Raw genomic sequence first — 54257 nt, 5'->3', positions numbered from 1 at the left:
TTGTTTAAATTCATCATTGTACCTTTGCCGTTGTTCACCCATGTGAACACCTCCTCGTTACGTCTATTATCTTAAATCTGTTAACGAGGTGTCCACTTATAATTCTAGTTGTACTTTTTCCAGCTAAGCTATCAAAGCAGACCAGTGCTCTCCCCAGTACGGTGGGTTCCCCGAACCAAGAGCACTCCCAATCGCCGCGCTTCGCGCAGCGGCGCCACACAACAAAAAAGGCACCCATCCCGGGTGCCTTTCCTAATTAATAGCCGTCCGTCCGCTGGCCGGCGCTCTCCGCAAGCTCAGCTCCCGCTTTCGCCGCGACGGAGCCCAAATGCTCCATCTCCACCTTCGCTTGGGCGAGCCCCTCAGACACCCGCCTTCCGTAATCCGGATCGGCGTTCGTAAAATACGTGATCATGTTCGCCTGAATCACGGGCTTACAGATCTTCAAAGCATCGACCAAATTCGCGATCAACTCCTCGCGCTCCCACTCTTCGAACTTGCGATACGTATCGCCCGCCTGCTGAAAATCATTGGTGCGGCTAATTTTCTCGCGAACTAGTCGGTCATTGTACATCGGCTGATGCTCTTTGCCTGAAGGAGCTGCCTCCTGTAAGCCGCCGAGCGAGGAGGGCTCGTAATTGACATGCGGGTTTTGCCCAGGGGCTTTGTCCACCATCAGCGTCATCTGCCCATCTCGCTGGTTCGTCGCGACAGGCGATTTCGGCGCATTGATCGGCAGCTGCAAATAATTGGTTCCCACGCGATACCGCTGTGTATCCGAGTAGGAGAACGTCCGACCCTGAAGCAGCTTATCGTCCGAGAAATCGAGGCCATCGACGAGTACCCCCGTCCCGAAAGCTGCCTGCTCCACCTCCGCAAAATAATTGTCAGGATTGCGATCCAGCACCATTTTGCCTACCGGTCGAAAAGGAATCTTCTCATGTTCCCACAACTTCGTCGGGTCGAGTGGATCGAAATCGAGCTCAGGGTGGTCGTCGTCGCTCAAAATCTGCACACACAACTCCCACTCTGGGTAATCTCCACGCGCAATGGCTTCGTATAAATCCTGCGTGGCATGGCTGATATTTTTACCCTGAATCGCCTCGGCTTCGGATTGTTTCAGATTTTTCATCCCTTGCTTCAGCGGCTCCCAGTGGTATTTCACGAGCACGGCATCCCCGTTCTGGTTCACCCACTTGTACGTATTGACGCCCGACCCCTGCATTTGTCGATAGTTGGCTGGAATGCCCCACGGCGAGAATAGGAAGGTAATCATATGCGTGGCTTCCGGCGTATTCGAGACGAAATCGAACATTTTCTCTGGGTTCTGCAGGTTCGTGACGGGGTCCGGCTTGAATGCGTGCACCATATCGGGGAATTTTAATGGATCGCGGATGAAAAAGATTTTCAAATTATTGCCGACTAAGTCCCAGTTGCCGTCCTCGGTATAAAATTTCGTCGCGAAGCCGCGCGGATCCCGCAACGTTTCTGGCGAGTACGTGCCGTGTACCACGGTCGAAAACCGAACAAAAACAGGGGTACGCTTCCCCTTCTCCTGAAAAAGCTTAGCCCGCGTATATGTAGAGACCGGCTCTTCGCCGACTTGTCCATACGCTTCAAAATACCCGTGAGCCCCGGCACCGCGCGCGTGCACGACACGCTCTGGAATTCGCTCCCGATCAAAATGGGAAATCTTCTCGATATAATGGTAATTTTCGAGCGTCGACGGGCCGCGATTGCCAATCGTGCGGATGTTCTGATTATCTGAAATCGGATGGCCTTGGCGGTTCGTTAAGGTCATATTGGTTTGATCGTTTACGTTATTCGGATCGGTCTTCTCTTTACTCATGTCGTTCATGCATCCTCCCATCTTTAGTTAGTAGTAACTTTTACCAGTTAGAGGGGAATTATTCCTAGCAAAAAGCCCTCAACCACTTTCTGAAGAAAGGGGGCGAGAACTTGTAAGATTTTGCGAGGGCTTCGTCACCATACGCGATTAAAAATCAAAATTATCCGGATCCGGGCCGACACGCAGATTCTGATTCATACTATTGATCGCCGCCATATCCTCGTCTGTTAGCTCAAAATCGAAGATCGATCCATTTTCGAGAATCCGATGCTCCTTCGTAGACTTCGGAATCGTGACGATGCCACGTTGGAAATCCCACCGCAGAATGACTTGGGCAATGGATTTGCCATAACGTTCAGCTAGCGCCTTCAGCGTAGGATTATCCAAAAGTTGACCTTGCATCAACGGGGACCAAGCCTCTAATTGAATGCCATGCTCCTTGCAAAAGTCGTGTAAATTCGTTTGAGCGAGAAGGGGATGAAGCTCCACTTGGTTGACCATCGGTTTAATCGTGGCGGTGCCCATCACGTCCTCCAAATGCTGAATTTGGAAGTTGCTCACGCCAATCGCTTTAACGCGCCCTTCTTGATAGAGCGTCTCTAGCGCTCGCCACGCCTCCACGTATTTGCCCTGAACAGGCCAATGAATGAGGTACAGATCCAGATAGTCCAAGCCTAGCTTCTCTAAGCTTGCTTCATAGGCAGCTAGCGTAGCTTCATAGCCGAGATCGGCATTCCATACTTTTGAGGTAACAAAAAGCTCATCTCTAGTTAGGCCATAGGCCGCCATACCTTCGCGAATCCCTTGTCCCACGCTGCTTTCATTGCCGTAAATCGCCGCGGTATCGATACTGCGATAGCCGATTTTCATGGCTGCTTTCACAGCTTGCACGACCTCCGGGCCGTCCTCCACCTTAAATACACCAAGCCCCAGCCACGGCATAGATATGCCTTTATTAAGTGTAGTTGCAGCTTGTAGGTTGTTATTCATCGTGTTTTGTACATGGTTTTTCATTGTGGTATTCCTCCTAAAATGGTTGGTTGTGCTCGTTGTAATTGCTCTGATTTTTCGAGACTTCGACTCCAAAGGGTGAGTAGAACGGCACCAAAAACCATCAATCCACCTACCCATGTGGTGTGAATAAGTCCGATGGAGTCGGTAATGACACCGCCTAGGAAGGCTCCGCCAGCGATACCAGCGTTGAAAGCTGCAATGTTGAAGGCAGATGCGACATCTTTAGCTTCTGGGGCAAATCGCTCCGCCAGCTGAACGACATAAATTTGAAGTCCAGGTACGTTCATAAAAGCAAGTAATCCCATGAAAAAGATGGTGATTAAGCCCGCGACTTTAAATGGCGCTGTGAACATAAAGAGAAACAGCACAAGGGACTGTAAAAAGAACATAATAAGCAGCGCTTTACTCGCGTTGCGGTTCGCGGCGCGTCCTCCGATGATGTTACCAATTGCAATGGCAACGCCATACAGCAGCAGAATCAGCGCTACCGTATGCTCTTGAAATCCTGTAATCTCGTGTAATAACGGAGATAAATACGTGAACACCACGAACGTTCCACCGTAGCCTAAGGCTGTAATCGAGAAGGCGAGCAGCAGACGTCCGTTCGTAACCAGCTTCAGCTGTGTGCCTAGCCATGTTCGCGTGCCTTTACGCAAATTGGCTGACACCAAGATAAGGTTTGCGATGAGAGCCAGCACGCCGACCGCGACAATAGCGAAGAACGCAGCGCGCCAGCCTAGCTGCTGACCTAAGTAAGTGCCGATCGGCACACCGGTCACGGTGGCGACCGTAAGTCCCGAGAACATGAGCGCAATCGCGCTGGCTCTGCGGTTCTCGGGCACGAGATCGGCGGCGATGGTCGAGCCAATCGACATGAAGATGCCATGCGCCAGCGAAGATACAACGCGAGCGATTAATAGAACGACGATGCCGCTTGCAGTAGCAGCTAACAGATTACCTCCGATAAACACAAGCATGATCCAGAGCAGCAGTGTTTTGCGTGAGATGGTGGATGTCAGAGACGTTAAGATTGGCGCTCCAAAAGTAACGCCTAATGCGTATAAAGTGACGGTTAAGCCTGCGCCTGTGATCGATATATGAAGGTCTTCAGCAATGAGCGGAAGCAGTCCGACACTGATAAACTCGGTTGTGCCAATGGCAAAGGCGCTAACCGCAAGGGCAAGCAGCGCCAGCGTATTTCGATTGGTTTCTTGTTTCATAGCATTCACTCCAAACTTGTATGTCCCGGCCGGTAAGTGCTATTATCAAGCATTATAGTTAGATTGACCAGTACGTACTTATAAGTACGGTAGGTACTTTTTAGTGCCTATAGGTAGAATGGGAGGAGAACAGCCGCATGGGAAAAAAAATGTACAATATTTCCGTCGAAGCCACCCTCGAAGTCATTGGAGGGAAGTGGAAATGTGTGATTCTCTGCCATTTAACCCACGGTAAACGGAGAACGAGTGATCTCAAGCGGCTCATGCCGAGGATCACACAAAAAATGCTGACACAACAGCTCAGAGAGCTTGAGGATGATGGGATCGTGAAGCGGATTGTGTATAATCAAGTGCCGCCGAAGGTGGAGTATGAGCTCAGCGAATATGGGGCAAGTTTGAAGCCGATTTTGGACTCGCTTTGTATGTGGGGGGAGATGCATATCATCAAAGAATATGGAGATAAATTCGCTGTCCTTGAGGAAAATGTACTGAATAGACGGGACGAAGAGGTCCTAGTTCACGAGCTTATGGAGAAAGAGGTAGAAATGACATGAATACAACGATCAATCAGAAGGACGATTCCCAGGTAGCCATCGTGGAGAGCACGGATATTCTTATCAGCAGCGGCCAAGATGCGCTAGATTTGATGGCAACAGTCCGATACTTGTCGGGATGCGACAAGTTCATCATTAACCAGTGGAATTTGACCGAGGATTTCTTCGAGCTCAAAACAAAGCTCGCGGGCGATGTTTTCCAGAAATATACGAACTATCACATGAAAATGGCCATCGTCGGCGATTTCGATCAATACAACAGCAAAAGCCTCCGCGACTTCATCTACGAATGCAACCAAGGCAAGCAATTCTTCTTCGTCAAAGACGAGCAGGCCGGATTGGATGCGCTGCATGCTGTGAAGTAGGGTAGCCGCTTAAGGTGCAATACTTAGCACCGGCACCGATTGTACCCACTTGCTCCGCGGCAACGAATAACTGGAAAAACTACAATTAATTCAGCGGAATTATCGCTGTACCATTTCCATCTATTCTGGGCAGCGGGCGCGCGAAAGTGTGCGTTTATGGCGGGGGGGAGCAGTGTACTTCTGCGCCACGCTGCCGCAAGTGCCCCCAACCAATCAAAAAAAAGCAGCGTAGGGATTACCCCCACGCTACCTTTTTATCGCCCAAACTGGCCGGGCCGAACTTTTTTCACATCAAACATGCTAAAACCGCTTACTTTCCCCCGACCGCCTCCAGCAAAGCTCCCAGCGATAGCTCCTCCAAAGATCCCACCGTACGCGGCTCTCCGTCAAAGGTGAGATACTTCGTCACCGGGTTGGGCACGACGATGTAGTGCATGCCTGCGGCTGCCGCCGCGCGAGCACCGTTAGGCGAATCCTCAATCGCTATCGCCTCATGCGACTGTACACCCAGATCCTTTAGTGCGAGCTCATACAGCTCGGGGTGTGGCTTCACTAATGCAACGTCTTCTGCGGTGCGAATCGTCTCAAAATAATGGCCGATCCCCAGCTGTGCCAGATATTTATCGATCCAAGCTCGCTTGGAGCTGGAGGCTAAACCAATGCGCAGGCCTAATGCTTTGGCCCCCGCTAAATAATCAAGAATACCTGGACGAATGCCTTCCTGCACCATCATCTCGGTATGTCGATCGTGTACACCTTGTCGAAATGCTGCCCGATCCAAGGGAATCTTCATCTCCGTGATCAGATATTCATAGGGATCAAACACATGCAAGGATGTTCCAATGCACTTCCCGTACATGTCCAAAGAAAGTTCCACCTCATGCTCGAGATAAGCCTCCCGAAATGCCTCATACCAAGCGGTTTCCGTATCCAGAATCGTGCCATCAAAATCAAAGATAAGCGCTCGAATCGCGGGCATCGTCCTACAACTCCTTTTCTCTGTAATCCTCGACAATCACCTCAATAGCTCCCGTTTCCGGGTCCATCACAAAGCCATGTACAGGAATTTGCTCCGGGAAAAGTGGATGTCTGCGGATCATTTTCACGCTGTGCATGACGCCTTTCTCGGCACTGTCGAAGCCACGGAAAAATTTCTCCATATGTATCCCCGAATTTTCTAATGTTTCAATAGCGATAGGGTCAATGCCGAAATCGGTGAATTTTTGCACCATGCGAGAGGGATCAATTTCCGTCATACCGCAGCCTTGATGCCCAATCACGATGACTTCACGAGCCCCTAATTCATACACAGCGACCAAAATGCTGCGCATCGCACTACCGAAGGGCTGGGTCAGTATCGCACCAGCGTTTTTGATGAATTTGGCATCGCCATTTTTAAAGCCAAGTGCTTTCGGAAGCAACTCGCTTAGCCGCGTGTCCATACAGGTTAGGACGGCTACTTGTTTATCGGGAAATTTATCAGTTAGATAATCCACATACCGCTTTTCCTCTACAAAAGTTCGGTTGTGAGCCAATAAGCTAGGGACGATAGACATTATAGTACCTCCTCATTGAAATGGTTGGTCGTAACAAATTCAAAATAAAAATGGGAAGGGTTTCTAAAAAAATTGTCGAAATCTAGAAGACTAGCCTGTAAGACCTATAATTGCTAACTGCTGATCTGTACAACTCCGGAGGTGTTTTTTTTAATCATGTCACAAGCTAAACCACAAGGCAAGCATGCATCTGTAAGGTTTTTTCGATCACTTTCTTTCAAAATTTCTGTCTGGACAGCCGCGTGCTATATTCTTCTTTGCGTGCTGCTCACCTTCGTTTCGTATCAACAGCATCAACAGCAAATGTCAGATAACTTGAGTGTGCTTGAAGGTGTTTTCCATGCGCCACTTATACAGAAAATAGATTTTATTGAGAAAGCAAAAACAGAGCTAAAGAAAAATCAGGAAGCTTACAAATATGAGCCTGCTGTCATGAATGTTCAGGAAGATATGGACCGCGTTTCACAAGGGGAATTGGTGGAGAACGCGTACTTATTTTACCCAGAATGGACAACGTCGGAGGGGGAACCTGCCCTTTTAAATCTTTTATCTAATGCGGAGCTCTATGCGGACGAGAAGCCGGCTGAGCCTTATGTACCAGTGCCTGAGCTTAGAGCTGCGTTAGAGGAAGCGGAGAAAACTGGCTTTGGCATCACGGGCACCTACCAAGATTCACTGGGAACCTGGGTGAGTGCAGTAAGCGCGATTCGTGATAAAGAAGGCAAACTTGTTGCTTTCGCAGGGCTGGATTTCGATTACGGTGTTATTCAAGCTCAGATGAATACATATACCATGCAATCCGTATGGGTCGGGTTAATCGCCATAGTGATCGGAACCCTCTTCATCATCTTCATAGTACGCTTGTATCTGCGTCAGATTAACCCATTGGTTAAGCTTGCACAGGCTGCAGCAGCTGGAGATTTATCGGATTCTGCGCTTACGAAAAGCAAAAGCAATGATGAATTGGGTGTATTGGGCAATCATTTGAAGGATATGGTCGGGAACTTGCGTGGGCTCATTGTTCAGATTGCTCAGGCCGCGCAACATGTTTCAGCGGCATCGGAATCACTTCAAACAGGTGCTCAGCAGACGAGTCAATCCACTGCCTCTGTCTCCGATATGATGGGGCAGCTTGCTTCGCACTCGGAGCAGCAGCGTCAGGGTACGGAAGAAAGCAGCCATGCCATGAATGAAATGGCGGTCGGGATTCAGCGCGTAGCGGAATCAGCAGGACATGCTACGGACATTTCTGGCCATGCTCGCACCCATACAAGCGAAGGCAATGCGCGGATGGGGCAAAGCATGCTGCAAATTACGGAAGCGCTGCGTTCCGTACAGCAGGCTGTACAAGCGATTCAGAGCTTGAAGTCGATGTCCGAGGAAATCGGAGAGATCACCGTTCTCATCACGCATGTAACGAGACAAACGAATTTGCTTGCGCTGAATGCCTCGATTGAGGCAGCCCGAGCAGGCGAGCACGGTAAAGGCTTCGTTGTCGTTTCTACGGAAATCCGCAAGCTTGCGGATCAGTCTCGACTGGCGACAGAGCGTATTGCCGAACTCGTCGAGCGAGTTCAACACGAGACAGGAGCCGCTGTTATCGCAATGGATCGCGGTCTTGGGGAAGTGGAGGCGATGCAAGCTGTCGTTGAGCAAACGGACGGTACCTTCAAGGATCTCTCTAATACAGTTCAGGAAGTTGTCGATCAAATGACGGATGTATCCGCCGTATCGGAGCAAATGTCAGCAAGCTCGGAGGAAGTGCTGGCCGGAATCGTGGAGATGGCGGAGCTAACTCGGATGACAACGGAGCTTACACAAGCCGTTGCAGCCGCAACGGAGCGTCAGTTGACGACGATTTCGGAGGTTTCTAGGACCGCTAACGAATTAAGCGGCATGTCGAATGAGCTTCAATTGGCTATAGCTCGGTTTAAGGTGTAGTGGTCAGCACACATGGAAGAAGTAGGATGCCTGAGGGCATCCTTTTTTCATTGGAAAAACCTTGACATTTCCATTGATAATGATTATCATTTCTATTTAATGGAGAGAATTTATACAAACATTTAACCCTATAGACATATTGGAAAAGGGGATGTTCCTCATGGCAATAGCGACGAGAATATATACCGAACAGCTGCATGTTTCTTACGATAAATTGAAAATCATCAACGATTTGAGCATTGAGATTCCAACGGGCAAAATTACCGCTTTAGTTGGTGCGAATGGTTCGGGGAAATCGACAATTTTGAAGGCGATGTCGCGACTATTGAAGCCGACGGAAGGTACTGTATTCCTAGATGGACATTCCATTCATCATCAATCGACGAAGGAAATTGCGAAGAAATTAGCAATTTTGCCGCAATCACCATCCGCTCCGGAAGGCATTACAGCCGAAGAATTAGTGGGATATGGCCGTTTCCCGCATCAGCGTGGCTTCCAGAAGATGTCCAGCGCCGATCGCGAGATTATCAACTGGGCGTTCGAAGTAACAGGGATGACACCGTTCAAGGATCGTCCGATTGATCATTTGTCAGGTGGGCAGCGTCAACGGGTATGGATCGCCATGGCGTTAGCACAGCAAACGGATATGCTGTTCTTGGATGAGCCGACGACCTATTTGGATATGGCACATCAGCTTGAAGTACTTTGTTTGCTCAAAGAAATTAACGAACGCCACCAAACGACGATCGTGATGGTTGTGCATGATTTGAATCATGCGACGCGTTATGCGGATCATTTGATCGCGATTAAATCAGGGAATGTCGTCTATGAAGGGGCACCGATGGATATTGTGACACCGAAGATGCTGCTTGATGTGTTCGCCATTCATGCGGATGTTATCGTGGATAAACGAGCTGGCGTGCCGCTCTGTATCCCTTATGGTTTGGTGTCTGATGATGAAGCCGTGGCCAAAGAGGAACGCAAAGTAGTAGTAACTAGCGCATAATTGGCTTCGATGAGCCTGTGAAAGAGGTGCCCCCGGATTCGGAGGTGCCTTTTCTTTGTGAAATGAGGGTCTTCCCTTGTGTTCAGGGAGGATTTTTGGCACAATACTAACTATATGGTACGCTTCGGCTGCTTAGAAGAATTGGACTGCACGTGATAGTCTCGAAAAGAGGATAACGGAATGAAACTTTCATCCATTTATGGATTAACTTTTGATCAATTGGTCGCTTGGCTGGCCGAGAAAGGCTACAAAAAGTCGCGCGCCCTACAAGTATGGGACTGGCTGTATCGTAAGCGGGTCGCTACATTTGCGGAGATGACGGATGTGAAAGCAGATTGCTTAGCAACGTTAAGTGAGCATTTCGCCATTCAGACCTTGAATGAACATACACGACAGGAATCGGCTGACGGCACGATGAAATTTCTGTTCAAGCTGTCGGACGGTAATTTGATTGAAACGGTACTGATGCGGCATAAATTTGGCTTATCCGTCTGTGTGACCACGCAAGTGGGCTGTAACATTGGATGCAGCTTCTGTGCGAGCGGTTTGTTAGCCAAAAGCCGTGATTTGTCCGCAGCGGAAATCGTGGAACAAATTATGAAGGTCCAATTTCATTTGGACCAAGTGGGGAAAGAAGAGCGCGTCAGCCATATTGTGGTGATGGGGATCGGCGAGCCGTTCGATAACTTCGTGAACATGGTCGATTTCATCCGCGTCGTGAAGGATCAGAAGGGCTTGGATATCGCAGCACGCCATATTACCGTTTCTACTAGCGGGCTAGCACCTAAGATTAAAGAATTTGCCGACTCGGATCTGAAAGTGAATCTAGCGATTTCCTTGCATGCGCCGACGAACGAGCTTCGTACACGCATCATGAAGATCAACAAAGCGATCCCGATTGAGACGTTGATGGAAGCGATCGAGTACTATTTGGAGAAAACGAATCGTCGAATTACGCTTGAGTACATTTTGCTTAAAGACGTGAACGATGGCAGAGAGCATGCACTTCAACTGGCTGAGTTGATTCAGCATATCCGCCAGCTTGCGAATGTGAACCTGATTCCGTACAATCCGGTGGATGAGCATAGCCAATATCAGCGAAGTGAGCGTGAATCGGTGCGTGCCTTCTACGATACGCTCAAGAAGCAAGGCATCTCCTGCAGTGTGCGTTTGGAGCATGGTACGGACATTGATGCGGCTTGTGGACAACTACGAAGCAAACAAATCAAACAATCCACAGGGGATAACGTTGTGGCGGGTTAATACTACGGTCTGTGGATGAATGATATTCACAGGCTTTTTTGTATACTTGGGATGCCTGATCTGGACAACCTCCGCATATAATGAATTAGCGCAGCAAACTTCGTCAGCACGATGCGCATCTTGCTTTTCAAGTTCAGGAGAAGGGCAGTGGTCACTTTTGAAGACATGGATCCTCGGTTTGATCTGCGGTGCTGCTTTAACAGGTGTAACAGTGGTCTCTGCGTCGGATACGCTTCATACAGACAGGCAAGTGATGGTAAATGGAAAATTGCTCGATGCCCAAGTTCAAGTTACGGAAGACGGGACGACAATGACCTCTGCGCGGGCTATTGCGGAGTCGCTTGGTGCTAAAGTGACTTGGAACGAACCCTTGAACACGGTTGATATTCATAGTACGGAAGGCAAAGGCAAAATGACAATCGATGATAACCAAATGCAGTACGCCAATTATGTGTCCTTACTGCTTCACGGTAGATATAGCTTGAAGGTTGAGATGATAGGAGAGAACCTCGGTGCTCATTCAGACACGACGGTTGTGTTTTCAGATGGATATGTGGATGTGCCGGAAAATACGGATTTTCAGAAGTTGTTTCTTTTACTGCTGGCAGATCAAATGGGGGATTTACCTAACAAGCAAATCGAGTTCTGGTCGAATAAGGAGCTTGCCCAAGCTTATGTATCTGGGAATTATCAAAATGATGGGATAGAAGGATGGACGGGGCTGAACGCTCGGTTTGGCTTGTTAACGAATGAAGGCGGGGTCTCATCGCTTTCGCATATATTAAGCATACATGAGCGTGATAACATCTCAATTGGCAAATATAAGCGTTAATAAAATTGCAAAAGCCGTCCTAGCAGCTACACCGCGGGACGGCTTTTGACCTTACATGGCAATTAGTTGCGATTCCGGAAGATCATCATCAGGCCACCGACAACGATGAGCCCGATCGCGATGATCGAATTGTTATGGAAGATCGTTCCGAAGAGGGAACCGATGGAGAAAATCGCGAAGAACAGCAGCGACATCACAGTTAGAATGTTAATCGGAATCAGCAAATACCTGTTGCGGTCGCCGAACCAATACAGTTCGAACAAGCCAACGGCAACCGCCAGCATGAAGCCTGGCCACATGAGGTGCCAGATATCGAACAAGGTAGAGATCTGACACACGATACCCACAGTTAAAAGGATACCTCCGGGAACAAGTACGCCTACACCCCGACGTTGCAGGATGAAGAAGTACAGCCAATGGAAGAAGACACCGACGGGGATGACGAACAGCGTCGGCCAGAAGTATTCAAAGATGGTACCCGAGCTAAAGGCCACATCACCCTTAAGAAACATAAAAACACCTAGTAAAATCAGGATCGGGCCGAGAAAAGCGCTTCGATTCATATTCATATTCAGTTTGTTCACTCCTACTGTGTTGGATTCATTACACTAAGAATACCACGATAGGGTACAAGTGTCTTCCGACTATAGGGAAGGACGAAGATCGGTCTGAGGACTGATTTGTCGTTAGGGATATAGGTGTAGATGTAGTTGTTCCAGTTAATCCATGTCCAACTACTCAAGTTCCTGAAGTGTGCTAGTTGTGTGCTTGGCGGGGAACGGAGAGCTTTCAGGTGGAATAGTAGGAGCCAGGAATGACCCCACCCATACGCAAAAAGAGGCTATCTCAAATGTAACTATTTGTGGAATGCGAGTCAGTTTCAACCGGTTGAAAACTGCAGGCCGCTATCATACTTGAGTTAGTCGATTAATCAGACTAACTCCCTGCAACGAGGCTCTATTCACTATGAGTTAGTCGATTATTTCGACTAACTCCCTGCGACGGGGCTCTGTTCACTATGAGTTAATCGGTTTTTTCGACTAACTCCCTGCAACGAGTCTCTATTCACTGTGAATTAGTCGATTATTTCGACTAACTCCCTGCAACGAGTCTCTATTCACTGTGAGTTAGTCGATTATTTCGACTAACTCCCTGCGACGGGGCTCTATTCTCTATGAGTTAATCGGTTTTTTCGACCCAAAGTAAGTCTGGTGATCGGGTGCTTTCGCCTGCACAATCATCTACTAAAGAATGCGGCGTGGAGGCCAAAGCAAAGGAGCTAAGCGCGCTTAAGCCGCTTAGCTCCTTATTTTCGGGACAGCCTCTTCTAAACAGCGGGGCAGAAGCCCCCAATAACCCCTACTAAAAAAACTTCACGAGCTCATCCTTGATCGCGTCGTTCGAACCGCCAACCACCTTCTGGAACTGTGGTTTGTCGAACAGAGCTTGGATTTGCTCCGGATACGTTTGAGCAATACCGCGCAAGCGAATCGACTCATCGAACTTCGCCGGATGCGCGGTGGACAAGGACACCGTTACCTCGCCTGGAACGGCGAGCTTATCGGCAGCTGCGACACCGCACGCTGTGTGCGGATCGAGCAGGTACTCGTATTTCGCGTGGTAGGCGCTGATCGTGTCAAGACACTCCTCGTTCTTGACGCCATAGGTGGCGAAATCAGCCTGCACCGCTTGCAGCTTGTCGGCAGGGATAACCACGCGGCCTTCAGCCTTGAACTGCTCCATGATCGTATTAACGGCCGCAGCGTCTTCGCCATACAGATAGAACAAGTAGCGCTCGAAATTGCTCGCGACTTGAATGTCCATGGACGGGCTGTACGTGCCGCGGAACTCGCCCGGTTGATACACGCCTTCTTGCACGAAGCGCTCAAGGATATTGTTTTCATTCGTAGCAAGAATAAGCTTATTGATCGGAAGCCCCATTTTCTGAGCCAGGTAGCCAGCAAAAATATCGCCAAAGTTCCCCGTCGGCACGCTGAAATTCACCTTCGATGCCTGTTGCTCCTGTGGTAGTTGGAAGTAAGCATAGAAATAATACACCGTTTGCGCCAAAATACGGGCAATGTTGATGGAGTTAATCGCGCGCAAGTGGTAGCGGTGTTTGAACTCTACATCAGCAAAAAGCTCTTTGATAATGCGTTGGCAATCATCGAAGGTACCTTCAACGGAAAGATTCAATACATTCGCATCATTGACAGTTGTCATTTGCAGCTCTTGTACCTTGCTGACCTTCTGATGTGGATGCAGGATACAGATCCGAATGCCTTCTTTGCCGCGAACGCCTTCGATCGCAGAAGCACCAGTATCACCCGAGGTAGCTCCGAGGATGTGGATAATGGAATTCGTTTTGCGTGAAACATACGAATAGAGATTGCCAAGGAATTGCAGCGCAATATCCTTGAATGCAAACGTAGGCCCGTGGAACAATTCGAGTACATACGTGTCATCGCTTAGGCGCTTAACCGGCGTAACCGCTTCGTCACGGAACGTTGCATAGCTTTCATCAACGAGCTGCTTCAACTCATCGCGAGGAATTTCGTTGTTCACATAGAGCGAGAAGATTTCTAGAGCCAGCTCTGAATAGGAGAGCTTCGACCAGCTTTGAAGCGTGTCAGCGGATAGCTGCGGGATGTTTTTCGGCACAAGTAGACCGCCGTCATTGGCCAATCCCATCAGGATCGCATCGATAAAGCCGATGGGTTCTACTTTGCCGCGAGTGCTAATGTATTCCATATGAGTCCCCTTATACGATTGAATTTTCAGTTATTGTATCAAAAAACAGAACATTTGGACAGTGTACATCCTTCATGGATAAGCCTCTTTTAAAAACAAAGAAACCTTCCCTGTAAGGGAAGGTTCCACGAAGGTTCCAACAAGCAAGTATGCTATTCTTTCTCTTCTACTACAACGATTTTCCAAGCGCTGCTGATAGGCGGCAAGCTTTTCGTCATCATCGGGCCGTAGAACCCGACAATGTTCGCGCCTTTAACAAGGGCGGATTTGTCCACAGGATTACCTTTGCCATCCACGATGGCTGTATCAGCGCCAACTGTAAGAACAACCTCACCTGGAGCATCTTCGGTAAGTCCTTCACCTTTAACCAGAAGGCTGCCATCTTCGCGCACCGCTTCAATCACACCAGCTGTCCCTAACGTACCCTTATGCATCGCTGTGTCTAGCACCGTGATGTTGGAAGCGGACGTTTGCGGCGGCAAGCTCATCGTCATGGCCATGGAATGCTCCGCAGTAATCGTCAAGCCAACGTGCAGATCAGCGAGGCTTAGTTTGGAACCGTCAAGCATTTGGTAGGTCGTTTCTGGGCTCACATGGAGAATGATACCTCCCATACCTGCGTCTTGAATGTGAATCGCTGCTTTATCGCCTGTCGTACGGATAGAAGTAATGACACCAGTCGATTGCACCTTCTTGGCCTCCTCTTTCATCGAGATCGCAACGGAATTCCCTTGAGAAGCGATTGTACCGTGCAAAATTTTATTAATGAAGGAAGCAGGCACATACAGCTTGCTGTCCACCAATTCAGGTGCCGTGCCGAGCTGAGTTAGCATTTTATTAATCGTATAGCGATCTTCACCTGTTTTCACCGTTGTAAACACATTCCCCTTAGTCAAATCTACGGAATAGGTAGCTGGATTCCAGGTGAGGGTGAAGCCGAGGCTTACGGTTACAGCACGAAGAGGTATCATTGGCTCAGTTGCACCGGATTTTAAATATCCACTCTCTGTTGTTTCTCCGTTAACTTGAACGGTAACATCGAGCTGGGTCTTTATAGGCTGAATTTGCTTCGCGTGCATATCGGGAACGACGGCTTCTGTAGTAGCTGCATAAGCCGCTCCTGTTGTCAGCATGCTGGATAGGGAGAGGATCGCTAGTGTTTTTTTCATAATCGGTTTCATCGTTGGTAAGTTCCTTCCTGTATGTAAAATATGGTAGATATTCTGCTCTCTCTAACGATCGTGTCTGTGAGAATGTTGCAGACGAGCCGAAAGTTTCATTTTAAACAACATCGGGTGTGGACTTCACTTGGTTGAAACTATAGAATCAATGTGAATGACTGGAAATTGAAAAAAGGGGTGGGAATGTTGTCTTTTGTTATGAAGCTGCGATGGTTTTTTAAGGAAAGATGGAAGTACTATGTACTCGCGATCTCTCTAATGATCGGTGTGAATTTATTAGCGACCATTCCGCCTAAAATGATAGGGAACACGATTGACCATATTCGTTATGGCAATTTAACAGCTTCCGGGCTCAACCAGACGGTGCTTTTGCTCGTTCTACTTTCACTGCTCCTTTATGTGATGTCGTATTTATGGATCACGAACTTATTCGGCAACTCTGCCTTGGTGGAGAAGGTGCTTCGGGGTCGGTTATTAGCCCATTTGACGAAAATGTCACCAGCGTTTTTCCAACGCAACTCGACGGGGCAACTGATGGCTTTGGCAACGAATGATGTTTTGGCCATTGGTCAAACGTCTGGCTACGGAGTCATGACACTCGTCCATACACTTGTCGGTGCGTCGGTCGTCATCATAACGATGGTGTCGCTCATCTCCTTCAAATTAATGCTTGCGGCGTTGATTCCGCTGCCGTTTCTTGCCGTTGTCATTAATCTGCTAGGCAAAAAGGTGAGAGTACGCTTCCTTGCAGCTCAGGCCTCCTTTGGTGTCATGAATGATCATGCGCTGGAATCGATCTCAGGCATCCGAGTAATTCGCTCCTACGTGCAAGAAACGCAGGATTTGAAAGCATTCGATGACGTCACCTCCGATGTGATGCACAAAAACCGCCGCGTTTCGATGCTTAATGCGCTATTTCAGCCGCTAACCTCGTTGATCGTTGGCTTAAGCTACTCAATTGGCATCGGATATGGCTCCTATTTGATGTTTCATGATGAAATCACGCTCGGTCAGCTGATTTCGTTCAATATTTACCTCGGTATGCTGATCTGGCCGATGATTTCCTTCGGTGAGTTTATTAACGTCCTGCAGCGCGGGAGCGCTTCGGCGGATCGCCTAGATAAGGCGCTGTCCCAGAAGGCGGATCTAGTTGATGCGGAAGCGCCAATTCCAGTAGCAATTCCTGAGCGTATTGAGATGAAGGGGTTAACCTTCACCTACCCAACAGCCAACCATCCGAGTCTCGTCGATGTCTCTTTCCAGCTAGAGCGAGGACAAACCATCGGCATTGTTGGCCGAACCGGCAGTGGCAAAAGCACGCTGCTCAAGCAACTGCTCCGCCAATATAAGATCGAGCCAGGCAAGCTGCTTATTTCGGATGTGCCGATCGAGCAAATCACGATGGATCAAATAAAGCGTTGGGTCGCTTATGTGCCGCAGGAGCATCTACTGTTGTCCAAATCGATCCGCGACAATGTCGCGCTAGGCAAGCATACGGCTTCGCCGGAAGAGATCGCGCACGCCGTGGAGATGGCCTCTTTTACCCAAGATATCGCTCAAATGCCAGAAGGCTTAGCGACCATTGTCGGTGAGAACGGCGTTATGCTATCCGGTGGACAGAAGCAGCGTCTAGCGATTGCGCGGGCATTGCTGATCGATTCGGAAATTTTGCTGTTGGATGACTCCCTCTCAGCGGTAGATGCGCGGACAGAAAGTCGCATTCTTCAGCATATCCGCCAGGAACGCGCGGGCCGCACGACGCTGATTTCCACACATCGCTTGTCTGCTGTCAGCCATGCGAACTGGATTCTCGTCCTCGATGAGGGCAGGGTGATTGAAGAAGGCACACATGAAGAGCTCATGCTGTTCGGCGGCTGGTATCGTGAGCAGTGGGATCGCCAACAGATGGAAGCCAGTCTCGAAGATTGAGAAAGGAGGACGACGGATTGTCTAAACCGACTACGGCCAGACGACTTATTTCTTACGCCCTCGTCTACAAGTTCAGAATTCTCGGTGCGCTGCTCATTCTTTGCTGTTCAGTAGCTGCAGATCTGGGCGGGCCTTTTATAACCAAAACGATTATTGATCAGCATCTCTCGGGTGGTGCGCGCGAAATTGCACCCGTTCTCAAGCTGCTTGGCCTCTATATGGGTTTACTGTTAACCGCTGGTCTATGTAATTATTCGCAGGCTTACATTTTACAATCCACCGCACTGCAAATTATTAAAAACATGCGGATGGATCTCATGCAGCACATCCAGCGCATCTCGCTGCGATATTTCGACAACACTCCGATTGGGCAAGTCGTTTCGCGTATTGCGAATGATACAGAGGCGGTTCGTGACCTCTTCATGAGCTTCATGGCCACATTCGTTGTTAGCATGATGCAGCTCATTGGGATTTACATTGCGCTCTTCTTGTTGGATTGGCAGCTCGCGCTGTTTTGCTTGGTGCTGCCACCGATATTTGTCGTGATCATGATCATTCACCTCAAATACTCCAAAATCTTCATCACCATCATGCGCGCTAGACTTAGCGATATGAATGCGATGATTAATGAGTCCATCGTAGTGATGCCGATTATTCAGGCTTTTCGCCGTGAGAAGGTCACGCTGGACGAATTTGAAGTACTGAACAAGGATCGCTATGTGAATCAGCTGAAGCAGTTCCGTATTTATGCCCTATCCTCGCGAAATGTGGTGGGGACGATCGGCAGCTTGGTGACAGCAATGGTCATCTGGTATTTTGGCGGAAAATCCATGGAAAGCTTGATTTCCTTTGGGGTGTTCTACGCGTTTATTGATTATTTGGGGCGGATATTTCAGCCGATCATTGGGATTTTCGATCAGTTGACGAATGCGCAGCGGGCTTTTGTATCTGCCGAAAAAGTATTCACAATCCTTGACATGGATGGTCAAGAAGTCGAGAAGACCGACCATGTTAGCCGCCCAGAGGGCATCGTGAAGTTCGACAACGTCACCTTTGCTTATAAAGAAGGAGAGAACGTGCTCAAGCAGATTTCGTTCGAGGCGCGGAAAGGGGAAACGATCGCCCTAGTCGGGCATACCGGCTCAGGTAAAAGCTCCATCCTCAACCTGCTGCTCGGCTTCTACGAGCCGAATGAGGGCTTGATTACTATCGATGGTCAGGATATCCGGGGGATGTCGAAGCAGGCGCTGCGCAAGCATATGGGGATCGTGCTGCAAGATCCATTCCTGTTCGCGGGGGACATCAAGTTCAACGTGAGTCTTTACAATCAGGACATCTCGCTGGATCGAGTCAAAAAGGCGCTGCTGGATGTCGGTGCAGCTGGCTTTATCGAGCAGCTGCCGAACGGCTACGATGAACAGGTCGTAGAGCGGGGAAGCACACTGTCCTCCGGTCAGCGGCAGTTGATTTCGTTCGCGCGAGCGTTGGCGTTCGATCCGTCGATTCTGATCCTCGACGAGGCGACAGCCAGCATCGATAGTGAGACGGAAGGGCTCATCCAGCAAGCGCTGAAAGTGGTCAGCGAAGGGCGGACGACGCTCATCATCGCGCATCGGTTGTCCACGATCCGCGATGCGGATCAAATTCTTGTGCTGCACCGCGGCGAGATCGCCGAGCGGGGCAATCACGAGACGCTCATGGCGCTAGGCGGGCGCTACGCGAAAATGTACCAACTGCAGAAGGGTGCTTCGGCAGTTATAGGGTAAGGAAAAGGCGCTTCCTCAGGATGAGGAGGCGCCTTTTGTTGTAGGACGGGTCGGAATCTGGACTCGAAGGAATGACTGGTGTCGGGCCCCGGTTGTCGCAGCGGTCGCGGGTGCTCGGATCGAATGGGGCCATGAGAACCCCGGACCTAGATCGCCCCCGACTCAGAAACCAACTCTAACTCAGGGCCCAATCATCGAGTTTAACTGGAAAACCTCCATCTATTTTCGCCGAAAAGGCTGGGAATAGATGAATAACTGGAAAACCTACAGCTAAAGTCCCCGATATCGGCTATATCAGCAGAATCAGGCGAAATTAACTGTAGGAAATCCAGTTAGTTACTCTGATTTGAGAAAAGCAGTAGAATTAGCTGTATGTTATACAGTTAAACGTGGGGTGAGGGAGAGTTGAGGAGTTGGGGGAACTAGGGTGGAGGAATTTGCAACTCATGACCAACAAGCTATTTCTGCATTTCTGCCCCAATAGCAACTACCTCACCTTACGCTCCTGCAGGTAACTCCACAGCATCAAACCAAACCCCGCCGCGGTCAATCCCGCGCCGATCCAAGGCAAGGAACTCAGGCCGGTGTGCGTAATCGCCCAGCCACCAAGAAAAGCACCGCCAGCATTGCCGAGATTCAACGCAGAATGCGTTGAGGTTGCTGCAAGCTCAGGCGCCTCTTTGGCCAGATTCATGATGCGAATCTGCAGCCCAGGCAATATCCCGAACGACGCAATCCCCCATATGAATATGGTGATAATCGCAGCAATTGGGAACTGATCCGTATACGCGAATGCAACTAGAATGAGCGATAATGCGGCAAAGTTGCCGATCAAGGACGGCATGAGCTTCCAGTCAGCCATTTTGCCACCCATGATGTTGCCTAGCGTCACGCCAAAGCCGAACAAGACGAGAATCCACGTCACGCTGCTTTCTTTGAAGCCTGTTATGTTGATAAGAATTGGCGCGATGTAGGTGAATACGGCAAACAAGCTGCTGCAACCTAACGCCCCAATCAGAAATACGAGCAATAATCGCGGCTGCAAAAGAGAGCGAACCTGCCGCACAAGGCTGCTATTCGTTTTCTGCGTAATCTGTGGAATGAAGATGAGGATTCCGATGAAAGAGATGATCCCCATGATCACAACGGAGCCGAACGATGCCCGCCAGCCGAAATGCTGACCGATGTATGTGCCGAGCGGTACGCCAAGAATATTCGCGATGGTTAGTCCCGCCATCATCACCGAAATAGCACTGGCTCGCTTTTCAGGCCGTACCAAATTCGCCGCAATGACAGAACCGACACCGAAGAAGGTCCCGTGTGCCAAGGCCGTGATTAGTCGCGCTACGAGCACGATCCCATAGGAGGGTGCTAGTGCAGCTAAGCCGTTACCCAGAATGAATATGAGCATCAGCACCAAAAGGAGGCGCTTTTGAGGCAGCTTATGGGTCAGCATCGCAAGAATAGGAGCACCGAAGGCGACGCCCAATGCGTAACCCGTGATCAACTGTCCTGCTTGGGAGATACTAACGTTCAAGTCATCAGCCACATTGGGCAGAATCCCCATGATCACGAACTCGGTCATCCCGATGGCGAAGGCGCCAACCGTTAGAGAGAAAAGGGAGATAGGGAACCGTTCTTTCTGGGCCACTGTCCCGTGTAAGACTTGTGAAGTGTTCATAATTGTGGAAACCAACCTTTCTTACCATTCTTAAAGGCTTAATCATACCACGTGTGCTGGCGAACAAGGTGTGACATTCTGTGCATTTTTTTGCCATAAATACGGGGATGTGAGTTAGGGAACGATATATGAATATCAGACAACGTGGAATGGGCACTTAAAAAAAGGCCGAACCTATTGCTGCATTTTTTCAATTCACCTGTTGACAATTATCTTAAAATAAAGTATCTTTAAATTAAGATAAACGAAACAAAGAAATGAGGTGAAGCAACATGAGCGAAACGAGAAATGATTCTCTAGATCTGTACATCGCCCTTTCTAGAGCGAGTGAGTGGGTGAATGCCCACGGGGATCGAGATATTCGCAAGCATGGACTGAACCGCACGGAGTTTGGTGTTCTGGAACTGCTTTACCACAAGGGTGCGCAGGCTATTCAACAAATTGGCAGCAAGGTGCTGATGAGCAGCGGGAACATCACGTATGTCGTCGATAAGCTGGTGAAGAAGGAATTCGTAACGCGCAACACATCGACGGAGGATCGCAGATTAATTTTTGCTGAAATTACGGAAAAAGGGAAACAATTTATTGAGGACGTATTTCCGAAGCACGCAGAAGTGATCGAGAGTGCAGTAGCAGGGTTGACGGATGAAGAGAAAAGACTCGCAAGTCACCTATTGAAGAAACTTGGCAAATTCGCACAAGAAGGTTTCAAATAGATAGAATCCCTTTGAAGCTCTTCTTAGCTAGGATCCGCATGCTTCAGCATAATTGATAACATCTCACGTAAACTATCTTAAAATAAAGAATCTTAAATATGAAGGAGTTGGCTATTATGACAACAACAACACAACAAACTGCAGGTATTCACCATATCACCGCTTTTGTACAACATGCACAGGCAACTGTTGATTTCTACGCTGGTATTTTGGGACTTCGGATGATCAAAAAAACAATCAACTTTGATGCACCGGAAGTCTACCATCTCTATTTCGGTAATGAAGCAGGAAGTCCGGGCACGATTATTACGTTCTTCCCTTACGCAGGCTCCCGCAAAGGGCGGATCGGCGGAGGCCAGGTCGGCATCAGCACTTATGCCGTGCCAACGGACAGCCTTTCCTTCTGGGAAGCGCGTTTAACGCAATTCAGCATTGCCTTTGAGAAAACAACACGATTCGGCGAAACGTATCTGCAGTTCAAAGACCCAGACGGTCTGAGACTTGAAATCGTGGAGCGCGAACAGGGAGCGCCTAGTCAGTGGTCTTTTGGCGGCGTCCCAACGGATAAAGCGATCAAAGGCTTCGGAGGCGCTGTTCTGTACAGCACTGCTCCAGACAAAACTTCAGAGCTCCTCGTGAATGTCATGGGGCTGCAAAAAATAGGTCAAGAAGGCGCCTACGCACGCTTCTCCTCCTTCGGCGACTTGGGCAACATCGTCGATATCAACGTAACGCCGATGGACTACGGTGCTGGCGGAGCGGGAACAGTGCATCATATCGCATGGCGCGCTAAAGATGATGCAGAGCATGCGCTCTGGAGAAGTCATGTGGCTAGCCATGGCTATCACCCTACACCGATCGTAGATCGTCAATACTTCAATGCGATCTACTTCCGTGAAGAAGGCGGCATCCTCTTTGAGATTGCTACCGATCCTCCAGGTTTTGCAAGAGATGAGGAGCCGGAAGCGCTAGGCGAAAAATTAATGCTGCCGGAATGGTTCGAAGCAAGCCGTGATCAAATCGTGAAAAATCTGCCGCCGATCGAAGTGCGGGTATTGGAAGGTGACCAACAATGAAGCATATTTACCAGCAAGGATCCGATCTAACAGCGCCCGTGCTCGTTCTGTTTCACGGAACGGGCGGGACAGAGCAAGACCTGCTGCCTCTGGCGCAGGCGATTTCACCAACCTCCTCCGTACTGAGTGTACGGGGGAACGTCCTAGAGAATGGCATGCCGCGTTTTTTCAGAAGGCTTGCTGAAGGTATCTTCGACGAAGAGGATCTCATCTTCCGCACGAAGGAAGTGTATGATTTCCTCGACGCAGCAGCAGTAGAGCATGGTTTCGATCGCAGCAACGTCGTCGCCATCGGCTACTCAAACGGCGCGAATATCGCGGGAAGCCTCTTGTTCCATTACCCGAATGCGCTTCGCGCAGCCATTCTGCATCATCCTATGGTACCGATTCGCGGCCTGCAGCTGCCAGACCTCACAGATACGCCTGTCTTCATTGGCGCAGGCAAGAACGACCCGATCTGCTCCCCTGAGGAGTCTGAGGAGCTAGAGCGTCTGCTGAGCGATGCTGGATCGGATGTCCATGTGCATTGGGAGAATGCAGGCCATCAATTGACCCGCTCAGAGGTTTTTGCAGCAGCAGATTGGCTCAAAGGCCTCTCACTCTAACAGATAAAGAGGGGGATTGTCACTATGACTATGTTAGGCATAGATCCATCAACGCAAAGCGAGCGAGAGAACTATAAAATGCTTATCGGCAGCATTATTCCACGGCCGATCGCCTTTGTATCGACCTTATCGGCAGAAGGTGTGCTGAACGCCGCTCCCTTCAGCTACTTCACCATCGTCACAGCAGATCCGCCGATGGTCGCCGTCTCCGTGCAGCGGAAGCAGGGCGTCCGCAAGGACACCTCCCGCAATGCGGTCGATACAGGAGCTTTTGTCGTTCATATCTCCGACGAGTCCTATATCGACCAGATTAATCAGAGCGCCGCTGCGTTGCCGCCTGAGGAGAGCGAAGTGAAGCTGACCGGGCTAACGCCCATCGCGAGCCGCCAAATCGCTGTCCCTGGCATAGCCGAGGCCAGCATCCGCATGGAATGCGTCCTTGAGCAGGTGATCCCGCTTGGCGGAACACCGGATGCACCCGCGGCAGATTTACTCATCGGACGTGTCGTTTATTTTCATATCAATGAGAACTTAGTTGACAATGGTCATATTGATCCACAGAAGCTGAAGCCGGTAAGTCGGTTAGCCGGAAGTTCGTATGCGAAACTGGGAGAGCTTTTTGCGATAGATCGCCCGATATGATATAAAGGAGAGACGAATAGCTTCGTTCTTACGCAGAACGAGAGGCGATTCGTCTCTTTTTTATGCGACTTACTTATATTGCATTTTACAAAAAGGGTTTACCCACGTATGATGAGATAGCTATGTAATATTTGTTATCCTATAACGGGAACTTATTTCAATTCGTAACGTACTACTTCAAAGGATATAAACTTACGAGATCCGACACGACGCGGAGAGAGGGAGTTCTAACAGGATGAAGCATGAGGATAAGGGTGGGTGGCGGAAAGATATCGCGCCTTTCGAAAGACCACATATGAAGCATAGTGTGTGGCAAATTATCAATACAGTGGGACCCTTTTTCGTGCTTTGGTATTTTGCTTTTCTGAGTCTTTCCGTCTCCATTTGGCTAACTTTCGTGATCGATATAATAGCCGCGGGATTTTTAATCCGCATTTTTATCATTTTTCATGATTGCTGTCACAAATCTTTTTTCAAAAACAAACTAGCCAATGAAATAGTCGGCACGCTAACAGGAATTCTAACATTTGTACCGTACCATCAATGGCGCCATACACACTCCGTTCACCATGCTTCCAGCGGGAATCTGGATCGCAGAGGTGTGGGTGATATTTGGACGCTTACCGTGGATGAATATATGAAAGCAACATGGATCAAAAGAATGGCTTATCGCCTATATCGCAGTCCGTTCGTAATGTTTATTATCGGACCGATCTTCATCTTCCTTATTGATTACCGGTTTAACCGCAAGCGTGCGGGGATGAAAGAAAGAATCAATACGTATATCACCAATATCGCGATCGTTGGCAGTATTGCTCTACTTTGTTGGGGCATGGGCTGGCAGTCCTTCCTGCTGATTCAAGGACCAATGTTCTTCTTCTCAGGTATGGCGGGCATTTGGCTTTTCTACGTACAGCATAACTATGAAGAAACGTACTACGAGAAAGATGCCGAGTGGGATTATGTCAAAGCTGCGATGCATGGCAGCTCATTCTACAATTTGCCGCGTATTCTACATTGGATTACTGGCAATATCGGCTATCACCATATTCATCATTTAAGCCCGCGCGTGCCTAACTATCATTTGCAAAAGGTTCACAATAAGAACGCAGCACTTCGTAATGTGCAGACGATTACACTGAAAACGAGCTTGGAATCTCTGAAGTTCCGTATTTGGAATGAGGAATCCAAGAAGTTCATTCAATTCAAGGATCTGAAGCAATTCCGAGTAAAAGTGAAGCCTCGCATTATTAAAGCTGTAGACGTTGAATAAGAAACTTGTGTCCGACCTGTGATAATCTGCGGGTTGGGCCTTTTTTTTATCGAAATAGCGTTGCAATGCCAAAATGGGCGCTGTATAATTCCTCTATGACGTCAAAAAGTGAACGGGTGTTTATTAATGCAAATTTTAAAAGATGAAGTCAAAAAGAGTATCCGCCAAGCGGCTTTGGCCGAGTTCAAGAAACATGGATATTTGAAAGCCTCCATTCGGCAAATTGCAGATGCCGCAGGCATAACACCGGGTAACATCTATCGCTACTTCAAGAGCAAGGATGATCTGTTCGACGAGCTGATTCAGCCCATCCAGGAGCAATTAGCCGAGGTTTTGCGCGTCTGTAAGCAAGAAGTGGATAACACCCTTTGTACGGCATTGTCTGATCATTTGCTGATCCTGCGTAGAATTGATGCTTCCCTGATGCTGCTTTTCAAGGAGTCCAGCACGGAGCTTACGATTCTTCTGAATCTGAGTGAAGGCTCTCGATTTGCTTCGGCAAAACAAGACATGATTACGCTGGTGAATCAAATTATCTCGGAAGTATTTACAGCGGAATTAGCGCCATCAGGCATGCTATCACAGAAAGATCAGTTATCCGCTCGCATGATTTCGACGACAATGATTGAGAGCATTTGTCTTATTTTGCGTGATCATGAGGATGGCGATACGATTAAGATGCTCGTTGATGAACTGTTGTACCTGTATTGCACGGGTATTTCAGAAAAAATAAAGCTAGCACAGGCATAAAATTTTTTGGCTCAATAATGAACGCTTGTTTACTATCAGTTGAAGTGAGTGGAGGAGAAGAGAAAAATGAAATCCATTATTAAATGGCGCTGGGCGATTCTGGCCGTATGGTTGGTGGCGACGGTGTTGCTGACGGTTTTCCAACCTAATGTGAATGCTATCCTTGGGTTAAGAGGGCAAGATCCACTGCGCAGTGACAGCCCCTCGAAGGTTGCATCCACGATTTTGAACAAAATTAACGGGGTCGAGGGCACGAGTGATATCGTGGTTTTCCATAACCCAAACAAACTGTCGGATGCGGATATGAAAGCGATCGAGGCAGGCATTACGAGTATGAAAAGCCATCAAGCTGAACTGGGCTTTAATCAGTTGATTGATCCGTTTACCATGCCTGAGGCGAAGTCCTCACTGATTTCTGAGGATGGCACAACCTTAATGGCGAGCTTCTCCTTGGACAAAAGAGGGCGCCACGTCGAGGACATCAAGCTGGAATTTGAAGCTGTTTTGAAGGACATGAAGGTGGAGTATTACCTCTCTGGGGAGGATTTTATCCAGGATGATTATATTAAAGTTTCCGAGTCGGGGGTTGAAAAAAGTGCCGCGCTAACGGTCATTTTCATCCTAGCTGTCCTAGTGATTATGTTCCGTTCCGTCATTATTCCGGTGGTTTCCTTGTTAGCGGTCGGTATTTCGTACCTCGTGTCCATGGGGATTGCTGCGCAGCTCATCGATAAGTTCAATTTTCCAGTGACGAGTGTCACGCAGATGCTGTTAATTTTAATCTTGTTCGGAATTGGAACGGATTATAACATTCTCTTATTCAATCGGTTCAAAGAGGAATTGTCCCACGGCTTATCCGTGGATGAAGCGATCAGTGTCACCTATCGCACGGCGGGTAAAACGATTTTCTACAGTATTTTGACCGTGTTTATTGCATTTGCCGCATTAACGTTCTCGGATTTCGGCATTTATCAATCAGGTAATGTGGTTGCGATTGGTACGGCGATACTCCTGCTCCAAATCGTAACGGTGACGCCATTTTTCATGAAAATGCTCGGAAATAAGCTCTTTTGGCCTTCCAAAGGCATGGGGGGGCATAAAGAGAGTAAATTCTGGGCGGGCTTGACGAAAATCGCGGTGAAAAGACCGATTGTTACGACGGTAATCATTTTGATTGTGACGATACCGCTTGCTCTTACGAATCATCAGAAGCTGTCTTTTGACCAGTTGAAGGAGCTGGGGAATGATCACCCGTCCACCAAAGGCTTCAGCCTTGTAGCGGAGCATTTCAGCCGGGGTCAGGCGCTGCCAACGATGGTTGTCATGGAGAATGACAAAGCTCTTAACACCAATGATGGTTTAGCTGCAATTGATAAAGTGACGGAGAAGCTGAAAAGCATACCTGGTGTCGCTAAAGTATCAAGCGTAACGCAGCCGCAATCGGAGCTGATTGATGCTTTCTATATTTCTAGTCAAACCAAAACTGTGGCTGACGGTATTACCGCTTCGCAGAACGGGGTAAACCAAATTCGCGACGGACTTACGCTGATGCAAAGCAAGCTGGCGACGCCAGATACGTCAAGCGTCGGCCAGCTGGTAGATGGCACGAGTCAAGTGCAGGACGGCTATAGCAAGCTGACGACTGCGCTAGATCAAGTGGCTAGTGGCATTGCGCAAGGTGCTGGCGGTGCGGGTGAGCTAAGTGCGGGTATTGCTGCGCTGAAGGATGGCATGTCGCAAGTTGAGAACAATACGGGGAAAATCAGCGATGGTTTGACGCAGCTCGGGCAAGGCTATAACGCCATGACAGATGGCTACAGCCAGATTGAGGAGCAACTTGGGGGCATCCAGCAAGGGCTTGTCGGCATGAATGGGCTCATCGGTGGACTTGGCAGCAAGTACAGCCAGTTGACCACCGATGCGGATTACATCAAGCTGAAGCAAACGGGCGAGGGTCTTGCATCTGGTCTGACGCAGCTGAGCGGCGGACTTGGGGAGCTTGGCAAGAACGCAGCCAAGCTGAACAGTGCTTTCGCCGAGGCAACGCAAGGCTTGGCGCAAGTGAACGGCGCGCAGGCGCAGCTAGCGGCAGGGTTGGCTTCGCTGGAGAGCGGAGCGAATGAGCTCGCCAAAGGGCTGAAGCAAGGCAGCGCGGGCAGCCGCGAGATCGCTGCCAACATGGCGAAGCTGAACGCTGCGCTAGGCAGCGTCAAAGACGGTCAGCAGAAGCTGAGCGAAGGCTTGTCGGGTCTCAGCGGCGGCATGGGCCAGCTGAAGGACGGCCTTGGGCAGAGCGGCAACGGACTCGGTGACGTGTCCGAGGGGCTTGGCTTGACGAGCCAATTCCTGACGCAGCTGAACAGCTCGAAGACGTTCTTTATCCCGAAAGAAGCGCTGTCGAGCGCGGATTTCGGGAAGTCCTTGGACAGCTTCATGTCCAAGGATCGGACGATGACGAAGATGATCGTCATCCTGAAGGATGATCCGTATTCATCGGCTGCGATGGATACGATTGAAGCGATTAACGCAGAGCTCACTGCCAGCGTGAAGGGCACGGTGCTCGAGCATGCGAAGGTTGGCGCGGCGGGGCCGAGTTCAACGACATATGACACGAATAAGGCACAGCTGAAATCGTTCAATAGCACTGCGATTATCGTCATCATTGGTGTGTTCATTGTCTTGCTGTTCGTCATTCGTGCCTTCTGGCCAGCCATCTATATCATCCTGAGTTTGGTGATTTCCTACTACGTGGCGATGACAGCGACGAATGTCGTAACGGATAAAATCATCGGTGCCGATGGGGTTTCCTCCTTCGTACCGTTCTTCTCCTTCATCATTATTATTGCTGTCGGCGTCGACTACAGCATCTTCCTGATGATGCGCTACAAAGAGCTTGGCGAGCTATCGCCAGCGAAAGCGATCGTTCAAGCCGCCAAACACATCGGCGGCGTGGTGATCTCGGCCATGGTTATCCTCGGCGGAACCTTCGCCACGCTTGTGCCATCCGGCCTCGTTCTGTTGATCGAGCTGGCGGTGGCCGTGATCGTTGGCCTCATCGTGCTCTGCTTCGTCTTGCTGCCGATGCTTCTGCCGGCATTGCTGGCGATGCCAGAAGCGCTTCGTGCGAAGCGCGGTGTCGCGGCGCGCAAGGTGTCGACGGAGAGTCGCACGGCGTAACACTGTTTTTGAAAGTGCCTTCCCACCAGTATCTGTGTGGGAGGGCACTTTTTGTTTGGGATGGATGCATGGATGCGGGAATGAACAGAGTCCAAAGTTACGGAACATAGTTCCGCTATTTGGGCGATTTTGTGGTGATTCTGCGAGTTGCGGAACGTGAATCCGCTAATCTCGCAGAATGCCCCTGGAAACAGCGCAAAGCTAAGAAATAGAGGAACGACGTTCCGTTTCTCAACGAAAATACGCGTATTCGCGGAAATAGCGGTACTAGGTTCCGTTTCTCAATCACTCCAAAAACCTAAAAAAAACACAAGTCGGTGAAAAGTCATTCCATTGTTGAAAGCGCTGCATCAGGGTACGATAGACCTATAACATCGACGAAGATGAGTGAGGGGGGCCAGAGGATGGCGGTCAACGCACAAGCGGTAAAGCAAATGAATCAGCGTGCGCAGGTGAGTAAGGGTAAGGCCATGCTGCGAACGTTTTGGAAGTATAGGGCGCTATATCTAATATCGCTGCCGGGCATTATTTATTTTATTATTTTCAAGTACGTACCGTTGTTAGGCTCTGTTATTGCGTTTCAGGACTACAACATTTTTGACGGCTTCACAGGCAGCAAGTGGGTAGGCCTTGAACATTTTACCCGCATGTTTGCACACTATGACTTTCTTAATATCTTGAAAAACACAATACTCATCGGAGTTTATGATTTGCTGCTAGGGTTTCCAGCGCCAATCATACTCGCCTTACTATTGAACGAACTCCGCCTAGTGGTTTACAAGCGTGTTCTTCAAACGGTCGTGTACATGCCTCACTTCCTGTCATGGGTTATCGTGAGCGGGATCGCGATCGGCATTCTTTCCCCGTCTACAGGGGCTGTCAACCACTTTATTACCTGGTTAGGCTACGAGCCTATTTACTTCTTGGGTGAAGAATCATGGATTCGTACCGTGTTGATTTCTTCAGGTATTTGGCGGGATTCCGGGTATGGAACCATCATTTACTTAGCGGCGTTAGCAGGGATTAATCCGGATTTATATGAAGCATCTGAGGTGGATGGTGCCAATCGGTGGAGACAAACGATATCTATAACACTACCTTCGTTGTTGCCGACGATTATGATTTTGTTCCTGTTACACATTGGTAAATTCCTTGACTTTGGCTTCGAGCGTGTTTATGTATTCTTGAATCCGCTCAACAAAGAAAGTGGTGAAATTCTAGATACGTACATCTATACCCAAGGTTTGCTGTCTCAGCAGTTTAGTTATACAACAGCTATTGGACTTTTCAAAGCCGTAGTAGGCGTGATCTTTATCGTAACGGGTAATGTTCTAAGCAAAAAAACAACGGGTGAAAGCTTGTACTAAGACGGAGGTGAACGCTATATGAATCGCAAGCCGACAGCCGGCTGGCAGATGTTTAACGGCTTTAATATATTATTTCTATCTCTCTTATCGCTAGCGATGCTCCTGCCGTTCTTAAACGTGCTGGCTCAATCGTTCAGTTCTTCGGAATCTATTGTGAATGGGAAGGTATTGTTCTGGCCCGTTCAGTTTACATCGATCAATTATCAATATGTATTTAGTGACGCAGCAATCTGGCGTTCTTTCGGAGTAACTGTGTATATTACAGTGGTGGGAACACTAATTAATCTGATTGCGACCGCCTCACTGGCTTATCCGGTGTCGCGCCCTGAGTATGCAGGCCGTAACGCTGTCGTTATTATGGTATTGATCACGATGGTCTTCACAGCGCCGCTGATTCCTAACTTTATTTTGATGAAAAATCTACACCTGACAAATTCACTTTGGGCCTTAATGATTCCAGGTGCGATCAGCGCCTTTAACTTCTTCATTATGCGGTCGTTTTTCATGCAAATCCCGAGTGAATTGATTGATTCTGGACGTATCGACGGGTGTTCTGAGCTTAGAATGATCTGGAACATTGTGTTGCCACTATCCAAACCGGTTATGGCTTCTCTAGGGATTTTCTATGCGGTAAGTCACTGGAATACGTATCAAAGCGCATTGTACTACGTAAATAAGCCTGCACTTTGGCCGCTTCAAGTAAAGCTCCGTCAGTTGATTGTATCCGAGGATATTAGTATTGATCCGAATGCCGCTCAATTCAGCGGGCTTGCCCATATGGATCCGGAGGGTATCAAAATGGCTACCATTATCATTGCGACGCTTCCGATTATTATCATCTACCCATTCTTGCAACGTCACTTCGTCAAAGGTATGTTGGTTGGATCGGTTAAATCATAGACATAATCTGCGTGAAATGATCAATATTGACAAAATTCTAAAAAAAAGACAATTCAAACTAAAGAGAGTCCATATCAGGGAATTGTAAACGCTTTTACAATGAGAGCAGGAAAGTGTTCATATCTAAGCGAGATGAAAAGAGGGGTAGAAATGAAAAAATGGATTCCTGTCACTATGGCAACCGTTTTAATGGCTTCCATGTTGGCTGCTTGCTCCAGTAAATCAACAGATCAACCAGCATCAAGCGCAGCTGGCGCAGCAAGTGCGAAACCTGCAGAAAAAACGAAATTCTCCATCTCCATGCGTACACTCGCATTCGGACATGTTGAGAAATCGCCTGATATTAATCAAGACAAATGGGTTAAAAAGCTTGAAGAGCTGACTAACACCGATATGAATATCGTGCTTGTTCCACACAAAGAATATGAACAGAAAATGATCCAAATGTTTGCAACGAACGACATTCCTGATGTTGTTCAGGCTAATGGCGGTGTAAACGGCAAGGAAATGGCGGGTTCCGTGAAAGCTGGCGTGTTCATGCCGCTTGACGATTTGCTTAAGAAATACGGTCAGAATTTGCTGAAGCAAGTACCAAAAGCAGCTTGGGATAAAGTAACGTATCAAGGTAAAATTTTCGCGATTCCTGAATACTTGTCCAATCCATCCCGTCGTGCGATCTTCGTTCGTAAGGACTTGCTGGATAAAGCAGGTCTGGGTGTTCCGAAAACGGTTGATGAGTACATGAAAGTACTTCGCAAGTTCAAGGAAATGGGCGTAGAGAACCCATATATGGGTCGTGAGAACTTCAAGTACTCCGATTCCTTCTTCGGTGCTTATGACGTCTACCCTTACTTGTCCATGTTCGAGCAGCAAGGCGATCAAGTATTGCCGAAATTCTATGATACAGAAAATATGATGAAAGCTCTTCAAACATACAAAACCATGTTTGACGAAGGCTTGATCAATAAAGAATTCGCAACGATCAATGCGACGGTGTTCAAAAACACAATTCTTGCTGGTAAAGCCGGTATGTGGTCCATGAACGCAAACGAAATGCTGCAATGGGAAACACAGCTGAAAGCCAACGTTCCAGCAGGTGACATCGAAATCATTCCATCACCAACAGGACCAGATGGCAAAGGTGGTCACTACCTGTATGGAGCAGCGCCGCGCGCTTATTTCATTAACAAAAATGCGAAAAATGCCGAGCAAATCATCAAATTCTTTGACTGGATGTTGTCCCCTGAAGCAGAGAAATTCTTCACATTCGGAATTGCAGGCGACACATACACAGAAACGAATGGCAAAATCGACTACAAAGCGCCAACGGATACGGCAGCTGTAGACGAAGAGCGCTACCGTCAATCCTTCTTGTGGATGGTTCAAGATACCACATATAATAAAGGGACACTTGGCTTAACTGAAGAAGGCAAGAAGTTGATGAATATTTTCGATACGACTTTGAAAAATGAAGGTCGCGACGGGATTGAATTTGAACCTCGTTTAGACTCCTTAGCGAAGAACCCTGACATTTCACCAATTTCAGATCAAGCGCCTCCTGTTCTTCTTTCCCACATGGTGAAAATGGTTTACGGAAAAGAGCCGATTACTGATTGGCCGAAAGTGTTGGAAGAGTGGAAATCCAAAGGTGGTAACGAAGTAATCAAGGAAGCAAATGAGAAATTCAATAGTAAAGACTCCGGTACGACAGTGATCATGCCGCGTAAATAAGCTCAGTTTCTGAGCATGCAGACTCCTCACGTACCTAAGGGTACGTGGGGAGCATGCATTTCAACAGGTTTTGAAAGGAGAGCTCCTCATGTACCGCATACTCATTGTCGATGACGAACCGATGATACGCAGAGGATTACAGAAGCTTGTGGAACAATCGGAGCTGCCCATTGAAAGCTTGCGAACAGCTGAGAATGGTGTTGTCGCAATGCAGCGGATTCAAGAGGAACGACCTGATTTTCTATTCACAGATATACGGATGCCGAAGATGGATGGCCTCGAACTTTGCGCTCAAATTGCCCAGATGGATGCCGACATTCAAGTGGTCGTGATTTCTGGTTATGGTGATTTCGAATACGCACAGAAGTGCCTCTCTTACGGTGTAAAAGAATATTTGCTAAAGCCAGTCAATATTAAGGGGTTTCAGCAGGTGTTAGAGAAGCTCATTCTGAACAAAAGCAAGGTGAGCTCAGAGTCTTTTGTTGCAGTTACGAAGCTGGAGAGCTGGGCTACCCGCTTGGAACAAGCCGTGTGGATGCTGCAGCAAGAGGAGCTTGAGCGCGTTCTTGAGGAGATCCAATCCGAGCTGAGTACCTATAAACTAAAGCTTAATCGTATCAGTGATATCGTGCAGGAGATTTATACACTTGTTCATGGGCGGCTTACCGTTCGCGATGTGTACGTGATCCAGGAGGAGCTGAAGATCTCCGCTTCGCTTAACGAAGAAGATGTGTGGCGTTGGTTCGAGACGTCCGTGCAGGGATTGCTGAAAGAGCTGAAGAGCAAGCGAAAAGGCAAGCAGAAGGACCCTGTTGAAGAAGCGAAGCAGTACATGGAGACGCATCTGGCTGAGGAGGTTTCCTTAGAAGAGGTAGCTGAATTCATTGGGTTGAACCCCTCTTACTTTAGTCAATTGTTTAAGCAAAACACGCAAGAAACCTTCGTTCAATATCGGACTCGGCGACGTATGGAGAAGGCGAAAAAGCTGCTGCAGCAGCCGCATTGGCGAATTACCGATATCTCCGGTGAGGTTGGGTATGCGGATCATCCGCATTTTACCAAAACGTTCAAAAAGTATGAAGGCTGTCTACCCTCGGAATACCGCCAGCGAATGGGGATCCGTTAATGAAGAGAAAGTCTCTGTCGCGTCAAATTTATGCGTATTTTCTCATCGTTATTGTGCTCTCGTTGGTGTCCGTTGGGGCTTTTTCCTACTGGCAATCCTCGCGGGCGCTGGATGATCAAGTGAAGCAATATATGGAGCAGATGGTCGATAGTGCGAACTATCAAACGGATAGCTATTTACAGGCGTATGAGCTGCTCAGTAATGCCTTTTCGTCGAATTCCGACGTACGAGCGTTCATGGAAATTAAGCCGGATGATGCCTATGAGTATTATGTGTATTCGGACAAAATCAAGAAATTTGCACTCGCCTCGGTCGAGTCGATTGTTACGTTATATAAGCAGCTTAACATGATTTATGTGACGGGTCAGCATGGTCGTTCTGTGATCTATGAGAATCAGAACTTGTTCAACTTTGACCCTGTTTTAGTGCAGGAGAAGTATGAGAATTTGATGAAATTAACGCCATCCGATGGTAAAATCGCGCTGCTTAATATGAGCATCCGGACCGTCGATAAGGGGGCTGTCGTTACGATGGCTCGCAAGGTAAGAGGTCCTTCGTATGGTGATACGAATCGTGGAGTTGTAGCGATTGAAATCAAGTTGGATGAACTCGCTAAGACTTGGGATCGGGTTAGCTTAGGGAAAGAAGGGTTTTTCTTCATCGTGGATGATGCGGGTAATTACATTTATCCACGGACGATGAGTGGGCGCAAACCGAAAGACGAGCTTGCTTCTCAAGTGTTGACGAGCGGCGATCAGACATTTTTGTCCAAATACAATGGAGAAGAACGTATGTTTGTGTCTCGAAAGTCCGGTTACTCGGACTGGAACCTGGTTGCATCGATGCCTGTTGAGGAGCTCCGCCGTCCCGCGAATACCATTCGGACAACGACAATTATCGTGGGTCTGGTTACCTTGGCCGCTGCGCTTTGGCTTGCTTCTCGCTTTGGTCGTTCCATTATCATGCCGATTCGGGATCTCAAAGACAGCATGCGGGAAACAGAGAAAGGGAACTGGCAGTATATCGAAGACGCTGGCCGAACGGACGAGATGGGTGGACTCATTCACAGCTACAACCTGATGGTGACGCGCCTGTCGGATATGATCGAGCGGGTGTATGAAGCCGAGCTAGAGCAGCAGAAGAATGCGCTGGAGCTTGGCGAAACCAAACTCGAACGGCAGAGGGCTGAATTTCAATCCCTGCAGTTGCAAATTAACCCGCACTTCTTATACAACACGTTGGAAACGATCAACTGTTATGCCATTGTTCAGGATTCTAGCGAAATCACAGAAATGGTAGAGGCGATGGCGTTTATGCTTCGCTACTCCGTTCAAACCAACCTAGAGGAAATCACGGTTGCGAATGAGCTGAATCATGTGCGGAACTATATGATTATTTTGCAGCATCGTACGGAGCGGGAATTCGAGATTGACGTGGCGATTCCGCCGAGCTTGCTGCTGGAGAAGATGGTTCGCTTGACGTTGCAGCCTTTGATTGAAAATATTTTTCAGCATGCTTTTCCGGATGGGGTGGAGGATCATCACAAAATTCGTATTGATGCCAGCAAAGAGGGCGGCTTGTTCCAGGTCTTCATCGAGGATAACGGCACCGGCATGATGCCGGAACGCCTGGCCGAACTGCGCAGGAAGCTGGAGGAGAACCGCTTGGCGGAGCCGGAAGAAGCGAGCACCGGGACCAAGCGTGGTGGCGGCATCGGTCTGATGAACGTCCACCGACGGATTCAAATGGTGTTCGGCGAAGCCTACGGGCTGTCCGTCGACAGCGAGTGGGGGAGCGGCACCTGCGTCACGATGACGATGCCGGAGACGGTGCGGCCTCGGCTGCGCGGGTGAGCCGCCACCGTCCACCCCGTGCCTAACGGACACAGGAGACGTTATTCGGCGAAGAAGTAGCGTTATTAATTTTAACGGACTACATGGGCGTTATTCGCATCCTTGGGGTGTATATTTGCCTCCAAACCAGTAAATAACGGCTCTGGAGTCCGTTACATCAGAGATCGAGCTGATTTTCCCGAAATAGAGGCTTACAGGTTCGATAGAAATTGAAAAGGTAGTTACGCTGCACAAGCAGCGATTCAAATAAAAAATAGATTTACATCCATGGGAGGATACCAAAATGAACATCAACTTAACGGGGAAAATTGCACTTGTAACAGGATCTAATGCAGGGATAGGACGTGCAATTGCACTTGCATTGGCCAGTAATGGTGCAAAAGTTGGCGTTAACTGTTTGAACAATGTGACACAAGGACAGGAAGTTGTTGCTGAAATCCAAGCATTGGGTGGAGAAGCAGTCCTTGTGCAAGCAGATGTAACGAATGTAGAACAAATCGACAGACTTGTAAGTGAAGTTGAGCAAGCGTTGGGCGGAACCATCGATATTCTAGTAAACAACGCAGGCCACTTGGTACAACGTGTACCGAACGCTGACATGTTTGAAGAGATGTATGATCGCATCATGGATGTGAACTTGAAAAGCACGGTATTCATGTCCAAACGAGTGCTTGCTGGCATGAAAGAAAAAGGCTACGGCCGTATCATCAACATGACATCCGTTGCAGCTCATAACGGCGGCGGACCGGGATCCAGCATTTATGCAGCAAGTAAAGCAGCAGTACTAACCTTTTCCAAAGGTTTAGCGAAGGAAGTTGCTGCAAGTGGAATCACGGTAAACAATGTATCCCCTGGTTTTATCGGCAATACCATGTTCCACGCGACATTCACGACGGACACAGCGCGTCAAGCTACGATCAATGGCATTCCGCTGCAACGTGAAGGAACGCCGGATGATGTGGCTGGTGCAGTTCTGTACCTTGCTTCCAATCTTGCTGGTTACGTAACAGGTGAAACGATCGAAATCAATGGCGGGATGATGATGCGATGAGTACCGCGATCACATTAGGCGCAAAAGTAGAGACAATGACGTGGGCGGGTCAAACCGCCCAAAGGCTTAAAGAAGAAATCGACAGGCTGCAGCAAGCAGGCAGCCTGGTCGTTCCTAAAGAACCTGGGGGTTGGTGGCACCAGTATGTTTGTCCACACCATCATACCGAACTGTTGTTCGATGATAGCCGTGTAGATGCTTCAGAATTTCTGTGCCCCCACGGTTGTGTGATCACAGGTGAAGCTTATCGCGGTGCATGGCTCGTGTTCAAGCATCAGTCCTTAGCGCGAGTGGCATTGCAATCCGCTGCCGTTTATGCGGCATTGGGCAACGTATCCTATGCGCAGATTAGTAAACGTTTGCTTGTCGAGTACGCAGAGCAGTTCCCGCTCTATCCGGTGCATCCGGAAGCGCAGAACTGGATGCTGAAGGGGCGGGCATTCCACCAAGCACTGACTGAGGCGATTTGGTCTACAACGCTGATACGGGCCTATTTGCTACTGCGCGATGAGGGTATTACCTTCGATGCGAAGGAACAGGTAGCGATCGACGTGTTCTTAGACTTGTTGGCGGTGAGTATGGAGGAGTACCGTCATATTTTGATTCATGAGCGGAATAATGCGGAGAACAACTACACCGCTTGGCTGAACGCGTCATTATCCTGTGTGTATGCGGCTCGTGGTGAGCAAGCTGCACTAGAAGCGCTTATTGATGGCCAAGGCGGCTTCATTCATCATCTTTCCATCGGCGTCAAAGCCGATCAATTCGAATTCGAAGGAAGCACGTACTATCACGTATTCGTGCTTCGTGCATATCTCATCGCTGCCGAAATGGCACAGCGCTTCGGCATTGATCTCTACGCCACGACTGGCGCAGAGGGACAATCCATGTGCGGCATGCTTGAAGCGTTGGCCGACTTGGCCGACGATCAGGGCGCTCTGCCTGCCCTGCATGACGGGCCGCTGGAGCGGGGCCCTTACGCCCGCGAAATCGCTGAGATCGCTGAGCAGGGGCTCACGATCTACGGCATTGCCGGCCTCGCGCCGGTGCTTCGCGAAGCGTACCGGCAGCTAGGCGCTGCCGGCAACGAGCAGCTCGAGGCGCTGCTCTACGGCGGTGGCGCTGACCGCGCCGCTACATTAGAGCCGCGCAGCTCGCGGCTCTGGCCGGACGCCGGCTTCGTCATCGGCCGCATGGCGGGGAACCCGCTCTCGTTCCTCGCCGATTTCGGCGAGCACGGCGGTTCCCACGGCCACTACGACAAGCTGCATCTCACGTTGATGCACAAGGATCAAACCCTGACACCCGATCTCGGGATGGTGCCTTACGGCTCGTCCATGCGCAGATCGTGGTTCGCAGAAACGGCCAGCCATAACACGGTGTCGCTGGCAGGGCAATCACAAGCGCCGCATGAAGGGCACCTCAAGCACTATGAATCGACAGAAACTTCGGTCTATGCTTGGATACAGTCGACGGACGGCTATGAAGGGTGCACGATGAATCGGCATCTTCTGCTAACGGATGAATGGTTGTTGGATTGGTTCCAGGTTGAGCTCGCCGGCGAACTACCACAAGCGATCGAATGGTGGATGCACCCTGTTGTACCGGTAGCAGCCAATCAACAACCGCTTAGCCAAGAAGCTGCCTACAAGCTGCTTATTGCTGAAAAAGTGGGAGAAACAACAACGCTTAAGGAGCAACAGCTGCCCATCGTTGGGCAATACGTGCCGAACGAAGGTCTTGAGGCTAACGGCGCGGCGCAACTTCAGGTTTCCTATGAGCTAAAAGGCTCCTCTAGCAGTTCGACCAACACGGTCATTTTCCATTCCGCGCTCGTTCAGTCAGGCGATGAGGTTGTGGCTGTACAGACACCAGGAGATGCCGTAGATCCAAGTCGCTCACTTACAGCGATGCTTCATCGCCGGAATGACCGTAAGGCGGATTTCATTCACGTGTATCGTGCGGGTAGTGCGGTTCACCTATCCCAAGTTACGGATCATGAAATCAGCATAACCGTTCCTAATCATCCGAATGGTTCTGTCCGCGTTCAACTAATGACAGATAAAGGATTACAAATCTTGTAATTTGTCATTCGAGCTTTTGTTCGAAAGACATACTCGACGGCGCAGAAACGCTGTTGAACTCCATTTTTCACATTCATTCAATTTTCATATTCAATCATGCTTCACTCACCTGCATCCTTAACACCATACGCCTTACAGAACACAGCCTGGAGGGGAATTATCAATGACACAATCTCCACTTTACGAACCGCAGAGCGGTGTGCTAACCGTACAATACGAGCCGAATGAGAAGACGGTGTTACTGGAAAACCCACCTCGCTTCACATGGATTCCGGCACAGCTGGAGCATGATCGTTATGTGCTACAGATCGCACAAACGGCGGCTTTCGAAACTGCCGAAACGAAGACAGTTCAACCGATCCCATATAACTTATATACACCTGATGCTGCACTTGAAGCAGGCACGTACTATTGGCGTTATGCTCTTCTTCAAGAAAACGGCGAGCAAACAGCATGGAGCTGCGTTCGACGCTTCGAAGTACCGGCAGATCTGCCGGAAACGCCACTGCCAAGCAGAGTCAAGCGCTACGCAGAGGTTTCAGCCCAGCATCCACGGTTATGGTTGCAAGCTTCCGAGATAGAAGCCTTCCGCTCCGAATTAGCGAGCGATCCAACTTATTGCGAATTCGATGTTTTCTTTGAGAAGTCCGTTAAACCATGGATCGAACGCGACCTCATTGCGGAGCCGCTTCATTACCCAGGAAATAAGCGGGTAGCCAAACTGTGGCGTCAGATGTACATGGATACGCAAGAAACCTTATATGCGGTACGTCATTTGGCCGTAGCAGGAAAGCTGCTCAACAATCCTACGCTGTTAGATCGCGCCAAAACCTGGTTGCTCCACATCTGTACGTGGGACATTAGAGGAACGACAAGCCGCGACTATAACGATGAGGCTTCCTTCCGAATGGCAGGAGCTATTGCCTGGGGCTATGACTGGCTCTATGACCAACTATCCGAAGATGAAAGAAAGCAGATTCGACACGTTCTGCTCGAACGTACACGTCAAATCGCACAGCACGTCATAGAGCATTCCAAAATCCATCATGTCCCTTTCGACAGTCACGCCGTGCGTTCACTATCCAGCGTGCTTGTGCCTTGCTGCATCGTGCTTTTGCAGGAAGAGTCGGAGGTTCAAGAATGGTTAGACTATACGCTTGAATATTATGCGTGTCTCTACTCGCCATGGGGCGGGCCGGACGGAGGCTGGGCCGAAGGTCCGATGTATTGGACTACGGGGATGGCTTTTGTTACAGAAGCGATGAATTTGCTGAAGAAATATACAGGCATTAACTTCTATAAACGACCATTTTTCGCTAAAACGGGCGATTTCCCGCTGTATGCGTTCAGTCCAGATACTTTACGGGCGAGCTTTGGCGATCAATCGACATTGGGGGATCCGGTCAGCTTGAAAACAGGCTTCAACATCCGCCAATTTGCAGGTGTAACAGGAAACGGTTTGTATCAATGGTATTACGAACGGGTTCGTGAGACTGATACTGATTCGGAAATGAAGTTTTACAACTACGGCTGGTGGGATTTCCGTTTTGACGAAATGGTATACCGTCACGATTATCCGCAGGTGGATGCAATTGCACCAACCGATGCGAATATTCAGTCGGTCAAATGGTTCCGTGACATCGACTGGGTCGCCTTCCACTCGAATATGGCTGATCCGGAGCGTCACATTATGCTCCTCACGAAGAGCAGCAAATACGGCTCTGTCAGCCATAGCCATGGCGACCAAAACGGCTTCCTGCTGCATGCCTATGGCGAGCCGTTAGCAATCGAGAGCGGCTACTACGTGGCGTTCAGCTCCACGATGCATATGAATTGGCGCAGACAGACGCGCTCGACGAACAACATTTTGATCGATGGTTTGGGTCAATATGCAGAGAAGAATAAAGTACTAAACATGGCGGCCAATGGGTTCGTTGAGATTGCCGAACAGCGCAAGGGCTATGGGTATTCCCGCAGTAATGCAACCGCGGCATACCAAGAATACGTGCCGTATCTGGAACGGTATGTACGGGAACTTTACTTCTTCGGGACCTACGTTGTGGTCGTCGATCATATCGATCTCGCGCAGGATGGGACCGTCGATTGGCTGTTTCAGACGTTATATGAAATGAAGCTGAATGGTCAGACCTTCAAGGTCCAAGGCCGTAAGGCTGATATGGACGGACGATTCGTGTACTGCTCCTCTGGCGAGCTAGACCTATCCCAGCATCAAAGCTTCACAGATATTGATCAGTCAGAAATTGAAGGTTTACCGCCGCAATACCATTTGAAGGCGACAACGAAGTCTGCCCGCAGCCACCGCATTGCGACGCTTCTTGTACCGATCAAGCATGGCGAGCCGAAATACGTGTCGTATTTTATGGATGATCAAGGCTTTGACGTTCATATCTACTTCACCGAAGACGGTATCACGAACCGGGTAGAAGTGCCCAAGGCCTACTAAAATATCCTTATTTATCAAGCGATTCTAAGTCAGCGCGAGCTGCCGAAGAGTCGCTTTTTCCTTTCCTTTTTTACCTATAATTTGCACCGAATCTCAGTTCAACTCATAATAAATCAGCCAAACGGGAAAGTTAGGTGAGGCAAAAAATCTATAGAAATCAAACATTATACCTAAAGTTAACGCATTGTAAGGGGTGCCAATAAAATCGCATAATAGGAGCATAAAGACATTCACTCAAACGAGGGGGATTTACATTGGTGCAAAAGTATAAATCACTACAAGTCATTGCGGCAAGCTTGCTAGCCATTAGTTTAACAGCGTGTGGTTCAGGTGGAGACAGCAAGAGCACAGCTTCACCAGCAGCAGGAGCAACAACGGCACCAGCGACTGGGAAGAACATTACTATCACGTTCCAAAACATATATCCGGATCCTACTGATCCGAAGAATGGTATGTTGAAGAAAATCGTAAACGATTACCAAACAAAAAATCCGAACATCAAGATCGAACTTGATTCCTTGAACACGGATCAACAAAAGCTTAAATTGAAAACACAAGCAGCTTCCAAAGAAGTTCCTGACATCACTGTCGTGAACCCGGCTGCACAAATGCAACCATTCGTGGATGCAGGCCTATTCGCTCCTTTGAATGACATGGTTGAGCAAAACGGACTTAAAGGTACATTCCAAGAAGGTATCCTTAACTGGTATACATTCAAAAATAACATCTACGCTTTGCCAGATGGTAACAACATCGCTGTAGTTTACTACAACAAAGACTTGTTCAAACAAGCTGGCGTTGAAGTGCCAAAAACGTTCGAAGAGATGGTTGCAGCTGTAAAAACATTAAAAGGCAAAGGCATTCAGCCAATGGCGATCGGTGAAAAAGATTCTTGGACTGGTTCCTTCTTGTTCATGAACGTCTTGCTTCGCACAAACGGCGGTCCTGGATTCTTGCAAGCCGTTGTAGACGGTAAGAAAACGTTCGCTGATCCAGCATTCACGGATGCAGTTAGTTCTTTCCAAGACTTGATCCAAGCTGGCGCTTTCCAAGAAGGCGCAACATCATTTGACTACAACGCAGGTGAAAACTTGTTCAAAACAGGTAAAGCGGCTATGTACTTCATGGGTAGCTGGGCAACTGGCGGTATCGAAACATCTTCCGTTAACGGTAAAGTTGGCGTATTCCAATTCCCAACTGTTAAAGGTAAAGGTAACCCAGACGAGTTCATGTTGGCTCCAGGTAGCGCATTCGCGGTTTCTGCTAACAGCAAGCACTTGAAAGAAACCAAAGATTTCTTGAACTACTTCATGTTGAACTTCCCTAAAGAAGCATTCGCTGTTAAAGGCGCTGTAGGTATCGCACAAAAAGTTGACGGCGACTTCAAAGCTGCTGGATACTCCGATATGGCAATGGACGTTCTTGGATTATTCAAAAAAGTTAAAGGCGGCGACCTTGCGTTCGATAACACAATGAACCCAGGAACAGCTCAAGGCCACTTAACAAGCATTCAAAACCTCTTCGTTCAAAAAGTAGATCCTGCTACTGTAGCGAAAGAGCACCAAACAGCTTACGACACAAACAAAAAATAAGTTAAAGTAATAAGCCCAATCGGGACTTACCTTGAGTGCCAATCCTGGTGCTTGGGGTAAGTTCTCATTGGGTATATTCCCATGAAGGAGGCGAGCCAAGTGAATGTGTTAAGAGTCTCCAAGTGGACGATTGCCATGTTTGTACTGCCCTGTTTAATTATCTATATTGGTCTTGTGTTTGTACCTATTCTCGTGTCCATGTATAGTGGATTGCTGGAGTGGAACGGGATTGGCACTTCGAAATTCATTGGACTTGAAAATTTCCGCACGATGCTTTTTCATGACCCTGTCTTTTGGCCATCTGTGAAACGCACACTTATGTTTGCTGTATTCTCCATGATTGAGATCCCAATTGCTTTAGGTGTAGCTATTTTGCTTAATCGTTTTATTAAAAAACCGAACTTTTTGGTTTCCAGTTACTTTTTACCTGTTATTTTATCCGTTGTTATCGTAGGTCAATTGTGGAAAACGATCTATAACCCAGCGTCTATGGGCGGTATGCTCAATCAAGTATTAGATATGCTTCATTTACACAGCTTGACGAGATCGTGGCTAACCGATCCTAAAATTGCTATGTATTCTCTCTATTTCGTGGCCCTTTGGCAGTATTTGGGGTACCACACCCTAATCCAGTTTACCGGTATCCAGAACATCCCGGCCGATATTTATGAGGCTGCACGGATCGATGGAGCGGATGGACTTAAAGCAGACTGGTATATTACTTTCCCTATGAATATTCCGATTTTCAAAATATCGATCGTCCTTGCGTTCATCGGTTCCTTACAAGCATTTGACATGATTATGGTCATGACAGGTGGCGGCCCAGCTCATGCAACAGATGTTATTTCAACTCTGATGTATAACAATTCATTCCTTTCCCTGAAATATGGATATGGAAGTGCGATTGCAGCCTTCTTGGTTGTGGTATGTCTAGCAGCAACAGTTATTATTAACACGGTATTTAACCGTCTAGAGAGAAAATTTTCATGAGGAAGGGGAGTGTCACCATGCAGAACGCCAGGGAAGCAGTTTCGGCTAAACCTGCTATCATCCGGAGACGCAAAAGCTTCTCTATCCTAAAAGTTCTGGTCATTGCATTGTTATCACTACTTGTAGTAACACAGGTATATCCACTGCTTTGGCTATTCATTTATTCGTTAAAAACCAATGAGGAAATTCTCTCAGGACGGTTTTTCTCCTTACCGCACGTGCTGCAATGGAAGAACTTCACCGATGCCATTAAAGCCGGCCATTACTTCCAATATTTAAAGAATAGCTTATTTGTTACCTTAATAACGATGGTATGTGTTCTGTTCTTAAGCTCATTAACTGCCTTTGCGATTACAAGATTCAAATGGAAATACGGTCAATTAGTCATGGTGATCTTCCTCATCGGGATGATGGTTCCGATGCAGGCAACGCTATTGCCGCTCATGATTATTTTCAAAAATATGCATATCCTGAACACGCATGCTTCCATTATTCTGCCTTACATTGCGTTTCAGACGCCGGTTGCCGTCTTTATCCTTAGCGGCTTCATGAAGTCCATTCCGGCTGAAATTGAAGAGTCGGCGGTTGTGGATGGAGCGGGAGTCTTTAAGATTTTCAGCGGCATCATTCTACCAATTTCAATTCCTCCGATGATGACGGTGTGTATTCTAACCTTCATTAATATCTGGAACGAGTACATCCTCGCGGCGACATTTATCTCGTCCGAGCGGCTTAAGACGCTTCCTTTCGGGGTTAACAGTTTCGTAAGTCAATATTCCGTTAACTATGGAGCTATCGGTGCTTTCCTTGTTCTAGGTGCGCTGCCGGTTATTCTCGTGTACTTCTTATTAGCGGATAAAATTACAAAAGGTATGGTAGCGGGAGCGGTGAAGGGTTAACTTCACCCCTCTCTTTTTTCATTTTCAGATTTGGCTGTGGTAAAATAGCAAATACTGCCTAACGAAAGGGGACCACGCATACGTGAAACGGGGCCTTAATTCCATTCATAATCGGCTATTCATGCTATTTATCACGTCTATGCTCGTGCTCGTACTGCTTGTCAGTATCTTGTATTATCAGAAGACCACCCAAATTATACATAGTAAAATTAACGATTTGGCGCAGAAAAATATCTCGCAAACCGTAGGTTTATTTGATTTGCTGTTACAGGGTTATGATAGTATTACGAAATCATTGAATAGTAACTTTGAGATGCTGCGGTTAATTGAAGATCGTGACTTCAATACCGATATGACAGCTAACATTTTAAATGAGCGTACGATTACCAATATTTTGGGAGCAATCTACTACTCGCGTGATGATATTATCGGGATTCATGTCATAACGAATGCAGGCAAAAACTACAACTATGAGCGCGGATTCGATAGTGTTATTGATACCAATTACGCTTCTGCGGATTGGTATCAGAAGCTGCAGGATTCCTCGGGGGAGATGGTCTGGTTGGGGCTGGTTGAAGGGTCGATGATCAATCAGTTTCAAAGAAACCCTCTCTTTGTTTTTGGAAGAAAGCTGTATGACCTCACAGACCACCGTGTGATTGGCGTTATGCTGATCGAGACCAATCCACAACCGATACTCGCAGCCTTATCGAACGTAACGATTAGTCCCAATAGCCGCGTATATATTGTTGACCAAGAGAACCGGATGATTGCAACGACGGCCGAAGATAAGAAGAACTCGCCATCTTTCACTGGCTTACCTCGACCCAAAACAAGTGAGATCATCATTGATGATCGCACAGATCAATTAATTGTAGCCGCGAAGGCGAAAATGTCAGATTGGACCGTTTTCGGATTAACGCCTAAAGATGATATCAATGCCGAAGTCGTGAAAACGCGAGAGTACTTATACATCGTGATTGTGGTTCTGATTATCCTTTCGACGGCTTTGGCAAGTCTGATTTCCCAGAATATTTCCTCTCCGCTGAAGCTGTTGATTCGTGAGATGAAGCAGGTGGAGATGGGGAATTTCAAGGGCTCGGTGACCGTCAAATCCTTTGAGGAAATTAACTCGCTGGTGTCCTCCTTTAATCGGATGGTGAATCGGATGGATGAGCTGATTGAACGCATTACGCTAGCTTCGATGAGTGAGAAAAATGCCGAGCTGCAGGCGCTGCAGTCTCAGGTAAACCCTCATTTCCTCTATAACACCTTGGATATGATTTATTGGATGCTGGATGAACGAGAGAATGATCGACTAGGCAGAGTGATCCTTGCTTTGTCTCACATGTTCAGATACAGCAGTGACTGGCAGGAAGCGTCCAAAACGACGCTGCAGCAAGAGCTAGATCAGATGCGCCATTATATGACGATCATTGAGAACCGCTTGGAGGGCAGGGTAAGTACGGAGATTCACATAGATCCGGAGTGGCTGGATGTTGTTCTGCCCAAAATGACGCTGCAGCCCATCATCGAAAATGCTGTTAAGTACGGGTTGGAGCCAATGCGAGAGCCTGGGGTGCTTCGGGTATTCGCGGAGGTGCATGAGCAAGAGCTTCATATCATTATTTCTGATAATGGCGTGGGGATTGAGGAAGGTCTCCTCCGTCAAATGCAGGAAAGACTTGTAGAAGACGCACGTATGATTGGTGATCCGTACACCAATAAAGCAGGTGACAAGTCAAGTGACATGGTAACTGACTTGCAGCCAGTTCAGGGCAGCAAGATGACGCGAAGAGGCATCGGTCTTACTAATGTGCATCGTCGTATTGTATTGCTGTTCGGAGAGGCCTACGGACTTCGGATACAAAGTAAACAAGAGGTAGGAACTACGGTTATCATAGCGATGCCGCTTCCTCGTAAGGGGGTATAACAGACCATCATGGATATTCTTATCGTTGATGACGAAACCATTATTCTGCAAGGCATTCAACGTACGCTTCAGAATCGCTTTCCTGAGCACACGATCCACTTAGCCTCGAATGCAGAGCAAGCGATTAGTATCCTTCGCAGTCAGACGATTCATATCGTGCTAACGGACATACTGATGCCGGGAATGACAGGTTTAGAGCTCATGAATATGTCGCGCAGCCGCCATCCACATGTGAAGTGGGTCGTGATCTCCGCATATTCGGAGTTTTCCTATGCACAAGAAGCTGTGCGTCTTGGAGCAAAAGATTATTTGCTGAAACCGATCGGCAAAGAAGTGCTGAGCGAAATGATTCGAAAGCTGAGCGAGGAAATCGCTCATGATACCGAACTAATCGAGGAAGCGGAGCTGCTCAAGACGAATCGCAAATTTCTGCAGGAAGCTGTTTTCCAGCGCTGGGTGCAAGGTCTGGATACGGGGCGCATCGATATGGGCCCTTTCGTTGAGCAACACCCCCATTTCTACTTAATTATGGTCAAAATGGAGACAAATAAGGCCGTTTTCCTGGAAAATTTCATTATTGAGAACGTCCTTTTGGAGCTGATCGAACGCTACGGCAAGGGCTTCGTGACGGTTCACGACAGCAAGAGCCTGCTAGGACTCGTCACGCCACCCGATGGAACAAGTATTGCACAGCTCATTGAGGAGCTTCGCAGTCATCTCATTAAATATTTGAAGGTACCCTTCCAAATCATGAGCACGGAACGGATCGAGCAGTTCCAAGCCGTTCCCGCGGAGGTTCAGCGGATGCGGCAGGCATCAACGACACAGGTCTATGAGCATCATGCCAGCGGCAGTGATCGTTCCGTCGAAGTTGCCCTTCAATATATGCGCACTCACTTTCATGACGACCTCTCCCTTGAGAAAGTGGCATCGATTGTCTATTTGAACCCTGTGTACTTTAGTCAGCTGTTTAAGCAGAAGACGGGGCAGGGCTTTAAGGAGTTCGTGATTAACCTGCGATTGGAGCAGGCGAAGCAGCTGCTTACGAATCCGAAGATGAAGCTGGCGGACGTCGCTGAGCGTATTGGCTATCAAGATATGAGGCACTTCTCTCAGGTATTTAAGAAGAAATATGGTATTACCCCTTCGGAGTTCCGTCATGAGCAAACAGGCGATAAAGCGGATTCATTTGTGTCAAGAGACTGATTCTCATAGAATTCTCATGAAATTATCAGAATAATACCTACAATTAGGCGTGACGCGTGTTTCCTCCTTTGCTGTTAAATATTAGGGTATTTGGCATGTGCTATGGTAGTAGCAGGTCAAACAAGCCCATATTCCCATGCCAAAGGAGGAAATCAATCATGCTTTATGTGAATAAGAACCGCCTTACCCAATCCATATTAGGTCTAAGTCTTTCCTTGTTAGTCGCTGGAACTGCGTTGTTAAGCCCGCAAGCGGCCTCTGCTGCCACGGCGACCACTAATGCAACCATAACTGCGACAGCAACGAGCACGTCGCGTGCAGACAGCATTGTGCGTACAGCGAAGTCGTATATCGGGAAGGTTGATTACCGTTACGGTACGAGAAACACGAGCCGTCTTATCTTAGATTGCTCCGCGTATACGCAACTCGTATTCAGTAAGAATGGGATCTCACTCCCGTGGAGCTCTAGAGATCAAGCGAAATTAGGGACCCGTGTCTCTAAGAAGACAAGCCTAAGCAAAGGCGACTTGGTGATGTTCAGTACATCGACACCTGGCCGCATTAATCATGTCGGTATCTATATCGGCAACGGGCAATTCATCAGCAATACAACTAGTTCTGGCGTAGTCATCCGTGAAATGAACTCAGGCTATTGGAAAAATCGTTTTATTATGGGGCGTCATTTTAAATAGACATGGGAGATATTGACCACAACTCCCTCCAAATGGTATATAGTAGAAAACTATAACCGTGTTAAGGGAGTTAAGATAAAATGACATTAAAGCTAGCTTTCGAAGCTGTGAAAAAATTTCATGAAACGTTTGAGCATCCGGTGGGCGCATCACCGCAGCGCCTATCCGCTCAGCGTAAAGCCGCGCGTCTAGCGTGGATGCAAGAAGAGCTGAATGAATTTGAAGAAGCAGCTACGTTAGAAGATGAAGTCGATGCGATGATTGATGAATTGTATTTTGTGCTGGGGACACTTGTTGAAATGGGTGTAGAGCCTGGACCGATCTTTGATATCGTTCAGCATGCGAATATGTCCAAGGTTTGGCCAGATGGCAAGGTTCACAAGAATGAAATGGGCAAAACCATCAAGCCGCCAGCCTGGGAAGACCCATTCGACAAAATTAGAACTGAAATTCACAGACAAAAAAATAAGGAAAGTTGAGGTGAGGCGATCATGGCCTTTCATATCCGGCTCAAAGAGCTGCGGCAACAGCAAAATCTCACATTGCGTAAACTCGGCGAGAAAGCGGGGATCAGCTATTCCATCATAAATTCAATCGAAAATGGTCGAATTGTCCCGTCGAAAGATGTCGCATTAGCACTAGCTGTGGCGCTTAAAATTGACGATAGAGAGTCCTTTTTAGCTTTAGCAATAAATCCCTCTCAGCTATAATTGCAATACCTAATATTGTGTGGTACAGTATTAATAGTCTTAAAGGGAAAACCTGAATTGCGTATTGCAAAGGGTTATCATTTAAGTAAATGAAACCTTTTCCAATGTGTAATTTTTTTGTTCGAAACAAGAAAAAAGACATGTTAATAAAACTTTGGAGGTATTACCCATGGCAGTAGGAACAGTTAAATGGTTTAACGCAGAAAAAGGATTTGGATTTATCGAAGTTGAAGGTGGAAACGATGTATTCGTACATTTCTCCGCAATCACTGGCGAAGGTTTCAAATCTTTGGACGAAGGCCAACGCGTTGAGTTCAACGTAGTTCAAGGCAACCGCGGACCACAAGCTGAGAACGTTGTAAAACTGTAAGCTTCAGCTTGCAAATATAGCATTCTCTAGAAAGACCCTTAACTTTTAGTTAAGGGTCTTTCTTTTATATTTAAGGGGCTTTCTCATGGAAGCGATTATCGGCTACTGGGGTGTGGCTCCTTTTTTCAGGAATTTTACGGATAAATTTGTCATATTAAGCGTGCGTTAGATTTGTGAAAAGGCAGGCAGGGGACACGTTGTTCGAGTAGGGAGCGAAACAGAAGCGGCTCTGGCCGAGTCTGAGCGGCAGCAGCAAGCGATTAGTCATGCGGCTGAGGTTTTTGCCCAGACGAGCTGCTCGTCGCGCGTTACGCGGTCTTGTGGGCCTATTTTGGAAATGGTACCATCCCGTATGCATACGGTGAAAAATGAAAACAGCGATGCAAGAAGCTAGTCTTGTATCGCTGTTTTTCTTTATTTTCATACATGGCCACTGGCGCTGTTAAGAAGTGATTGACGAATGTTAGTAAACCCCCTATACTGACCATGATTCTCATTCTCATTTTTTTTGCAAAATCGTATCTCCATTAAAAAAAAGTAGGTCCTTCTGAATGTCACTAAAGAAATGGTTCATTCGTTGCATAGCGATTCTTCTGGTCGCTTGTTCACTCTATTTAACATGGCAATGGTTCGATTCCAAGGAATGGCTGCATGATGTTGGACAGCTATTCGCACAGCCGAAGTGGTTGGTTATCATGATTGCGGCCTATTTACTCAGCTTCTTCTTCAAAGCGGCAGCTTGGCGAATGTATGCAGCACCTGAAGTGAAACTCAGTGTCTATGTCCATGCAATTAGCTACAGTCTGCTGGTCAACCATCTGCTCCCCATTAAAGTCGGTGATGGTGTTCGCACAGGATTATTCATGAAATATGGCGGAAAGTTATGGGATGAAGCGCTCCATTCTGTTGCTGTTATGCGGCTGTTGGATATGTTGGTGCTAGCTGGCTTTGGCGGTATCGGAATCGTTCGGCTGGGGCTGCCTTCCTCCTGGATATGGGTAACAGGTCTAGTCGGAGCCATCTTCATTCTCGGAACTGCTCACTATTTACCTGTCCTACGCCGAATTCCGTTCATAGTGAAACATACCAGCCATTTTCAATTAAAAATGCTTTCAAGAAAAGGTGCAGTCATTATAGGCTTCATTACCCTGAGTTGGCTTTTAGAGGCGGGGGTCATCTATGGCGTCATACATATGCTAGGCTTGAACCTTGGGGCTATTTCACTTGTTTGGGCCAATAGCATGACGATCGCGGGGCAAATCTTTCATATAACGCCAGGTGGAATTGGAACGTATGAGAGTACAATGAGCAGTTCGCTAGTGTTACTAGGCGCGGAGGGGAAAGCGGCTTATCGGGTTGCTCTCTTATCACACACGTTTAAGTTTCTATTTGCTTTTGGCTTCGGAGCTTACTCACTTTGGCGCATACCCCTGCAATGGCGGGAAATGAAAACTTGGATTAGGCAGATTGTCACTAAGCCCACGAATAAACGAACATCGCAAGACGACGTACGGAAGGATGAAATATCATGAAAAAAGCTTCATCATTTGAAATTGTAGCAGCACGTTGTTGGAATCTATTGAACGAAGGGAAACCGTTTACCCCGATTTTTGTTGTGGGTACTTTCCTGCTCTATCATATGGGGGCATGGACGGATGCTAGCTTTTGGTCGGCTGCCCTAGTGGGGCTGCTCGTCACCCTCCCTCTTTTTGTATTGTATTATTGCTTTGATTTCCCGCTGTTTTTGCGAAATTATTTATGGTTTCCGCTGCTGGCAGCCTTACTAATCTGGGAAAAGCCCAATTTAACCCTTTACCTAGTGGCATTAGGTTTATTTTATTTCTTTACGGTTTATTTCTGGGGGACGTTTTACTATCATTTGCGCATTGGCACGACATGGTGGAATTTTACTCGGTTCTGGAAGCTTGTCTTGAAAAATAGTGACTCCACTAGCGGCAATGCGCAGGAACAGATGCCTAAATTTTTGTTGCTGCTATTTGTGTGGAGCCATTACTATCAAAGTGCTTTAGAAGGCAGCACCTCCTCATCGGATGTCGGCATTGGGCTGCTGTTTGCAGGGGGCCTGTTGATTTACGCATTCATTCTTCACCGCTATCTATTCGATTGGAAGCCAGCTGAAATTCCTACCTATACACGAGATTCAAGTACTGTACAAGCGGGCGGAGAAGCATTAAACCGTAAGGTTATCGTCATCGTTGTTGACGGCATGCGTAAAGAACGTTTTGAGGAAGCCAACGCTCCATTTATGAAGAAGCTGCGAGCGGAAGGTACAGAATATGCGCAAATGGAGACCGTGTATCCGGCGCGTACGGTGGTCTGTTTCTCCTCGATGTTCACGGGAACGTATCCCCGCGAGCACGGCATTCGCTCCAATATGGTGTGGAGACTCGGTATTCGGGTTGAGAGTATTTTCGATTCGCTGCGTAAAGTGGGGAAAAAAGGGCGTTTGCTGGGGATCGCACACTTAATCGACTCCATGGGAGACGATGTTGAGAGTGTGACGGCTGTCATGCACAACGATGTTGCGGATCGTAATATTATTGAACGAGCCAAGAAGATTATGGCGGAACAAAATCCGGACTTACTCGTTGCCCAATTGATTGGGGTTGACCAAACGGGTCACAGTCGAGGCGTTCTCTACGATGATTACACGCAGAAGATTGCAGAAGCAGATCAACTCATTGAAGAGTTTGTCGGCTGGCTCGAAGAGCGTGGCATGATGGCGAATACGACATTGATCATCTGTGCTGATCACGGGCAGGCTGACGGCATTGGCGGACATGGTCATCTCGACGAAGGCGAGCGTTATGTACCTTTCTTCCTGCACGGTCCCACCATTGAGGCAGGCCGTCGTATTGATGAGAAGCATTCACTCGTATCTATGGCGCCGACGCTGGCTTACTTACTAGGAGCTCCATTCCCGAGTCATAGTCGTGGACCTGTTCTAACGGAGGCTATCAAACATCATGACTAAGAAAAAAATTATCGTTTTCATGCCTGCACATAATGAAGAAGAGAATATCAGCGGGGTCATCGCCCGCGTTCCGAGAGATTTCCACCCGCAGTATGAGGTGGAAGTACTCGTGATCGACGACGGATCCAAGGACCGTACCGTCCAAATAGCGCGCGATGCGGGGGCTGACCACATTGTGTCGTTCCCGCACAATCGAGGGCTCGGCGCTGCCGTTCGTGAAGGGCTGAAGCAATGCTGCCAGCTCGGCGGCGACATTGGCATTATGATCGACGCGGATAATGAGTATCCGCCGGAGCAAATCCCTGACGTCCTTGCGCCCATTATTCTAGGGCGCGCAGACTATACCTTTGGCTCACGCTTCAAAGGCCACATTCAAGGGATGAAGCTGCATCGCCGCTTAGGCAACTATACCTTTACATTGCTGCAGGCGATATTGCTGCGCAGATGGATTTATGACGGCCAATCAGGGATGCGCGGATTCTCACGCGATGCCATGGAGAATGCCGCCATTATCCATGACTACAACTATGCCCAGGTGCTCACGATTAATCTGGTTCGTCAGGGCTATCGGTTAGAGGAGATTCCGATCTCGTACCAAGTTCGGACCAAGGGCCAATCCTTCATCAAATTCAGACAGTATGTGTCTTCCGTAATTCCGGCGATTTACAAAGAAATGAGACGTCCCGTCTCCAAAAAGCGCAAGGTCACTGTCCAGATGCATCAAGATGAACCGAGCGTATGACACGTAATACGGTATTATTGGCGCTATACGCAGCTGTGGTTATAGCCGGTGTGACCTGCCTTAGTCTGCTATATGCGAGTCCTTATGTGCGTACATGGGACGAGGTGGACTTCACGCTAGCTCTGCATCGGTATGATTTACTGGCCATGCAGCCTCATTTTCCTGGATATCCCTACTTTATTCTGGGTGGTTGGTTTATTAACCAATGGATGAATAATCCTGTTCTTGCCTTATCGGTCTTCAATACCTTAGCGGCACTAAGCTCCGCGATTCCTATGTTTTTATTAGCACATCGACTGACGGGCAGCGGTATCAAGAGTCTTTTACTGCCCGCACTCGTATTAAGCAGCCCCTACATTTGGCTAATGTCCTCGCGCCCCATGTCGGAATGCGCAGGTATGGCCA

45 protein-coding genes (1 of these 45 only partly in view) are annotated in these 54257 nt (G+C 48.2%); 36 read left to right on the top strand and 9 right to left on the bottom strand.

Annotation, left to right across the window (positions count from 1 at the left end; all coding sequences use genetic code 11):
• Window positions 1-256: 256 nt before the first annotated feature.
• The 3 genes from AC58QC_RS26580 to AC58QC_RS26570 all read right to left on the bottom strand — a co-directional run bounded on the left by AC58QC_RS26580 (window position 257) and on the right by AC58QC_RS26570 (window position 4083).
• Window positions 257-1858, bottom strand: coding sequence for a catalase (locus AC58QC_RS26580; RefSeq protein ID WP_497418060.1), 1602 nt, complete (start codon window positions 1856-1858; stop codon window positions 257-259).
• Window positions 1859-1996: 138 nt separating this feature from the next.
• Window positions 1997-2839 (bottom strand): aldo/keto reductase, encoded by an 843-nt coding sequence (locus tag AC58QC_RS26575; protein WP_497418067.1) that lies wholly within the window; start codon window positions 2837-2839, stop codon window positions 1997-1999.
• A gap of 20 nt (window positions 2840-2859) precedes the next feature.
• Window positions 2860-4083, bottom strand: coding sequence for an MFS transporter (locus tag AC58QC_RS26570; protein WP_497418059.1), 1224 nt, complete (start codon window positions 4081-4083; stop codon window positions 2860-2862).
• A gap of 137 nt (window positions 4084-4220) precedes the next feature.
• Between AC58QC_RS26570 and AC58QC_RS26565 the strand changes: the two genes are divergently transcribed.
• Entirely contained in the window at window positions 4221-4637 is a 417-nt protein-coding gene (locus AC58QC_RS26565) for a winged helix-turn-helix transcriptional regulator (protein WP_497418058.1), read from the top strand.
• Window positions 4634-5002, top strand: a complete 369-nt coding sequence (locus AC58QC_RS26560; RefSeq protein ID WP_497418057.1) for a DUF4180 domain-containing protein — start codon at window positions 4634-4636, stop codon at window positions 5000-5002. The genes AC58QC_RS26565 and AC58QC_RS26560 overlap by 4 nt, the downstream gene beginning before the upstream one ends.
• A gap of 310 nt (window positions 5003-5312) precedes the next feature.
• Here the strand turns inward: AC58QC_RS26560 and AC58QC_RS26555 are convergent, their stop codons facing one another.
• Both AC58QC_RS26555 and AC58QC_RS26550 read right to left on the bottom strand, forming a co-directional pair.
• On the bottom strand, window positions 5313-5981 hold the full coding sequence (locus tag AC58QC_RS26555; protein ID WP_497418056.1) for an HAD family hydrolase: 669 nt from the start codon (window positions 5979-5981) through the stop codon (window positions 5313-5315).
• 4 nt (window positions 5982-5985) lie between these two features.
• A complete protein-coding gene (locus AC58QC_RS26550) occupies window positions 5986-6558 on the bottom strand; it encodes a beta-class carbonic anhydrase (RefSeq protein ID WP_497418055.1) in 573 nt (190 codons plus the stop codon).
• A 156-nt stretch (window positions 6559-6714) separates the two neighbouring features.
• Here AC58QC_RS26550 and AC58QC_RS26545 point away from each other — a divergent pair, with 156 nt between their 5' ends.
• The 4 genes from AC58QC_RS26545 (at window position 6715) to AC58QC_RS26530 (ending at window position 11600) form a co-directional block, all read left to right on the top strand.
• Entirely contained in the window at window positions 6715-8499 is a 1785-nt protein-coding gene (locus AC58QC_RS26545) for a methyl-accepting chemotaxis protein (protein WP_497418054.1), read from the top strand.
• Between the two features lie 160 nt (window positions 8500-8659).
• Window positions 8660-9505 carry an ABC transporter ATP-binding protein gene (locus tag AC58QC_RS26540; RefSeq protein WP_497418053.1) on the top strand — a complete coding sequence of 282 codons (846 nt, stop codon included), beginning with the start codon at window positions 8660-8662 and terminating at the stop codon, window positions 9503-9505.
• Between the two features lie 180 nt (window positions 9506-9685).
• Window positions 9686-10768, top strand: coding sequence for a dual-specificity RNA methyltransferase RlmN (gene rlmN, locus AC58QC_RS26535; RefSeq protein WP_497418052.1), 1083 nt, complete (start codon window positions 9686-9688; stop codon window positions 10766-10768).
• 157 nt (window positions 10769-10925) lie between these two features.
• Window positions 10926-11600: a stalk domain-containing protein gene (locus AC58QC_RS26530; RefSeq protein ID WP_497418051.1), complete on the top strand. Its 675-nt coding sequence runs from the start codon at window positions 10926-10928 to the stop codon at window positions 11598-11600.
• A gap of 62 nt (window positions 11601-11662) precedes the next feature.
• Here AC58QC_RS26530 and AC58QC_RS26525 read toward each other — a convergent pair whose 3' ends face one another.
• The 3 genes from AC58QC_RS26525 to AC58QC_RS26515 form a co-directional block, all read right to left on the bottom strand.
• Window positions 11663-12163, bottom strand: a complete 501-nt coding sequence (locus AC58QC_RS26525; RefSeq protein ID WP_497418066.1) for a hypothetical protein — start codon at window positions 12161-12163, stop codon at window positions 11663-11665.
• Window positions 12164-12962: 799 nt separating this feature from the next.
• Window positions 12963-14351, bottom strand: a complete 1389-nt coding sequence (gene thrC, locus AC58QC_RS26520) for a threonine synthase (RefSeq protein ID WP_497418050.1) — start codon at window positions 14349-14351, stop codon at window positions 12963-12965.
• 152 nt (window positions 14352-14503) lie between these two features.
• On the bottom strand, window positions 14504-15532 hold the full coding sequence (locus AC58QC_RS26515) for a copper amine oxidase N-terminal domain-containing protein (RefSeq protein ID WP_497418049.1): 1029 nt from the start codon (window positions 15530-15532) through the stop codon (window positions 14504-14506).
• Between the two features lie 183 nt (window positions 15533-15715).
• On the opposite strand from AC58QC_RS26515, the gene AC58QC_RS26510 reads away from it, so the two are divergent.
• Window positions 15716-17461, top strand: a complete 1746-nt coding sequence (locus AC58QC_RS26510) for an ABC transporter ATP-binding protein (RefSeq protein ID WP_497418048.1) — start codon at window positions 15716-15718, stop codon at window positions 17459-17461.
• Window positions 17462-17478: 17 nt separating this feature from the next.
• A complete protein-coding gene (locus AC58QC_RS26505) occupies window positions 17479-19227 on the top strand; it encodes an ABC transporter ATP-binding protein (protein ID WP_497418047.1) in 1749 nt (582 codons plus the stop codon).
• A gap of 487 nt (window positions 19228-19714) precedes the next feature.
• Here the strand turns inward: AC58QC_RS26505 and AC58QC_RS26500 are convergent, their stop codons facing one another.
• Window positions 19715-20908, bottom strand: a complete 1194-nt coding sequence (locus AC58QC_RS26500; RefSeq protein WP_497418046.1) for an MFS transporter — start codon at window positions 20906-20908, stop codon at window positions 19715-19717.
• Between the two features lie 272 nt (window positions 20909-21180).
• Here AC58QC_RS26500 and AC58QC_RS26495 point away from each other — a divergent pair, with 272 nt between their 5' ends.
• The 28 genes from AC58QC_RS26495 to AC58QC_RS26360 form a co-directional block, all read left to right on the top strand.
• Window positions 21181-21624, top strand: coding sequence for a MarR family winged helix-turn-helix transcriptional regulator (locus tag AC58QC_RS26495; RefSeq protein ID WP_497418045.1), 444 nt, complete (start codon window positions 21181-21183; stop codon window positions 21622-21624).
• Window positions 21625-21740: 116 nt separating this feature from the next.
• On the top strand, window positions 21741-22700 hold the full coding sequence (locus tag AC58QC_RS26490; protein ID WP_497418044.1) for a ring-cleaving dioxygenase: 960 nt from the start codon (window positions 21741-21743) through the stop codon (window positions 22698-22700).
• The gene (locus AC58QC_RS26485) at window positions 22697-23305 is read left to right on the top strand and encodes an alpha/beta hydrolase (RefSeq protein WP_497418043.1); all 609 of its coding nucleotides are present in this window, start codon (window positions 22697-22699) and stop codon (window positions 23303-23305) included. The genes AC58QC_RS26490 and AC58QC_RS26485 overlap by 4 nt, the downstream gene beginning before the upstream one ends.
• A gap of 30 nt (window positions 23306-23335) precedes the next feature.
• Complete coding sequence (locus AC58QC_RS26480) at window positions 23336-23947, top strand: flavin reductase family protein (RefSeq protein WP_497418065.1); 612 nt, start codon at window positions 23336-23338, stop codon at window positions 23945-23947.
• Window positions 23948-24182: 235 nt separating this feature from the next.
• Entirely contained in the window at window positions 24183-25220 is a 1038-nt protein-coding gene (desA, locus tag AC58QC_RS26475; protein ID WP_497418042.1) for a Delta(5) desaturase DesA, read from the top strand.
• Window positions 25221-25346: 126 nt separating this feature from the next.
• The gene (locus tag AC58QC_RS26470) at window positions 25347-25970 is read left to right on the top strand and encodes a TetR family transcriptional regulator (protein WP_497418041.1); all 624 of its coding nucleotides are present in this window, start codon (window positions 25347-25349) and stop codon (window positions 25968-25970) included.
• A gap of 66 nt (window positions 25971-26036) precedes the next feature.
• The gene (locus AC58QC_RS26465) at window positions 26037-29147 is read left to right on the top strand and encodes an MMPL family transporter (protein WP_497418040.1); all 3111 of its coding nucleotides are present in this window, start codon (window positions 26037-26039) and stop codon (window positions 29145-29147) included.
• 434 nt (window positions 29148-29581) lie between these two features.
• On the top strand, window positions 29582-30514 hold the full coding sequence (locus tag AC58QC_RS26460) for an ABC transporter permease (protein WP_497418064.1): 933 nt from the start codon (window positions 29582-29584) through the stop codon (window positions 30512-30514).
• Window positions 30515-30532: 18 nt separating this feature from the next.
• Entirely contained in the window at window positions 30533-31414 is an 882-nt protein-coding gene (locus tag AC58QC_RS26455) for a carbohydrate ABC transporter permease (protein WP_497418039.1), read from the top strand.
• Between the two features lie 150 nt (window positions 31415-31564).
• Window positions 31565-33145: an extracellular solute-binding protein gene (locus AC58QC_RS26450; protein WP_497418038.1), complete on the top strand. Its 1581-nt coding sequence runs from the start codon at window positions 31565-31567 to the stop codon at window positions 33143-33145.
• Between the two features lie 88 nt (window positions 33146-33233).
• A complete protein-coding gene (locus AC58QC_RS26445) occupies window positions 33234-34271 on the top strand; it encodes a response regulator (protein WP_497418037.1) in 1038 nt (345 codons plus the stop codon).
• Window positions 34271-36124 carry a cache domain-containing sensor histidine kinase gene (locus AC58QC_RS26440; RefSeq protein WP_497418036.1) on the top strand — a complete coding sequence of 618 codons (1854 nt, stop codon included), beginning with the start codon at window positions 34271-34273 and terminating at the stop codon, window positions 36122-36124. Before AC58QC_RS26445 ends, AC58QC_RS26440 begins: the two co-directional genes overlap by 1 nt.
• Window positions 36125-36407: 283 nt before the next feature.
• Entirely contained in the window at window positions 36408-37175 is a 768-nt protein-coding gene (locus AC58QC_RS26435; protein WP_497268528.1) for an SDR family NAD(P)-dependent oxidoreductase, read from the top strand.
• Window positions 37172-39259 (top strand): heparinase II/III domain-containing protein, encoded by a 2088-nt coding sequence (locus tag AC58QC_RS26430; RefSeq protein WP_497418035.1) that lies wholly within the window; start codon window positions 37172-37174, stop codon window positions 39257-39259. The genes AC58QC_RS26435 and AC58QC_RS26430 overlap by 4 nt, the downstream gene beginning before the upstream one ends.
• A 163-nt stretch (window positions 39260-39422) precedes the next feature.
• Window positions 39423-41723 (top strand): DUF4962 domain-containing protein, encoded by a 2301-nt coding sequence (locus AC58QC_RS26425; RefSeq protein WP_497418034.1) that lies wholly within the window; start codon window positions 39423-39425, stop codon window positions 41721-41723.
• 254 nt (window positions 41724-41977) lie between these two features.
• Complete coding sequence (locus tag AC58QC_RS26420; RefSeq protein WP_497418033.1) at window positions 41978-43315, top strand: extracellular solute-binding protein; 1338 nt, start codon at window positions 41978-41980, stop codon at window positions 43313-43315.
• 99 nt (window positions 43316-43414) lie between these two features.
• A complete protein-coding gene (locus tag AC58QC_RS26415; protein WP_497418032.1) occupies window positions 43415-44305 on the top strand; it encodes a carbohydrate ABC transporter permease in 891 nt (296 codons plus the stop codon).
• 17 nt (window positions 44306-44322) lie between these two features.
• Window positions 44323-45204, top strand: coding sequence for a carbohydrate ABC transporter permease (locus AC58QC_RS26410; RefSeq protein WP_497418031.1), 882 nt, complete (start codon window positions 44323-44325; stop codon window positions 45202-45204).
• 82 nt (window positions 45205-45286) lie between these two features.
• On the top strand, window positions 45287-47137 hold the full coding sequence (locus AC58QC_RS26405; protein WP_497418030.1) for a sensor histidine kinase: 1851 nt from the start codon (window positions 45287-45289) through the stop codon (window positions 47135-47137).
• 9 nt (window positions 47138-47146) lie between these two features.
• Entirely contained in the window at window positions 47147-48343 is a 1197-nt protein-coding gene (locus AC58QC_RS26400; protein ID WP_497418029.1) for a response regulator, read from the top strand.
• 158 nt (window positions 48344-48501) lie between these two features.
• A complete protein-coding gene (locus AC58QC_RS26395; RefSeq protein WP_497418028.1) occupies window positions 48502-49035 on the top strand; it encodes a C40 family peptidase in 534 nt (177 codons plus the stop codon).
• 80 nt (window positions 49036-49115) lie between these two features.
• Window positions 49116-49514, top strand: a complete 399-nt coding sequence (locus tag AC58QC_RS26390) for a pyrophosphohydrolase domain-containing protein (protein WP_497410977.1) — start codon at window positions 49116-49118, stop codon at window positions 49512-49514.
• Between the two features lie 12 nt (window positions 49515-49526).
• A complete protein-coding gene (locus AC58QC_RS26385; protein ID WP_497418027.1) occupies window positions 49527-49745 on the top strand; it encodes a helix-turn-helix domain-containing protein in 219 nt (72 codons plus the stop codon).
• Between the two features lie 169 nt (window positions 49746-49914).
• Window positions 49915-50115, top strand: coding sequence for a cold-shock protein (locus tag AC58QC_RS26380; RefSeq protein WP_028555213.1), 201 nt, complete (start codon window positions 49915-49917; stop codon window positions 50113-50115).
• Window positions 50116-50666: 551 nt separating this feature from the next.
• Window positions 50667-51647: a lysylphosphatidylglycerol synthase transmembrane domain-containing protein gene (locus tag AC58QC_RS26375; RefSeq protein ID WP_497418026.1), complete on the top strand. Its 981-nt coding sequence runs from the start codon at window positions 50667-50669 to the stop codon at window positions 51645-51647.
• Window positions 51644-53110: an alkaline phosphatase family protein gene (locus AC58QC_RS26370; protein WP_497418025.1), complete on the top strand. Its 1467-nt coding sequence runs from the start codon at window positions 51644-51646 to the stop codon at window positions 53108-53110. The genes AC58QC_RS26375 and AC58QC_RS26370 overlap by 4 nt, the downstream gene beginning before the upstream one ends.
• Window positions 53103-53852 (top strand): glycosyltransferase family 2 protein, encoded by a 750-nt coding sequence (locus tag AC58QC_RS26365; RefSeq protein ID WP_497418024.1) that lies wholly within the window; start codon window positions 53103-53105, stop codon window positions 53850-53852. The genes AC58QC_RS26370 and AC58QC_RS26365 overlap by 8 nt, the downstream gene beginning before the upstream one ends.
• A protein-coding gene (locus tag AC58QC_RS26360; protein ID WP_497418023.1) for a hypothetical protein crosses the window boundary here: on the top strand, window positions 53849-54257 show its start. 1118 nt of this gene lie beyond the right edge of the window; 409 of the gene's 1527 nt are visible here — the first part of the coding sequence; it begins with the start codon at window positions 53849-53851; its stop codon lies off the right edge, out of view. The genes AC58QC_RS26365 and AC58QC_RS26360 overlap by 4 nt, the downstream gene beginning before the upstream one ends.

This window comes from Paenibacillus sp. J22P51, from assembly GCF_059692215.1.
The sequence above is the reverse complement of the archived record's forward strand: the minus strand, read 5'-3'. Positions and strand labels throughout refer to the sequence as shown.

What these genes read in the sequence shown, in the direction of transcription:
- AC58QC_RS26580 (WP_497418060.1), bottom strand. Translation starts at nt 1,858, where the DNA reads ATGAACGACATGAGTAAAGAGAAGACCGATCCGAATAACGTAAACGAT.
- AC58QC_RS26575 (WP_497418067.1), bottom strand. Translation starts at nt 2,839, where the DNA reads ATGAATAACAACCTACAAGCTGCAACTACACTTAATAAAGGCATATCT.
- AC58QC_RS26570 (WP_497418059.1), bottom strand. Translation starts at nt 4,083, where the DNA reads ATGAAACAAGAAACCAATCGAAATACGCTGGCGCTGCTTGCCCTTGCG.
- AC58QC_RS26565 (WP_497418058.1), top strand. Translation starts at nt 4,221, where the DNA reads ATGGGAAAAAAAATGTACAATATTTCCGTCGAAGCCACCCTCGAAGTC.
- AC58QC_RS26560 (WP_497418057.1), top strand. Translation starts at nt 4,634, where the DNA reads ATGAATACAACGATCAATCAGAAGGACGATTCCCAGGTAGCCATCGTG.
- AC58QC_RS26555 (WP_497418056.1), bottom strand. Translation starts at nt 5,981, where the DNA reads ATGCCCGCGATTCGAGCGCTTATCTTTGATTTTGATGGCACGATTCTG.
- AC58QC_RS26550 (WP_497418055.1), bottom strand. Translation starts at nt 6,558, where the DNA reads ATGTCTATCGTCCCTAGCTTATTGGCTCACAACCGAACTTTTGTAGAG.
- AC58QC_RS26545 (WP_497418054.1), top strand. Translation starts at nt 6,715, where the DNA reads ATGTCACAAGCTAAACCACAAGGCAAGCATGCATCTGTAAGGTTTTTT.
- AC58QC_RS26540 (WP_497418053.1), top strand. Translation starts at nt 8,660, where the DNA reads ATGGCAATAGCGACGAGAATATATACCGAACAGCTGCATGTTTCTTAC.
- rlmN (WP_497418052.1), top strand. Translation starts at nt 9,686, where the DNA reads ATGAAACTTTCATCCATTTATGGATTAACTTTTGATCAATTGGTCGCT.
- AC58QC_RS26525 (WP_497418066.1), bottom strand. Translation starts at nt 12,163, where the DNA reads ATGAATCGAAGCGCTTTTCTCGGCCCGATCCTGATTTTACTAGGTGTT.
- thrC (WP_497418050.1), bottom strand. Translation starts at nt 14,351, where the DNA reads ATGGAATACATTAGCACTCGCGGCAAAGTAGAACCCATCGGCTTTATC.
- AC58QC_RS26515 (WP_497418049.1), bottom strand. Translation starts at nt 15,532, where the DNA reads ATGAAACCGATTATGAAAAAAACACTAGCGATCCTCTCCCTATCCAGC.
- AC58QC_RS26510 (WP_497418048.1), top strand. Translation starts at nt 15,716, where the DNA reads ATGTTGTCTTTTGTTATGAAGCTGCGATGGTTTTTTAAGGAAAGATGG.
- AC58QC_RS26500 (WP_497418046.1), bottom strand. Translation starts at nt 20,908, where the DNA reads ATGAACACTTCACAAGTCTTACACGGGACAGTGGCCCAGAAAGAACGG.
- AC58QC_RS26495 (WP_497418045.1), top strand. Translation starts at nt 21,181, where the DNA reads ATGAGCGAAACGAGAAATGATTCTCTAGATCTGTACATCGCCCTTTCT.
- AC58QC_RS26490 (WP_497418044.1), top strand. Translation starts at nt 21,741, where the DNA reads ATGACAACAACAACACAACAAACTGCAGGTATTCACCATATCACCGCT.
- AC58QC_RS26485 (WP_497418043.1), top strand. Translation starts at nt 22,697, where the DNA reads ATGAAGCATATTTACCAGCAAGGATCCGATCTAACAGCGCCCGTGCTC.
- AC58QC_RS26480 (WP_497418065.1), top strand. Translation starts at nt 23,336, where the DNA reads ATGTTAGGCATAGATCCATCAACGCAAAGCGAGCGAGAGAACTATAAA.
- desA (WP_497418042.1), top strand. Translation starts at nt 24,183, where the DNA reads ATGAAGCATGAGGATAAGGGTGGGTGGCGGAAAGATATCGCGCCTTTC.
- AC58QC_RS26470 (WP_497418041.1), top strand. Translation starts at nt 25,347, where the DNA reads ATGCAAATTTTAAAAGATGAAGTCAAAAAGAGTATCCGCCAAGCGGCT.
- AC58QC_RS26465 (WP_497418040.1), top strand. Translation starts at nt 26,037, where the DNA reads ATGAAATCCATTATTAAATGGCGCTGGGCGATTCTGGCCGTATGGTTG.
- AC58QC_RS26460 (WP_497418064.1), top strand. Translation starts at nt 29,582, where the DNA reads ATGAATCAGCGTGCGCAGGTGAGTAAGGGTAAGGCCATGCTGCGAACG.
- AC58QC_RS26455 (WP_497418039.1), top strand. Translation starts at nt 30,533, where the DNA reads ATGAATCGCAAGCCGACAGCCGGCTGGCAGATGTTTAACGGCTTTAAT.
- AC58QC_RS26450 (WP_497418038.1), top strand. Translation starts at nt 31,565, where the DNA reads ATGAAAAAATGGATTCCTGTCACTATGGCAACCGTTTTAATGGCTTCC.
- AC58QC_RS26445 (WP_497418037.1), top strand. Translation starts at nt 33,234, where the DNA reads ATGTACCGCATACTCATTGTCGATGACGAACCGATGATACGCAGAGGA.
- AC58QC_RS26440 (WP_497418036.1), top strand. Translation starts at nt 34,271, where the DNA reads ATGAAGAGAAAGTCTCTGTCGCGTCAAATTTATGCGTATTTTCTCATC.
- AC58QC_RS26435 (WP_497268528.1), top strand. Translation starts at nt 36,408, where the DNA reads ATGAACATCAACTTAACGGGGAAAATTGCACTTGTAACAGGATCTAAT.
- AC58QC_RS26430 (WP_497418035.1), top strand. Translation starts at nt 37,172, where the DNA reads ATGAGTACCGCGATCACATTAGGCGCAAAAGTAGAGACAATGACGTGG.
- AC58QC_RS26425 (WP_497418034.1), top strand. Translation starts at nt 39,423, where the DNA reads ATGACACAATCTCCACTTTACGAACCGCAGAGCGGTGTGCTAACCGTA.
- AC58QC_RS26410 (WP_497418031.1), top strand. Translation starts at nt 44,323, where the DNA reads ATGCAGAACGCCAGGGAAGCAGTTTCGGCTAAACCTGCTATCATCCGG.
- AC58QC_RS26400 (WP_497418029.1), top strand. Translation starts at nt 47,147, where the DNA reads ATGGATATTCTTATCGTTGATGACGAAACCATTATTCTGCAAGGCATT.
- AC58QC_RS26395 (WP_497418028.1), top strand. Translation starts at nt 48,502, where the DNA reads ATGCTTTATGTGAATAAGAACCGCCTTACCCAATCCATATTAGGTCTA.
- AC58QC_RS26390 (WP_497410977.1), top strand. Translation starts at nt 49,116, where the DNA reads ATGACATTAAAGCTAGCTTTCGAAGCTGTGAAAAAATTTCATGAAACG.
- AC58QC_RS26385 (WP_497418027.1), top strand. Translation starts at nt 49,527, where the DNA reads ATGGCCTTTCATATCCGGCTCAAAGAGCTGCGGCAACAGCAAAATCTC.
- AC58QC_RS26380 (WP_028555213.1), top strand. Translation starts at nt 49,915, where the DNA reads ATGGCAGTAGGAACAGTTAAATGGTTTAACGCAGAAAAAGGATTTGGA.
- AC58QC_RS26375 (WP_497418026.1), top strand. Translation starts at nt 50,667, where the DNA reads ATGTCACTAAAGAAATGGTTCATTCGTTGCATAGCGATTCTTCTGGTC.
- AC58QC_RS26370 (WP_497418025.1), top strand. Translation starts at nt 51,644, where the DNA reads ATGAAAAAAGCTTCATCATTTGAAATTGTAGCAGCACGTTGTTGGAAT.
- AC58QC_RS26365 (WP_497418024.1), top strand. Translation starts at nt 53,103, where the DNA reads ATGACTAAGAAAAAAATTATCGTTTTCATGCCTGCACATAATGAAGAA.